This is a genomic window from Insolitispirillum peregrinum, assembly GCF_900156605.1.
Taxonomy (GTDB): domain Bacteria; phylum Pseudomonadota; class Alphaproteobacteria; order Rhodospirillales; family Rhodospirillaceae; genus Insolitispirillum; species Insolitispirillum peregrinum.
The window spans coordinates 1-57,671 of sequence record NZ_FTOA01000009.1; the positions used below are offsets into that span (position 1 = coordinate 1).

49 protein-coding genes (1 of these 49 running past the window's edge) are annotated in these 57,671 nt (G+C 63.8%); 36 read left to right on the top strand and 13 right to left on the bottom strand.

Translation table 11 applies throughout. The annotated features are described in order from the left end of the window. Positions 1–292 precede the first annotated feature (292 nt). Both BW995_RS18295 and BW995_RS18300 read right to left on the bottom strand, forming a co-directional pair. Entirely contained in the window at positions 293–1,441 is a 1,149-nt protein-coding gene (locus BW995_RS18295) for a serine hydrolase domain-containing protein (protein WP_245821532.1), read from the bottom strand. A gap of 41 nt (positions 1,442–1,482) precedes the next feature. Further along, complete coding sequence (locus BW995_RS18300; RefSeq protein ID WP_076401882.1) at positions 1,483–2,694, bottom strand: MFS transporter; 1,212 nt, start codon at positions 2,692–2,694, stop codon at positions 1,483–1,485. Between the two features lie 139 nt (positions 2,695–2,833). On the opposite strand from BW995_RS18300, the gene BW995_RS18305 reads away from it, so the two are divergent. Beyond that, a complete protein-coding gene (locus BW995_RS18305; protein WP_076401883.1) occupies positions 2,834–3,718 on the top strand; it encodes a LysR family transcriptional regulator in 885 nt (294 codons plus the stop codon). Here the strand turns inward: BW995_RS18305 and BW995_RS18310 are convergent. Then, positions 3,713–4,669 carry a LysR substrate-binding domain-containing protein gene (locus tag BW995_RS18310; RefSeq protein ID WP_245821533.1) on the bottom strand — a complete coding sequence of 319 codons (957 nt, stop codon included), beginning with the start codon at positions 4,667–4,669 and terminating at the stop codon, positions 3,713–3,715. The genes BW995_RS18305 and BW995_RS18310 overlap by 6 nt on opposite strands. A gap of 219 nt (positions 4,670–4,888) precedes the next feature. Between BW995_RS18310 and BW995_RS18315 the strand changes: the two genes are divergently transcribed. The 10 genes from BW995_RS18315 (at position 4,889) to BW995_RS18360 (ending at position 16,854) form a co-directional block, all read left to right on the top strand. Beyond that, positions 4,889–5,758, top strand: coding sequence for a transporter substrate-binding domain-containing protein (locus BW995_RS18315; RefSeq protein WP_076401884.1), 870 nt, complete (start codon positions 4,889–4,891; stop codon positions 5,756–5,758). Further along, positions 5,689–6,507: an aspartate/glutamate racemase family protein gene (locus BW995_RS18320; RefSeq protein WP_281251152.1), complete on the top strand. Its 819-nt coding sequence runs from the start codon at positions 5,689–5,691 to the stop codon at positions 6,505–6,507. Before BW995_RS18315 ends, BW995_RS18320 begins: the two co-directional genes overlap by 70 nt. Before the next feature lies 1 nt (position 6,508). Beyond that, entirely contained in the window at positions 6,509–7,168 is a 660-nt protein-coding gene (locus BW995_RS18325) for an amino acid ABC transporter permease (protein WP_076401886.1), read from the top strand. Positions 7,169–7,227: 59 nt separating this feature from the next. Beyond that, entirely contained in the window at positions 7,228–7,998 is a 771-nt protein-coding gene (locus BW995_RS18330) for an amino acid ABC transporter ATP-binding protein (RefSeq protein WP_076401887.1), read from the top strand. A gap of 140 nt (positions 7,999–8,138) precedes the next feature. Beyond that, positions 8,139–9,398, top strand: coding sequence for an NAD(P)/FAD-dependent oxidoreductase (locus BW995_RS18335; RefSeq protein WP_076401888.1), 1,260 nt, complete (start codon positions 8,139–8,141; stop codon positions 9,396–9,398). A 99-nt stretch (positions 9,399–9,497) separates the two neighbouring features. Continuing rightward, complete coding sequence (locus BW995_RS18340) at positions 9,498–11,258, top strand: thiamine pyrophosphate-binding protein (protein WP_076401889.1); 1,761 nt, start codon at positions 9,498–9,500, stop codon at positions 11,256–11,258. Between the two features lie 153 nt (positions 11,259–11,411). Then, positions 11,412–12,386: a helix-turn-helix transcriptional regulator gene (locus tag BW995_RS18345; protein ID WP_245821534.1), complete on the top strand. Its 975-nt coding sequence runs from the start codon at positions 11,412–11,414 to the stop codon at positions 12,384–12,386. 105 nt (positions 12,387–12,491) lie between these two features. Continuing rightward, positions 12,492–13,691, top strand: coding sequence for an MFS transporter (locus BW995_RS18350; protein ID WP_076401891.1), 1,200 nt, complete (start codon positions 12,492–12,494; stop codon positions 13,689–13,691). A gap of 80 nt (positions 13,692–13,771) precedes the next feature. Continuing rightward, positions 13,772–15,874 carry a TonB-dependent receptor gene (locus BW995_RS18355; RefSeq protein WP_076401892.1) on the top strand — a complete coding sequence of 701 codons (2,103 nt, stop codon included), beginning with the start codon at positions 13,772–13,774 and terminating at the stop codon, positions 15,872–15,874. A gap of 5 nt (positions 15,875–15,879) precedes the next feature. After that, positions 15,880–16,854, top strand: coding sequence for a class I SAM-dependent methyltransferase (locus BW995_RS18360; RefSeq protein ID WP_245821535.1), 975 nt, complete (start codon positions 15,880–15,882; stop codon positions 16,852–16,854). Between the two features lie 4 nt (positions 16,855–16,858). Here BW995_RS18360 and BW995_RS18365 read toward each other — a convergent pair whose 3' ends face one another. Beyond that, complete coding sequence (locus tag BW995_RS18365) at positions 16,859–17,779, bottom strand: LysR family transcriptional regulator (RefSeq protein ID WP_076401894.1); 921 nt, start codon at positions 17,777–17,779, stop codon at positions 16,859–16,861. Between the two features lie 141 nt (positions 17,780–17,920). Here BW995_RS18365 and BW995_RS18370 point away from each other — a divergent pair, with 141 nt between their 5' ends. Further along, positions 17,921–19,432 carry an MFS transporter gene (locus BW995_RS18370; RefSeq protein ID WP_076401895.1) on the top strand — a complete coding sequence of 504 codons (1,512 nt, stop codon included), beginning with the start codon at positions 17,921–17,923 and terminating at the stop codon, positions 19,430–19,432. Positions 19,433–19,509: 77 nt separating this feature from the next. Here the strand turns inward: BW995_RS18370 and BW995_RS18375 are convergent, their stop codons facing one another. From BW995_RS18375 to BW995_RS18395, 5 genes are all read right to left on the bottom strand, one after another. Continuing rightward, entirely contained in the window at positions 19,510–20,952 is a 1,443-nt protein-coding gene (locus BW995_RS18375; protein ID WP_084194984.1) for a DegQ family serine endoprotease, read from the bottom strand. 272 nt (positions 20,953–21,224) lie between these two features. After that, entirely contained in the window at positions 21,225–23,333 is a 2,109-nt protein-coding gene (locus BW995_RS18380; protein ID WP_245821536.1) for a hypothetical protein, read from the bottom strand. Continuing rightward, complete coding sequence (locus BW995_RS18385) at positions 23,330–26,125, bottom strand: DUF4159 domain-containing protein (protein WP_084194977.1); 2,796 nt, start codon at positions 26,123–26,125, stop codon at positions 23,330–23,332. The genes BW995_RS18380 and BW995_RS18385 overlap by 4 nt, the downstream gene beginning before the upstream one ends. Further along, positions 26,122–27,048: a DUF58 domain-containing protein gene (locus tag BW995_RS18390; RefSeq protein ID WP_076401897.1), complete on the bottom strand. Its 927-nt coding sequence runs from the start codon at positions 27,046–27,048 to the stop codon at positions 26,122–26,124. The genes BW995_RS18385 and BW995_RS18390 overlap by 4 nt, the downstream gene beginning before the upstream one ends. Before the next feature lie 2 nt (positions 27,049–27,050). After that, on the bottom strand, positions 27,051–28,007 hold the full coding sequence (locus tag BW995_RS18395) for an AAA family ATPase (RefSeq protein WP_456152107.1): 957 nt from the start codon (positions 28,005–28,007) through the stop codon (positions 27,051–27,053). Between the two features lie 210 nt (positions 28,008–28,217). On the opposite strand from BW995_RS18395, the gene BW995_RS18400 reads away from it, so the two are divergent. The 5 genes from BW995_RS18400 (at position 28,218) to BW995_RS18420 (ending at position 31,951) form a co-directional block, all read left to right on the top strand. Continuing rightward, positions 28,218–28,781, top strand: a complete 564-nt coding sequence (locus tag BW995_RS18400; RefSeq protein WP_139333003.1) for a DUF1285 domain-containing protein — start codon at positions 28,218–28,220, stop codon at positions 28,779–28,781. After that, on the top strand, positions 28,781–29,404 hold the full coding sequence (locus BW995_RS18405; RefSeq protein WP_245821537.1) for a CoA pyrophosphatase: 624 nt from the start codon (positions 28,781–28,783) through the stop codon (positions 29,402–29,404). The genes BW995_RS18400 and BW995_RS18405 overlap by 1 nt, the downstream gene beginning before the upstream one ends. 18 nt (positions 29,405–29,422) lie before the next feature. Further along, entirely contained in the window at positions 29,423–29,716 is a 294-nt protein-coding gene (locus BW995_RS20865; protein WP_076401900.1) for a hypothetical protein, read from the top strand. Continuing rightward, entirely contained in the window at positions 29,713–31,101 is a 1,389-nt protein-coding gene (locus BW995_RS18415; RefSeq protein WP_245821538.1) for a CCA tRNA nucleotidyltransferase, read from the top strand. The genes BW995_RS20865 and BW995_RS18415 overlap by 4 nt, the downstream gene beginning before the upstream one ends. Positions 31,102–31,198: 97 nt before the next feature. Next, on the top strand, positions 31,199–31,951 hold the full coding sequence (locus BW995_RS18420) for a GDSL-type esterase/lipase family protein (protein WP_076401901.1): 753 nt from the start codon (positions 31,199–31,201) through the stop codon (positions 31,949–31,951). Positions 31,952–31,966: 15 nt separating this feature from the next. On the opposite strand, the gene BW995_RS18425 is transcribed toward BW995_RS18420, so the two are convergent. Beyond that, positions 31,967–32,440 carry a tRNA (cytidine(34)-2'-O)-methyltransferase gene (locus BW995_RS18425; RefSeq protein WP_076401902.1) on the bottom strand — a complete coding sequence of 158 codons (474 nt, stop codon included), beginning with the start codon at positions 32,438–32,440 and terminating at the stop codon, positions 31,967–31,969. Positions 32,441–32,786: 346 nt separating this feature from the next. On the opposite strand from BW995_RS18425, the gene petA reads away from it, so the two are divergent. From petA to BW995_RS18480, 11 genes are all read left to right on the top strand, one after another. Further along, positions 32,787–33,338 (top strand): ubiquinol-cytochrome c reductase iron-sulfur subunit, encoded by a 552-nt coding sequence (gene petA, locus BW995_RS18430; RefSeq protein ID WP_076401903.1) that lies wholly within the window; start codon positions 32,787–32,789, stop codon positions 33,336–33,338. Positions 33,339–33,352: 14 nt separating this feature from the next. Continuing rightward, a complete protein-coding gene (locus BW995_RS18435) occupies positions 33,353–34,576 on the top strand; it encodes a cytochrome b (protein WP_076401904.1) in 1,224 nt (407 codons plus the stop codon). Next, positions 34,576–35,352: a cytochrome c1 gene (locus BW995_RS18440; RefSeq protein ID WP_076401905.1), complete on the top strand. Its 777-nt coding sequence runs from the start codon at positions 34,576–34,578 to the stop codon at positions 35,350–35,352. Before BW995_RS18435 ends, BW995_RS18440 begins: the two co-directional genes overlap by 1 nt. Before the next feature lie 424 nt (positions 35,353–35,776). Further along, positions 35,777–36,433 (top strand): thioredoxin domain-containing protein, encoded by a 657-nt coding sequence (locus tag BW995_RS21010; protein ID WP_217696139.1) that lies wholly within the window; start codon positions 35,777–35,779, stop codon positions 36,431–36,433. 258 nt (positions 36,434–36,691) lie between these two features. Next, the gene (locus BW995_RS18450) at positions 36,692–40,255 is read left to right on the top strand and encodes an AAA family ATPase (RefSeq protein ID WP_076401906.1); all 3,564 of its coding nucleotides are present in this window, start codon (positions 36,692–36,694) and stop codon (positions 40,253–40,255) included. 367 nt (positions 40,256–40,622) lie between these two features. Next, positions 40,623–40,991, top strand: a complete 369-nt coding sequence (locus BW995_RS18455; protein WP_076401907.1) for an AtpZ/AtpI family protein — start codon at positions 40,623–40,625, stop codon at positions 40,989–40,991. 101 nt (positions 40,992–41,092) lie between these two features. After that, a complete protein-coding gene (locus BW995_RS18460; protein WP_076401908.1) occupies positions 41,093–41,824 on the top strand; it encodes a F0F1 ATP synthase subunit A in 732 nt (243 codons plus the stop codon). An 88-nt stretch (positions 41,825–41,912) separates the two neighbouring features. Continuing rightward, positions 41,913–42,140 carry a F0F1 ATP synthase subunit C gene (locus BW995_RS18465; RefSeq protein ID WP_076401909.1) on the top strand — a complete coding sequence of 76 codons (228 nt, stop codon included), beginning with the start codon at positions 41,913–41,915 and terminating at the stop codon, positions 42,138–42,140. Between the two features lie 183 nt (positions 42,141–42,323). Further along, the gene (locus tag BW995_RS18470) at positions 42,324–42,812 is read left to right on the top strand and encodes a F0F1 ATP synthase subunit B family protein (RefSeq protein WP_076401910.1); all 489 of its coding nucleotides are present in this window, start codon (positions 42,324–42,326) and stop codon (positions 42,810–42,812) included. Continuing rightward, complete coding sequence (locus BW995_RS18475) at positions 42,812–43,360, top strand: F0F1 ATP synthase subunit B family protein (RefSeq protein WP_076401911.1); 549 nt, start codon at positions 42,812–42,814, stop codon at positions 43,358–43,360. The genes BW995_RS18470 and BW995_RS18475 overlap by 1 nt, the downstream gene beginning before the upstream one ends. A 604-nt stretch (positions 43,361–43,964) precedes the next feature. Next, entirely contained in the window at positions 43,965–44,210 is a 246-nt protein-coding gene (locus BW995_RS18480; RefSeq protein WP_076401912.1) for a hypothetical protein, read from the top strand. A 516-nt stretch (positions 44,211–44,726) separates the two neighbouring features. On the opposite strand, the gene argE is transcribed toward BW995_RS18480, so the two are convergent. Then, positions 44,727–45,884 carry an acetylornithine deacetylase gene (gene argE / locus BW995_RS18485; protein ID WP_076401913.1) on the bottom strand — a complete coding sequence of 386 codons (1,158 nt, stop codon included), beginning with the start codon at positions 45,882–45,884 and terminating at the stop codon, positions 44,727–44,729. Then, positions 45,884–47,386, bottom strand: coding sequence for an aldehyde dehydrogenase (locus tag BW995_RS18490; RefSeq protein WP_076401914.1), 1,503 nt, complete (start codon positions 47,384–47,386; stop codon positions 45,884–45,886). Before BW995_RS18490 ends, argE begins: the two co-directional genes overlap by 1 nt. A gap of 273 nt (positions 47,387–47,659) precedes the next feature. Here BW995_RS18490 and BW995_RS18495 point away from each other — a divergent pair, with 273 nt between their 5' ends. From BW995_RS18495 to BW995_RS18530, 8 genes are all read left to right on the top strand, one after another. Then, positions 47,660–49,753 (top strand): oxidoreductase, encoded by a 2,094-nt coding sequence (locus BW995_RS18495; protein ID WP_076401915.1) that lies wholly within the window; start codon positions 47,660–47,662, stop codon positions 49,751–49,753. A 153-nt stretch (positions 49,754–49,906) separates the two neighbouring features. Then, positions 49,907–50,914, top strand: coding sequence for an ABC transporter substrate-binding protein (locus BW995_RS18500; RefSeq protein ID WP_076401916.1), 1,008 nt, complete (start codon positions 49,907–49,909; stop codon positions 50,912–50,914). A 64-nt stretch (positions 50,915–50,978) separates the two neighbouring features. Continuing rightward, positions 50,979–51,782 (top strand): ABC transporter permease, encoded by an 804-nt coding sequence (locus BW995_RS18505; RefSeq protein WP_076401917.1) that lies wholly within the window; start codon positions 50,979–50,981, stop codon positions 51,780–51,782. Positions 51,783–52,021: 239 nt separating this feature from the next. Next, positions 52,022–52,852 (top strand): ABC transporter ATP-binding protein, encoded by an 831-nt coding sequence (locus BW995_RS18510; RefSeq protein ID WP_076401957.1) that lies wholly within the window; start codon positions 52,022–52,024, stop codon positions 52,850–52,852. 17 nt (positions 52,853–52,869) lie between these two features. Continuing rightward, on the top strand, positions 52,870–54,357 hold the full coding sequence (locus tag BW995_RS18515; protein WP_076401918.1) for a 4-hydroxyphenylacetate 3-hydroxylase family protein: 1,488 nt from the start codon (positions 52,870–52,872) through the stop codon (positions 54,355–54,357). Between the two features lie 3 nt (positions 54,358–54,360). Then, the gene (locus tag BW995_RS18520; RefSeq protein WP_076401919.1) at positions 54,361–54,774 is read left to right on the top strand and encodes a RidA family protein; all 414 of its coding nucleotides are present in this window, start codon (positions 54,361–54,363) and stop codon (positions 54,772–54,774) included. Between the two features lie 20 nt (positions 54,775–54,794). After that, entirely contained in the window at positions 54,795–55,475 is a 681-nt protein-coding gene (locus BW995_RS18525; protein ID WP_076401920.1) for a DUF1028 domain-containing protein, read from the top strand. Between the two features lie 10 nt (positions 55,476–55,485). Beyond that, entirely contained in the window at positions 55,486–56,427 is a 942-nt protein-coding gene (locus BW995_RS18530) for a LysR family transcriptional regulator (RefSeq protein WP_076401921.1), read from the top strand. A 4-nt stretch (positions 56,428–56,431) separates the two neighbouring features. On the opposite strand, the gene BW995_RS18535 is transcribed toward BW995_RS18530, so the two are convergent. After that, a protein-coding gene (locus BW995_RS18535; protein WP_076401922.1) for a tetratricopeptide repeat protein crosses the window boundary here: on the bottom strand, positions 56,432–57,671 show its 3' portion. It continues 725 nt past the right edge of the window; only the last 1,240 of its 1,965 coding nucleotides appear in the window; its start codon lies off the right edge, out of view — the gene reads right to left on this strand; its stop codon occupies positions 56,432–56,434.

Sequence of the window (57,671 nt, forward strand, 5' to 3'; positions counted from 1 at the left end):
AAATACAGAACAGCCCCTTGGCGCAAGCCGAGGGGCTGTTCTGTATTTAGCTTATGAGTTCAGATTTGAACTGACGAGGAAGTCAGGTCACCCGCAGGCGTCAGGAGGGCGCAGCCCTCCGCCCGGACGCCAAGGGCAGCGAAGCGTAAGCGAAGCAACATCTGGCCCCCGCAACCAAAATACCAAAAAGCCCCCCGGCTCACGCCAGGGGGCTTTTTGCATTCCCGCACCCACTCCCGGGATCAAAGGGCCCTGCGGCCCTTTGCGGGCGCGGGCAGAGCCCGCATAATTATTACCCCTCGTAGAATGCTCGGGTCAGATCATCGGGAAACCGCCCGCCGGGAGACTGACCCTCCAGCCCGGCATTGGTGAACGCCACGACTGTCAGCTCATTGATGGGATCGACGAACCACGAGTGCCCATAGGCTCCCCCCATCCGCCATGTGCTGACTGGTTCGGGGGACTGGGCGCTGACGGGATCGCGGAGCAAGGTAAAACCAAGGCCGAACCCACGGCCAGGCCACGGTAACAGGTCGATTTCCGGCGTCTGATCGGTCAGCATCGCCTGAATCTCGGCGGAGGACAGCAGCGGAAAGCCGCCGCTCCGCAGCATCTCAAGGACGGCAAGCAAGTCATTCGCAGAGCCAATCATCCCGGCTCCTCCCGATGGAAACGCATTGTCATCAAAGGCGCGGGCGGGGGCCATACGCAGTCCTTCCGAGCCTTCAACGAAGGGTAGGGGGATGATTTCGAGATCTGCCATGCGGCGTGGGACACCGCCATCATCAACGTAACCAGCGGCGAGTCGGTTAAAATCGCGAACGACGAAGGCCGTATCGGTCAATCCCAGTGGTTCCATCACCAGTCCCTGAATTGCTTTGGCGAGTGGCAGGTGGGTTGCATGCTCAATGACCAGCCCCAACACGTCGGTTGCCAGCGAGTAACTCCACGACGTTCCCGGCGCAAAAAGAAGAGGGATGGAGGAAATACGGCGGACATTGTCTTCCAGTGTTATATCGACGATATCCATGCCATCGGAGACGCCTGCCTGATGATAGGGGCCATCCGCCGGTTCGAGGAAGCCATACCCCAATCCCGCCTTATGGCTGAGCAGGTGGCGAATTGTGATGTCGCTTTGGCTGCCATCTGGTGACGATGGCCGGAAATCGGGCAGCCAACGGGTGACCGGTGCATCCAGTGCGAGGATGCCTTGTTTGACCAGAACCATTGCGGCAACAGAGATATAGACCTTTGATACCGAGGACAGGCGAAACAGCGAGTCTGGCGCCATGACCCGGCCTGCCTCACGATCGGCAAAGCCTGCGGCGCGGGTATAAAACGGCGTACCTCCCTTTGCCGCCAGAACCACGGTGCCGACGATACGGTGTTCGGCAAGGGCGGCGTCAATGGCGACATCAACACGACTGCTTACATCTTTCATCTGGAACATATCTTGGAAGACTCCGGGAAAGAGGAGGAAATTTATAGGTAGCGAGTGACTGGAAAGCCGTGTTGGCGCGCGTGCCCGACTGCCATCAGGGGCAGCACGAGCAGGCCAAACACGACAGGTGCGAACGCGCTGAGGCCGATTGTTTCCAGCAGAATGCCGCCGACGATGCCGCCTCCGGCAATGGCGATATTCCAGACGGTGACGAGCATCGATTGCGCAATGTCTGCGGCGTCAACAGAGGTCTTGGCGAGGGCTGTCTGGAACAGGGTTGCGGCGCCGCCGAATGACAGGCCCCACCCGGCGACAGCGCCATAGAGTGCAATCGGGATCTCTCCACAAAAACCAAAAGCGAGGGCGGCGAGGCCGAACAGAACGATGCTGGCCAGTGTCAATGCACGTAAATGCCGGTCTATCAGGGCACCGACGATCCATATGCCACCCAGCGAGGCCAATCCGAAAAGGAGGAGGATCAGGTCTGTCTTTTCATCCATCCTGACCGCGGCAAGGAAGGGCGCGATATAGGTGTAAAGAATGTTATGAGCCAGTACGAAGGCGAGGGTCACAAACAGGACCGGCCTGACGCCTGCGATACGGAACACTGCGCCAAGCCGATACCGCTTGTCAGCCGCGTGCCCGGGGAAATTCGGTACCGTCAACAGCACCCATACCACAAGGATCAGGCTCAGGATGCTCATCAGGCCAAAACTGGCCCGCCACCCGATGAAATGTCCGATGAACGTGCCCGCCGGGATACCGAGCGACAGGGCCAGCGGGGTGCCAACCATGGCGATGGCGATGGCGCGTCCCTTCATGGGCTCAGGGACCATGCGTGCCGCATAGCCCGCGAGGAGCGCCCAGAGAAGACCTGCCGAGATACCGGCGACGAACCGTGCGACCATCGTCAGGACATAGCTGCCCGAGATCGCTGTCAGGGTGTTGGCGAGGACAAAACCGATGATTGCGGCCAACAGGAGGGGGCGACGTTGCACCCTCTGGGTCGCTAGCGTGAGCGGGATGGCCGCCAGCAGCGAGCCAACAGCATAGATCGTCACCAGCTGACCGGCGAATGCCTGCGGCACCGACAGGTCGGCACTGATCTGCGGCAGCAGGCCAGCCGGCAGGGCTTCGGTCAGGATGGTGATGAAGCCAGCCGTCGCCAGAGCCAGCAGGGCGGGCAGGGGGAGGCGTTTGGGGGCGTTGCTGCTGCCTGTGGGGGATGGATTGTGGTCCAGTGTTGAGGTCATCGCTCCGTCTCTTTGCTCAGGGCGGTGCGAAACCACCACCCAAGGGTCTGGAGGCGATGATAGTCCTGCTGGAGTTTAACGATAATCAGGCTACAATTCAGAACATAGTGGACAAAATAGTCCGGAATGGATTTGGTGAATGGACACTCTGGGATCCCTCAATGCTTTTGTGCAGGCGGCAGAGGCACGCAGTTTCACGGCAGCAGGCAGGCACCTCGGGGTTTCGTCTTCGGCGGTCGGCAAGGCCATTGCCCGTCTTGAGGACCGACTGGGGGTGCGGTTGTTCCACCGTTCAACCCGCACGGTCACCCTGACGCCGGAGGGTGTCCTGTTCCTTGAACGGTGTCGCCGTATTTTCTGTGAGATCGAGCAGGCCGAAATGGAGCTGTCGCAGACGCGGAACGCGCCCAGTGGCAAGCTCAGGGTCAGCCTGCCGTTGGTCGGCATGCTGATGATGCCAACATTGTCTGCGTTCATGCGCGCCTGGCCGGAGATCGAACTGGACCTCGACTTTACCGACCGGCTGGTTGACGTGATTGAGGAAGGTTTTGATGCGGTCATCCGCACAGGCGAGGCGGGCGATTCCCGACTGATGATGCGCATTCTTGGCAGTTTTACCTATAGGCTGGTGGGGGCTCCCGAGTATTTCGAGACACACGGCATCCCCGAACAGGGGACCGATCTCGCCAGACATCGTTGCCTGCGTCACCGCTATCCGAGCACCGGAAAGCTGGAGGACTGGCCGCTGACAGGCCGAAAGAACCTTGACCTTCCGGTGACTGCAACATCAAGTGCAATCGAGCCGCTGGTTTATATGGCCGAGCAAGGTCTCGGTATTGCCTGTCTGCCAGATTTCGCGGTGCGTGACCGGATCGCAGCCGGAGCCTTGATAAGCGTTATGGAGGATCTGTTCAGTCCCCACGCCGGTACATTCCGGATTCTCTGGCCCTCAAGCCGTCAGATATCCCCGAAAATTCGTGTGTTTGTGGATTTCATGACCCAGGCGCTGTTTCGCTCCTCATAGGCGGCTTTTCTCGTTCTTTGGCCCACCGTGGCGCAGGTCGTGGGTTTGGCGCAGCAACCAGTCGCGCATCAGGATGATGTTGCTCTGATGGGCTTTGCGCTCCGGGTAGACGGCGAAATAGGAGTCACCAGAGGCAACCGGAGGTGCAAAAGGCAGATGGAGCAATCCTTGCTCCAGCTCGGTCTCAATGAAACAGGTGGGGACGACGGCAATGCCCAGCCCGTGAATGGCGGCATTGATCAGCATGTTGTTGTTGGCAAAACGGTTGCCCTGAATGGTCCCGGTGTAACTATGCCCGATCAGTTGCAGCCAGTGTAGCCACAGAGTAGACCGCCCGGAGTTTTGCAACATTGGATAGTGCCAAAAGGCTCCGGGGGCCTGCGGCTGATCGGGGGGGATCAGATCGGGGGATGCCACCACCGCCAGATATTCGGGGAACAACTCGACGGCGCGGGCATGCAGCCACGACCCGCCACCCCGCAGAATCGCCATATCGAGGCGGGTGGTTTCAAAATCGGTGTCGGCGTTGGCCACCAGAACTTCCAGCGGAATATCGGGATTGGCAGAGATGAACGAGCCCAACCGGGCGGGCAGCCAGCGTGCTCCCAGAACCGGATGGGTGCCAATCATCAGGGTGGCGTCGAGGGTGCGGCCACGGACGGCATCAATTGAAATTTCGTGCAGGCGGTCCAGAGCCAGGGCGAGATTGCGGTAATAGGTGGCTCCGACCTCGGTCAGCACCAGCCGGGGGCCAGAGCGGTGGAACAGGGTAACACCCAGAAAATCTTCAAGATTCTTGATCTGACGACTGATGCCGCTTTGGGTCAGCCCCAGATCATCGGCGGCCTTGGTGAAGTTCATGTAGCGGGCTGCTGCCTCGAAGGCATGCAGGGCTGACAAGGACGGCAAATAGCGGCGCATGGCAGGAATCCAGTGCAGAAAGATCATCATGAGTAAAAGTCATGTAACAGAGATTTTTCAATGTTTTAATTTTCAGGGTCACTCCAGTCACACTGTGGGTACAGCGATGATCGATACCAGTGGTTCGGCAAACGAATCCGGGTAGATCGCCTGAAAAATCAGATCGTTATCTCGATCCGTGGCCATGTGGGATGCCACGGGGGAGGCATCGGCAAGGGCTTCACGCAGTACGGCAAAAGGGGATCCATGATGATGAACAGGCGAGAATTTTCCGGCCTTCTGGGGCTGGCCGGGACCGGTGCGATGGCGGCGACGGCGGTCAGTGCCACCGTGGCGGCGGTGCCGTCTCCGGCTTCGGCACAACAGGCCTCAGGCTCAACGTTTGAGCGGATTCGCAGCACCAGAAAGCTGCGGGTGGCCGGGATCGTCGGCACCGAGCCTTACTATCACAAGGACATTGCCACCGGTGCATGGTCCGGCTTCTGCATGAGTATGGCGCAGGATCTGGCCAAGGCGATGGAAGCCGAGGTTGAAATCAGCGAGACCACCTGGGGCAACGCGGTGATGGATCTGCAATCGGGCAAGATCGACATCATGTTCGGCCTCAGCCCGACGCCGTCGCGGGCGCTGGTGGTGGAATTCACCCGTCCGATCATGCAGAACACTTTCACCATCATCGCCCGTCCGGGGCTGGAGCCAAAGACCTGGGACGAGCTGAATCGTCCGGAGATGAAGATTGCGGTGGATATCGGATCCACCCACGATCTGTTTGCCCGCCGCGTGCTGCCGAATGCCACTTTGCTGGCGCTGAAGACGCCGGATGAGGCAACGCTGTCGGTGCAGTCGGGCCGCGCTGATGCGGTGATTCAGGTGGCGATGCTGTCGCTGGTGACGGTGAAGAAAAACCCCAACGTCGGGAAAATCGTCGTTCCGGCCCCGCTGATCCGCCAGCCGACCTGCGCCGGGGTGCGGGCGGAAGAAAGCTCCCGCTTCCGTACCTTTGTTGATAACTGGCTGGAATTCAACCGCTCGTCCGGGGTGGTGTCGGGGTGGATCACCTCCAGTCTGGAACTGGTCGGGGTGCAAAAGCAGGATATCCCGGCGGACATCCAGTTCTGATCCACCGAAACACCGGCAGGGAGACCTCGGTAATGACCGCTCCGCTGGGCATTATCATGCTCGATACCGCCTTTCCCCGGCCCGTGGGGGATGTTGGCAATGCAGCCAGCTGGCCGTTTCCGGTGCTGTATCGCACGGTCCACGGAGCAACCGCCCGTCTGGTGGTCAGCGGGCAGGATGGTCCGTTGCTGGAGGCCTTTGCGGCGGCGGGGGAGGATTTGCGCCGCGCCGGAGCCTGCGCCCTGACCACCTCGTGCGGTTTTCTGGTGTTGCGGCAACAGGCGCTGGCCGCACGGGTGGGGCTGCCGTTGGCGACCTCCAGCCTGTTGCAGATTCCGGCAGTGGCGGCAACGCTGCCTGCGGGGCGGCGGGTTGGAGTGATCACCTATGATGCTGCCGCTCTCAGCTTGGCGCATTTTACTGCCGCCGGGCTGAGCGAGATCCCGCCGGTGGCGGGATTGCCACGCGGAGGGGCCCTCCATGGCATGATTGAGGACGGTGCCCCCTATGACCGTGCCGCACTGGCGGCGGAACTGCTGACGGTGGCAACAGGATTGATCTCCTCGGCTCCCGACATTGGCGCGCTGGTGCTCGAATGCACCAACCTGCCGCCGTTTTCGGCCCTGCTGGCCAAGGTTACCGGCCTGCCGGTCTACGATAGTCTGACTCTGGGCTGCTGGCTGCACGCCGCCGCAGTCCCCCCCGTCCGTTCCTCCATCGATTGTGATTCGGGGGCCGAAGGAAACTGACATGCAGTATCAATGGGATTTCGGGTTTCTGTTGCAGTACAAGGGGCTGGTTGGCATCGGTGCCCTGTATACCGTCGGTTTCACCATCCTGACGGCCCTGTCCGGGCTGGCGGTTGGCTGTCTGGTGGCGTTGTTGCGGCTGTCGCAGTGGCGTGCGGCAACGTGGGTGGTGACGGCCTTTATCGAAGTCTTTCGCTGTACGCCGGTGCTGGTGCAGCTGGTGTGGTGCTATTACGCCCTGCCGATGCTGACCGGGCTGGAACTGACCCCGGCAACGGCGGCCTTCCTGACCCTGACCCTGTATGGGGCGTCATTCTACGGTGAAATCATCCGGGGCGGGATCATCTCGGTTGATCTGGGGCAATGGGATGCCGGGCGGGCACTGGGAATGCGGCGGTCGCAACTGATGCGTCGGGTGGTGTTGCCGCAGGCCTTTCGGCGGATGGTGCCGCCACTGGTCAACCAGACGGTCCTGCAGTTGAAAAACACCTCGCTGCTATCAGTGCTGGCGGTGCCGGACCTGCTGTATCAGGGCCAGTTGATCACCTCGGCCAGTTACCGGCCACTGGAAACCTACACCATGATTGCGGTGATCTATTTCGCCATCCTGTTCCCGCTGACGCGGCTGGCCCATCGGCTGGAAGCCCGTCCGGGCCACTGAACAGGGAAACTCTTCTGCCCGGCACAGCCTGTGCCGGAGCTGACCGGAAGGCATCAACCATGTCCAACACCCGGATGATCGAGCTGATCGGGGTGCAGAAATCCTTCGGCACCCTGCAGGTTCTCAAAGACATCTCCCTGACCGTCGATAAAGGGGCGGTGGTCGCCCTGATCGGCCCCAGTGGCTCGGGCAAGTCCACCCTGCTGCGCAGCATCAACCTGTTGACCGTGCCGAACAGCGGTTACATCCGTGTTGGCGACCATGCGATGGATTTTTCCAGCACTCAGACCTTGCCGCGTGACCGCGAACTGGCGGCGTTCCGCGCCCGCACCGGGATGGTGTTTCAGGGCTTTAACCTGTTCCCGCACATGACGGTGGAGCAGAACGTGATGGAAGGCGCGGTGACGGTGCTGCGCACTCCCAAGGCCGAAGCGCGGGAGCTGGCGTTGTCGCTGCTGGGCAAGGTGGGACTGGCCGACAAGGCGGCGATGCGGCCGGACAGTCTGTCTGGTGGGCAAAAGCAGCGGGTGGCGATTGCGCGGGCGCTGGCGATGAAGCCTGAGGTGATGCTGTTTGACGAAGCGACCTCGGCCCTCGACCCCGAACTGGTGGGGGAAGTGCTGGCGGTGATCCGCTCGCTGGCGGCGGATGGCATGACCATGTTGCTGGTGACGCACGAAATGGCCTTTGCCCGCGACGTTGCCGACCGGGTGGTGTTCATGCGGGACGGCTGCGTGGTGGAAGAAGGCGAGGCCCGGCAGGTGATCGAGCAGCCAGCGCATCCGGCGACGCAGGCATTTCTCAGTCATTTCCATAACGGGCTGTCCTGACGGGGCGGTCGGCCCGGTCTGTTTTTGATGACACTGTGGGATGGTGGCCTTTCCGGCCCGGCGAACTGCCGGGCGCGGACCCCTGGCTGCGTCCCGATCTGGTCCCGGCGCTGTCCGATGGACCGGGAAGGAAGGGTAAGATGCGGATAGCGGTGATTGGGGCGGGGATTATCGGGGTGAGTTGCGCGCTGGAGCTGGTGCGTGATGGTCATCGGGTGACACTGATTGACCCCGGTCCTGCCGGTGGACGCCAGTCCGCCAGCTATGGTCATGGCTGCTGGATCAGTCCGGCCTCGGTGGTGCCGATGTCGATGCCGGGCCTGTGGAGACAGGTGCCGGGGTATCTGCTCAATCCACGCGGGCCGCTGGTGATCCGCTGGCGCTTCCTGCCGCGTCTGCTGCCGTGGCTGTGGCGCTTCCTGCTGGCCGGAGCAACAGTCAAGCGGGTGGAGCGCACCGCCCGTGCCTTGGCAGACCTGTTGTCCGACAGCCCGGCCCGACACGCTGCTCTGGCCGCCGAGGCCGGAGTGCCCGAACTGATCCGGCAGGATGGCCTGCTGTATGCCTATCCTGATCGGGCGGCCTTTGAGGCGGAAGCCCTGTCGTGGCACCTGCGCCGGATCACCGGGCTGCGCTGGCAGGAACTGGACCGGGCTGCGCTGGAAGCGCGCGAGCCGGATTTGGCACCGCATTACCGCTTTGGGGTGCTGGCGGTTGATGGTGCCCACTGTACCGATGCCGGGCGTTACGTGGCGGCACTGGCCGCTGCTGCACAAATGGGGGGAGCCACGATCACGACCGCCACGGCCACCGGCTTTGTGTTTGCAGATGACCGGCTGAAGGCAGTAACGACCGATGCCGGACGGGTGGACTGCGAGCGGGCAGTGCTGGCCGGTGGAGTGTGGTCGCAGGATCTGGCCCGCCAGTGTGGCGATGCGGTGCCGATGGAATCCGAACGTGGCTATCACAGTGTGCTGGCTGATCCGGTGGTGGGGCCTCGGTACCCGGTGATGCCCAGTGATGGCCGGATGGCCAACACCCCGACCACCGCCGGATTGCGATTGTCCGGGCAGGTGGAACTGGCGTCGGTGGCGGCCGAACCAGACTGGCGACGGGCCGATATTCTGACCGGCCATGCCGCCACCACCTACCCCGGGCTGGCGGCGGGCGGCGGCCCGGTGGCGGATGATTGCTGGATGGGCCATCGCCCGTCCACCCCGGATGGTTTGCCGGTGATTGGCCGCTCGGCCCGCAGCCCGGATGTGGTTTATGCCTTTGGGCACGGACACGTCGGCTTTGCCAGCGGTCCGAAAACCGCACGGCTGGTGGCTGACCTGCTGGCCGGGCCGGGGGATGCCGAGGGGCTGGCCCCGTATGCGGCGGCCCGCTTCCGGCGATGATGACCCGGTAATACTCCCGTTTTTCCGATGATCTGTGGACGCCCCTGCCGATGGCGGACGGGGATGCTCCTTCCTTGCCTTTTTCAATGGAGTGAGACAATGCGCGGTGCGGATATTCTGGTCGAAATGCTGATCGGATACGGCGTAGAGGTGGTGTTTGGCGTTCCCGGTGACACCAACGTGCCGTTTTACGAAGCCCTGCAACAGCGGGAAGGCGCGATCCGCCATGTGATGGCCCGCGATGAACGCTCTGCCGGGTACATGGCCGATGCCTATGGGCGCTTCACCAACAAGCCCGGGGTGTTTGAATGCCCGTCGGGGGCTGGCGCGATGTATTCGCTGCCGCCGGTGGCCGAGTCCAATGCGTCATCGGTGCCGGTGATCCTGCTGACCATTGACATTCCGTTGCCCGGCGAAGGGCGCGGGGTGCTGACCGAGCTGGACTGTGCCCGCCTGTTCGAGCCGGTGACCAAGCTGTCGGTGCAGGTGAAAACCCCGGAAAAGCTGCCGGAGATCATCCGTCGGGCCTTCCGGGCCGCCTGTTCCGGCAAGCCGGGGGCGGTGCATCTGCAAATCCCGGAAGACATGCTGCTGGCCGACGTCGATCCGGCCCGGGTGTCGTTGCATGTCGAAGAGGAATGCCGGACCTTCCCCGCCTATCCGACCCTGCCCGCGCCGGAAAAGCTCGACAGCCTGCTGGCCCTGCTGACCTCGTGCGAGCGGCCTTTGATCGTTTCCGGCGGCGGCGTCAATCGCTCCTGCGCCGGGCCCGAGGTGCAGGCGCTGGCCGAGCGGCTGAACATTCCGGTGTGCACCACCATGACCGGGCAAGGCACCATGCCCGACGATCACCGGCTGGCGGTCGGGGTGATTGGCGACAACGGTTTTCATCCCCACGCCAACTGGGCGCTGGAGCATGCCGACTTCGTGCTGTTCATCGGCTCGCGGGTCGGGTCGGTGGTGACGATTGGCTGGACCTTCCCGAAAATCACCCTCAACAAGCGGGTGGCCCAGATCGACATCGACCCCGAGATCATGGCCAACAACTATGAAAACGTGCTGTCGGTGCAGGGCGATGCCCGGCTGGTGGTGCAGCGGCTGGTGGCGATGGCCGACGCAGCCGGTGGCAGCGACCCGGCGCGGACGCAAGGCTGGGTGGACGAGTTGAACGCGCTGCGGGCGACGTTCTGGGACAATGCCGAGACGTTGCTGTCCAGCGATGCCCGGCCCCTGCGGCCCGAACGGGCGGTACGCTGCTTTAACGAGGCACTGGAAGCCTCCGGGCAGGCGGCGCACATCTATTCCGACGCCGGGACCCCGACCCCGCACATGACCCGCTTTTTGCGCCTGAAAGACCGCACCACCCGCTTTGCCATCCCGCGCGCTTTTGGCGGGTTGGGGTCGGCGCTGCCTGCCACGGTGGGGGCATGGTTTGCCGACCAGAGCCGCCGTCCGATCGGCATGTTTGGCGATGGCTCGTTCGGAATGACGGTGGGCGAGATGGAAACCCTGGTCCGCCTGAATGTCCCGGCCATCCTGCTGCTGTTCAACAACGGCACCTTTGGCTGGATCAAGGGGCTGCACCGCCTGCGCGGCCATAACCAGTGCTTCAGTGTCGATTTTACCCCGCCGCGCGGACAGGCGATTGCCGAAGCGTTTGACCTCAAGGCCTGGACCGCCACCTCGGCAGCGGAACTGGATGCGGCACTGGCCGAGGCCTTTGCTTATACCGGTGGGCCGTGCCTGATCGACATCCATGTGGAATCCATCGCCGACCGGGTGCCACCGGTCTATTCGTGGCTGACCAAGCGGGGGCGTGACCCGCTGTCAGTAGAGGCTGAAGAGGTGCGGTATTTCTGATCCAGAGCCTGTTCCGGGCCGCTGACCGTTTATGATCACCGGCCCGGAACAGGCTCCCCCGAAACGATGGCATGATATGCAAATGACTATTATTTTCATATTTGGGCTGCTATCGTCTCCGCTTTCGCTGGGGAAATTGCGGAGCGGATGCCCATGCCGGACAACAGGCATGATCTGAAATCATCAGCTGGGATGGATGTGCTGCGGGTTGATTCTCGTCTGTTGGCGCGTTTTCAGCCCGATGCCGGTGGATGGCAGGACAACACCCTGCCGGTTGCCGGAGGGCAGGTGTGTTTCCGCACCGGACAGATTGGTGCAGGCATCACCGCCACCCGCAGCGAGTGCCGGATACAGACGGAGTTCCGCTCGCATGTGGAGCATCTGGCGCCGGTGGGAGTGCTGGCCTTTGGCCTGAGCGGGACCAGCCTGTTCGGGTTCGATCACGGCGAGCCAGCCCATGCCATCCGACCGGGAGAGGTGTGGCTGTTCCGGGTCAACAGCGGGGCAATGGCACGCAGAACGCCTGCGCAGGATGCCGCCAGCATGGTGGCGATCAAGTTTGATGTGGCACGAGTTGCGGCCGTTCTGGAACCCTCGGCCCCTGACTGGGAACAGTCTGGCACCCGCGCCATCCGGTTGGGGCGGTGGCAGTCCGACCGGGAGGACGGGCTGCGGGCCTTTTTGGGCAATCCGTTGCGCTCGCCGGTGGATCGACTGATGGCCGAAAGCCAGTCGCTGGGGTTGCTGGCACGCTGGTTGGCGCCGTTGCCGTCGGCACCACAGCTCGATGATGGCATTCTGGGCCGGGAAGAACGGCGAGCGGTGATGCGGGTGGTGGACCGGTTGGTGTCGGATGTCTGTTATCCGCCGTCGCTGGAGCAACTGGCCGCACTGGCGGGGATGAGCCATGCCCGCTTGAACCGTTGTTTCCGCCGCCTGTATGGCAAGACGGTCTTTGCCTGGCTGCGCGATCACCGTCTGGAGCAGGCACACCGCCATTTGCGCGACGATACGGCGAGTGTGACCGAGATTGCCTTCCTGTGTGGCTTCAGCAGTTCCAGCCATCTGGCGGCAGCGTTCAAGGAGCGCTACGGCTGCTGTCCGGCGGATGTACGGCACCATCGTTGAGCAGACCATTCGCCGCCTGTTGCTCTCCGTTCGTCCGATGATGGCGGCGGGCGGCTGGAAAACGCCATCGTGGGGCGTTTTGATCCTCGATAACAGGAAAACTCCATGTCTCAGGACTTCAATGCGCCCCCGGCAGGTCGCCGGGCATTGGCGATTCCGGCCCTTCTGATGCTGTTGGCGGCCAATGCGGTTGCCCATTCTTTCGTGCTGATCGTGTTGCCGCCGCTGGGCCGCAAGATGGGGCTGGCGGACCTGCAGACCGGGATGGTGATCGGGCTGTCGGCCCTGATGCTGACCCTGTCCGGGCCAGTGTGGGGGCAGATTTGCGAACGATGGGGCCGACGTCCGGTCCTGTTGAGCGGGCTGGCGGTGGCGGCCCTGTTTCCGGCTGTGCTGGCGGTGATCCTTACCGCTGCCCTGTCGTCGGCGCTGACGGTGGGAATGGTCTTTGCCGTGCTGCTGCTGGCGCGGCTGGGGCAGGCGGTCGGAACCGGTGGCATCATGCCTGCGGCACAAGCCTATCTGGCCGACAGCACCAGTGCAGGGCGGCGGGCGGCAGGCATGGGGCTGATGGGGGCGGCGTTCGGGGCGGGACTGGTGATCGGTGGCGCGTTGGCGTGGCGTTTGGGCAGCACGCAGGCGGTGCCTGCCCTGCTGGCGATCTCGCTGCTGATTTGTGTCGGGCTGGCGGTGGCATGGCGGCTGTTGCCGGAACCACCACGGGCACCTGTTCCGGCAGAGGCAGCCAGACTGCGGGTGGCGTCGTTGTGGCCGTTCCTGCTGACCACCCTGTGCGGGGTGGCGGTGTATGCGCTGGTCCAGCAGGTGACCGCCCTGCGCTATCAGGATGACTTCGGCCTGTCGCTGGACGAATCCATCGGGCGCAGCGGGGCCACCCTGATGCTGACCATGGCGGTGATGATTGTGACGCAAGGGGTGTTTGTCCGTCGTCTGGGCTGGCAGCCATCCCGGCTGGTGCGGGTCGGTGCCGTTGGGGGCCTGCTGGCGATGGTGGTGGCGACCGTTGCCCCGTCGATCCCGGTCCTGATGGCGGCGATGGCCGGGCTGGGCGCGTTTCTGGGGCTGTTGCTGCCGGGCAATCTGGCGGCACTCAGCCTGCGGGCTGGGGCGGGAGCACAGGCAAAGGTCGCCGGGCTGAATGCCATCGGGCAAGGGTTGGGGATGGCGGCTGGCCCGGTGATGGGGGCGGCGCTGCATCAGCTTTCTCCGGCGGCGCCGTATGGCATGGCTGGTCTGTTGCTGCTGGTGATCTGTGTTCTGGCCTTTCGTCCGTTCGCCCGATGATGGTCGGCGTTCGCCATCTGGCAGCGGGCGCAGCAAGGATTCCCATAATGGCGCGCAGGTCCATTGGGGAGAACTGACTGATGACCGTATATTCGTTGCGCTCGGTCCTGCTGCTGTCGGTATCGGCACTGGGAATGCTCACCGGCCCGGCCCGGGCAGAGGAGCAGGCCGCCGGGCAACCGCAGGCGGGGGCCATCGAGCTGGCCCCTGTTGTGGTGGATGCCCGCCAGTGGCAGGAAGACGTTCAGCGCGTTCCCGGCGCGGTGGATGTCCTTGCCACCGACAGCTTGGGAAACCCGCTGTCTGACAGCCTTGGCGCGATTCCCAAAGTGTCGCCCAATGTGCAGATCGAACAGTCGTCGGTACAGACGCGGGTGGTGATCCGGGGCATGACCAGCGCCAATACCGCGTTGCAGGACCCGGTGGGGTACTTTGTCAACGATGTTGCCTTGCCGCATGGAGTCTCGCAGGCTCCTCAGTTGTTTGATAGCACGCAGATGACGATTCTGAAGGGACCGCAAGGGGCACTGTACGGGCGCAATACCGAAGCCGGGGCAATCAAGGTTTCGACGCAGGACCCCGACTGGACCCCGACGGCATCGGCCAGTCTGGCGACCAGCGCCAGGGATGGCGTTGATGACTGGGCACCGGCGGTGGTGGCTGCCGGTCGGCTGTCGGGGGCAGTGGTGGAAGACAGGCTGGCGGCCTCGCTGGCCTTCCGCACCGAACAGAGTGATGGTGTTCACCACAACCTGTTCGACGGTGCCAGCGATGGCGGCAAGACCGATCGCTGGACCCTGTCCACCGGTCTGGCGTTGCAGGCGGGGCCAGAGACCGATGTGACGCTGAAAAGCGTGGTCGAGCAGAACAACAACGGCAAACAGCGGATGCGCTATCTGACCGGGCCTTACGCCACCGGGCGCAATACCACCAACTACAACACTGTCTCGTGGGATGACAGCACCTCGGCGATCCAGTCGCTGAAGGTCGAGCATCACCTTGATGACCTGACCCTGACCAGCATCACCGGCTGGACCCATTATGAGCGCGACTTCCAGATGGATCTGGATGGCGGACCTCTCAAAACCCTGCCCAACCTGCTGTCCCATCAGGATGATGCGCTGTCGCAGGAAATCCGCCTGGCCTCGCCGGATCAGGACAGCGGCCTGCGCTGGCTGGCGGGGCTGTATGCCTATCAGGAATGGACTGATCTCGACTATCAGAGCGGCACCCCACGGGTCGGGCGGACGACCGAAATCGACCAGAGCGGACTGGCCGCCTTTGGACAGGTGGAGGTTGCGCTAACCGACCGCTGGCGGGCCGGGGTGGGCAGCCGGGTGGAGTGGATCAGGCAAAACGGTGCGCAGACGCTGGTCAGTTCGACCGGGCAGAGTGCCTATGAGCAGACGCTGGAGCAGGTGACCCTGCTGCCCCGCTTGACCCTGTCCTATGACCTGCAACCGGGAACCATGCTGTATGGGTCCTATGCCCGTGGCTACCTGCCGGGGGGCTATAACTATGGCATGGCCACCAGTGCCAGCACCCTGACCTTTGACCCCGAATATAGCTGGACGGCGGAAATCGGTGCCAAGGGGCGGTTTGCGCAGGACCGGCTGGGGGCATCGCTGGCGCTGTTCCGCACGGTGACCACCGACAAGCAGATCCTCGATCTGGTGCCGGGGGGAACGCAGACCATCAGCAATGCGGCTCAGGCCGAGATTTATGGGCTGGAAGTCTCTGCCGATGCCCGGCTGAGTGAGCGGTGGACCTCGTTCGCCACCCTTGGCCTGCAACACGGCGAGGCAACCTCGTACACCACCAATGTGTCACAGGGCGGCACTCTGGTCAGCACCGACCTGTCGGGCAACCGTCTGCCGATGTCGGCCAGTTCGACCTACTCGCTGGGGGTGCGCTACGACGAGGGCGAGGGATGGTTCGGGCAGGCCAGCGTCAACGGGTCCAGCCCGTATTATTTCGACAGCCAGAACACCCTGAAACAATCGGCCTTTGCCACCGTCGATGCCGAGATCGGTCATCGCTTTGACAGTGTGGAGCTGTCGCTGTGGGCGGCGAACCTGTTTGGGGAAAATGTTTATAGCCGGGCCGTGTCGGCACCGCTGGGGATCATTGCCGAAGACGGTGCCCCGCGTGAAATCGGCCTGCGCCTTTCGGCCACATGGTGAGCGTGATGATCTCTGTTCCTGCGATGCTGTTTGACCTGATTCAAGCCCCCCTGCGCTGGCAGGTTTTGAATGCCGGTCTGCAGCTTGACCTGTTCGACCGCCTGACCGATGGCTGCGATGTGGCTGAGCTGGCCGCCAGTCTGGGGCTGGATCAGCGGCGGCTGATGGTGGTGCTGGATGCCCTGTGCGCGATGGAGCTGCTGGACAAGCAGGGCTGCCGCTATCAGTTGGCGGCCTCGGCAGCCCCCTATCTGCGTTCGGACAGCGACCGCTCACTGCGCCCGATGCTGCAAACCCTGCCGCTGTTGCGCCATGCCGATGTGCTGGCCGTGCTGCGCGGGGAGGGGGCCGAGACGCCGCCTGACCTGTCCGACCCGGCGTTCTGGGACCGCTCGGCAGCCAGCTTGCGCTCCTTCCATCGTGGCATGGGGGTCGATCTGATGATTGGCCTGCTGGAGAGCCTGCCGGAATGGCCGTCTGTCCGGCGGGTGCTTGATCTGGGGGCCGGATCGGAAACCCTGGCTCTGCGGATCATTGACCAGCGCCCGCAGAGGACGGTCACCGTGCTTGACCTGCCGCCACTGGCGGCGCGGATTGCCGGGGCGGTTGATGATCGGGTGCGGGTGATCAGCGGTGATTTCAATGAGACCGACCTTGGCGGACCGCATGACCTGATCTGGGCCTCGATGACCCTGTATTTCGCCCGCGACCTGACCGCCGTCCTGCGCAAAGCCCGGCAGGCTCTGGCCGCAGGCGGGGTGTTTGTCAGCCTTCACGAGGGCCTGACCCGTCAGAAGACCGCCCCGGAAAGTCATGTCATCGGGCGGCTGGTGCCCGCGTTGCGCGGGGTGAACGTGTCTTTCGAGCACGGACAGATTGCCACCGCCCTGCGGCAGGCTGGCTTTGCCGAGGTCGAAAGCAGACAGGTGGCAACACCGTTTGGTCTGATCGAACTGGATGTGGCGCGGGGGGAGGGTTGACCGGTCAGGGATCAAGGCCCGGCAACGTGCGGCAGTCACTGGCAAACAGGCGCTCGGCGATGTAATCGACGAACACACGGATTTTCGGTGATAAATGGCGGTTGGAGGGCCAGATCAGGTTGAACTGGCCCGGTGCATCGAGGAAGTCACGCAGCACCGGAACCAGTTCACCCGAGGCCAGCAGGGAGTCTGCCAGAAAGTCGGGCATGCAGCCGATACCAAGCCCACGGGCAACGGCACCGCGAACGGCCTCCATGTTGTTGGAGGTCATCACATGTCGGATGGGGGCATCCGCTTCGCCTTCGGCCCGGCGCAAGGGCCAGACCTGCAACTTGCCTGAGTTCGGATAGCGAAAGGCGATCCCGTGGTGGTGGGCCAGATCGCGCGGGCAATGCGGGATGCCATGGCGGGCGATATAGGCCGGTGCGGCGCACAGCAGCAGCTGGAACGGGCGCAGGGCCCGGACCATGGTCCGGCTGTCCGGCAACTGGCCGCTGCGGATGGCGACATCGACGCCGTCCTCGATCAGATCGACGATCCGGTCGTTGAAGTCGAAGTCCAGGTCGATATCCGGGTAACGGGCCATGAACTCCGGCAAGACCGGCAGGAGCAGGTGATAGGCGATGATCGGGCAGGAAACCCGAAGATGCCCGCGTGGGGTTTCCCGTGTGCGCAGCAGGCTTTCATGGGCGTCGTCCAGGTCGTCAAGGATGCGCCTGCAGCGTTCATGAAAGGCGCGCCCTTCTTCGGTCAGGCGCAGGCTGCGGGTCGAGCGTTGGAAGAGCCGCACGCCAAGCTGGCTTTCGAGTTTGCTGACCGCCTTGCCAACGGCGGACGGCGACAGGTGCAACACCCGGCCTGCCGCGGCGAAACTGCCAAGATCAGCCGTTCGGACAAAGGCCGACAGTCCAGCAAGACGGTCCATGGCAGGTTCCATTCCGGTATTTTATTCCGTATTGATCGGAAATATGGCGATCTTATCACCCATTCGATCCTCCGTACACTGATCGGGACGCGGGATGCCGGTTGGTTCCCTTTTGCCTTCCTCTGATCACACGGACCTTTGATGTCTCATTCTTCTGTCACACCTCCGCGTGGGGCACGCCAGACCCTGACGCTGCTGGCCGTCTGTCTGGCCGCCATCGCCATGCCGCTGACCTTTACCGGGACGGCGGTTGCCTTGCCTGCCATCGGTCGGGCCCTTGGTGGTGGCCCGGTTGCGATGGCCTGGGTGACCAATGCCTTCATGCTGACGTTTGGTTCAGCCCTGATGGCGGCAGGGGCGCTGGCCGACAGTTACGGGCGTCGCCGGATCTTTCTCGGTGGGGCACTGCTCTTTGCGCTGTTTTCGCTGGCTCTTGTTTTTGCCCCCACCATTCTGGTTTTTGACCTGTTGCGGGGAGGTCAGGGGCTAGCGGCTGCGGCAGCTTATGCGGGGGGCATGGCGGCCTTGGCGCAAAGTTTTGAGGGGCGCGCCCGCCTGCGTGCCTTCAGCCTTGTCGGCACCAGCTTCGGGATCGGTTTGTCCCTTGGTCCGGTAGCTTCCGGGGTGCTTATGTCTGCCTTTGGCTGGCGCAGTATCTTCCTTTCTGTTGTGGCTGTTACGATGGTCGCCTTCCTGCTTGGGCGGAACACTTTGTCCGAAAGCCGTGATCCGGATGCGGCTGGCCTTGACTGCTGGGGGGTGTGCAGCTTCACGGCGATGCTGGCCTTTTTCACCTGTGCCATGCTCCTTGTCCCCGCTCGGGGCTGGAGCAACAGCCTGAGTCTGGCACTGTTTTTTTGTGCGGCCCTGTGTCTGCTGGCGTTTGTGCTGATCGAGCGTACCAGTCTCCGGCCCATGCTCGACCTGACGCTGTTTCGCTATCCCCGTTTTGTCGGAGTGCAATTGCTGGCCGCCGCCCCGGCCTATGGCTTTGTGGTGCTGCTGATTCTGTTGCCGTTGCGTTTTGTCGGCATTGAAGGCATAGGGGAAGTCTCTGCCGGACTGCTGATGATTGCCCTGTCGGCGCCCCTGCTCGTGCTGCCGATGCTGGCGGGGGCTTTGACCCGCTGGCTGCGGCCCGCAGCGATCTGTGGCGTTGGGCTGGCGATGTCGGCTGGTGGTCTGTGCTGGTTGGCGCTGACACCGCCGGGGCTGTCCTCGTGGGCCATGGCCGTGCCGATGCTGCTGATCGGTGCTGGTATGGCTCTGCCCTGGGGATTGATGGACGGGCTGGCGGTCAGTGTGGTGCCAAAGGAACGGGCCGGGATGGCGACGGGTATCTTTTCAACCGTGCGCGTTGCAGGGGAAGGGGTAGCGCTGGCGGTGGTCGGTGCGATCCTTGCCATGTTGACCGCCCACAAGATCGGTATGGCCGGACTGGCGGGTTCGGCACTCGCGGCGGGGCAGCGGCTGGCAGGTGGTGATCTTGCCGGGGCGTTGCTGGCGGTGCCCGGCGCTGAACGCGGGCTGCTGATGGCGCTCTATGGCGAGGCGTTTGGTCAGCTGCTCTTCGGCCTTGCCCTGATTACCGTGGTGACGGCAGGCGTGGTGTTCCTGTTCCTGGGACAGGACGAGACAGACGGCAACACGTGAGCCTCGGCCATTGGCGCAGCAAAAAGCCCCCCGGTTGATCGCCGGGGGGCTTTTCCTGTTGTGGCTATGGGACGCGCTTATTCGGTCAGCGGCAGAGCCACAAAGCGCATGCCCGAGCTGTTCTGAACCAGCAGAAGCAGCGATTTGCGACCGGTTTCCTTGGCCTTGGCCGCCTGAGCGGTCAGGTCGGCCGGGGCGGTGAGGGCGGTCTGGTTGGCCTCGACGATCACATCGCCCTGACGCAGACCTTTTTCGGCGGCCTGACTCTTGGCGTTGACGTCGGTCACCACCAGCCCCTTGGCATCGGCGGGGATGTCAAAGCGTTCGCGGCTGGCGTCACTCAGCGGGGCGACGTTGATGCCCAGCGCGGCAATGGCGGTATCACCGACTTCGGCGGTCGGGGCGGCCTTGGCCGGGGCTTCGCTGTCCTGTTCGTCTTCTTCGGCCAGCTCGCCGACGGTGACTTTCAGGGTCTTGCGTTCACCGTTGCGCCAGACTTCCATCGACACCTTGGAACCGATTTCGGTTTCGGCGACGATGGCGGGCAGGCGGCGCATGTCCTTGATCTCGCGACCGTTGAACTCCAGCACCACATCCCCGACCTGCACGCCAGCCGTAGCAGCCGGGCTGCCGTCCTGGATCGAGGATACCAGCGCACCATAGGTCCGCTTCAGCCCGAGGCTTTCGGCGATTTCGTCGCTGACGGTCTGGATGCGCACCCCCAGCCAGCCACGGCGGGTCTTGCCGTACTTGCGCAGATCGGTCAGCACCTGCTTGGCGAGGTTGGCAGGGGTGGCAAAGCCGATTCCGACCGAGCCGCCCGACGGCGAGAAGATGGCGGTGTTGATGCCGATCACTTCGCCGTCCATGTTGAACAGCGGACCACCCGAGTTGCCACGGTTGATCGAGGCATCGGTCTGGATGAAGCTGTCATAGGGACCGGCGTTGATGTCGCGGGTCTTGGCCGAGATGATCCCGGCGGTGACGGTGCCGCCCAGACCGAACGGGTTGCCGATCGCCATCACCCAGTCACCAACGCGGGCCTGATCGGAATCGCCAAAGCTGACCGAGGGCAGCTTGCGCTTGGTGTCAACCTTCAGCAGGGCCACGTCAACCTTGGCATCCCGACCGACCACTTCGGCCTTCAGCACGGTATCGTCGTACAGGATGACGGTGATTTCTTCGGCGTCCTGAATGACGTGGTTGTTGGTGACGATATAGCCTTCGGGGTCGATGATGAACCCCGAGCCGAGTGAAGTGGCGCGGCGGGGAATGGCGTTCTGGTTGTTGCCATTGCCGTTGCCACGCTTGTCGAAGAATTCCTTGAAGAACTCGTCAAACGGCGAGCCGGGGGGGAACTGCGGCATTTCCGGGCCGCGGTCGGACATGATGGTGGTGGTGGAAATATTCACCACAGCGGGTTGCAGGCGCTCGGCCAGATCGGCAAAGCCGTCCGGGGTGCCGCGGGCGTGGGCGGGGCTGGCGGTCAGGGTGGCCACGGTCAAGGACAGGACCATCATGGCCGCGACCAGCAACGACCAGGGCTTGCTTGCTCCACCGGGGATGCGGGCTTTTGCCCGTTCCGGGTATCCGGGGTTCAACGTCACTTGCGGGCCTCCGTATGGATGGACAGACACAGTCAATACTCGCAACAGGGTAAACCGTTCCCCCGATGTGGGGCAATGGCCGAAGGGCTTCAATGATCTAACCGACTTTTCATCAAAGTCACGGGCCAGTGATCAGCGCCCTCTGTCTTGCGGGGACGAGCCATTTTCTCTTTTCGTCCCATGCTCTACCGCCCTTCCCGCCGCCACGCAATGAACATTCCGGTGAGAAACAGCAGCGCCAGCACCGGCGCGGGCAGCAGGGGCGTCTGATGCAGGCCCTGCAGGGTGCTTTCCCCGTTGCGGCGCAGGCCCAGCCAGTGGCCGCCGTTCATGGCGCTGGCCGAGGCGGTCGGGCGGCGGATGGCGGGCAGGGTGATGGCAGGCGGCTGTTCACTCAGCCAGAAAACGCCGCCGCCGCTGGCATCGGCCAACGGGCGCAGGCGGTCGGGGGTGGCGACCACCATCTGCTCTTCCAGCGGATCGCTGGTGGTGACGGCAACCATGGTGCGCTGCGTGCCATCGGAAATGGCCCAGCCGCCTGTTTGTGGGGCCGGGAAGCGGGCAGTGGCTCCGGTCGGGGATGGTGTCAGGGCAAGGGTCTGGCTGTGACCATCGGGGGCGGTGACGGTCAGGGGAGGGAGTGGGGCTTGCGGATCATCAAGACTGCGGCGCAGGACCTCGATGTCGGGCGGTGTGCCTGCGGTGGCTGGACGCAGGTGCGCCAGCAGGGCGTTTTCTTCCAGCTCCGGTTCGGCCATCAGCCAGTGGGCCAGACGGCGGATCAGTTCCTGCTGCGGGCCGCCACCCTCCCAGCCCTTGCCCCACAGCCACACCGTATCCGACAGCAACAGCCCGATCCGGCCCTTGCCGACGTGATCGACCACCAGCAACGGTGCCTGATCGGGTCCGGTCAGCAGAACCACCCCGCTGCGGGTGGTGGCTTCGGTGGCCCGCAACCATGGCCCCCAGTGTGATGCGCCCTGCTCGATCAGCGGGGCGGTGATCGGATGGCGTGCGGCCACGGCGGACGGTTGCGGGGTGAACGATTGCGTCAGCAGCGTCCCTGTCGGGGCGGCAGGCAGTATGTCGGCCAGCGGCGTATCATACAACGAGGTGACGCCAGCGTATTCCGGCCCGACCGCCAGCATCACCGCGCCGCCGTCGCGGACATAGTTGGCGACATTGCCCAGATAATGCAGCGGAATCAGGCCCAACTGGCTGTAGCGGTCAAAGATCACCAGATCAAAGTCGTCCAGCCGCTCTTCAAACAGCTCGCGGATGGGGAACGGGATCAGCGACAGCTCGTTCAGTGGCGTCGGGTCTTCCTTTTGCGGCAACCGCATGATGGTGAAATGGACCAGATCGACGTTCGGGTCGGCTTTCAACAGGCTGCGCCAGGCGCGTTCGCCGATGTGGGGCTCGCCGGAAATCAGCAGCACCCGCAGGCGGTCCCGCACGCCGTTGATCGACAGGACGGCGCGGTTGTTGCTGATCGACGGCTCGTGCGGGCGGGCGGGCACCGAGGCATCAATCACGTTCAGGCCCGCCTGTGCCACCGGAACGGTGACGGTGACCGGGGCGTTGACGCTGACCTGCTGCACGATGTCTTCGCTCTGGCCGCTGCGCAGGGTGAGTGGAAGCTGGCTCCCCGCTGGCAGGGTGGGGTCGTCAATGCGCAGGGTGACGGTCACCGTTGCCCCGACCAGACCAAACGACGGCGCGCTGTCCACCACCATCCGGCGGTCGGTTTCGCCGCGCTGGCCGGTTAGCAGGGTATGCACCGGGGCCGGGAAGGTCGGAGTGGGCGGGATGTCGTGAGCCTGTCCATCGGTGATCAGGATGGCTCCGGCCAGACGCTGGCGGGGGATATCGCTGATCGCCCGCTCCAGCGCCGCAAACAGCCGGGTGCCGGTGGGCTCGCTGACCGGCACCTGTGACAGGCGCACCACCCGCGTTTCCAGAGTCGGGTCTTTCGCCAGTTGCTCTCGCAAAACCTGCTCGGCGGCGGCGGCTTGCTGCGGTCGGTCGGCCAGCGACTGGCTGGCGCTGTCGTCAACCACCACCACCGCCACATCGGGGACCGGGGTGCGGGTGGCCTCCAGCATCTGCGGATTGGCCAGCCCGAGGGCGAGCACGACAAAGGCCGCCAGCCGCCACAGGCTGCCCGGTGCGCGCCGCCACAGGGCGGGCAGGCTGAGGGCCAGCATCACGGCACAGGCCACCGCCCACCATGACCAGGGCAGCAACGGTGCCCATTCCACGCTGATATCGACCATCGCAGGCAAGGACCTCATTGCGGCAGGCGCTCCAGCAAGGCGGGCAGATGAATCTGATCGGCCTTATAGGTGCCGGTCAGGGTGTAGAGAACCATGTTGATGCCACTGCGCCCGGCTTGCTCACGGCCATGCTCGCCACCATTCAGCATCGGGAACATCGGTGAGCCGTTGGGGGATCTGGCCCAGGCGCGGCCCCAGTCCTGCGTCGAGACGACGATGGTTGACACACCATCGGCCCGCTGGTCGGGGCTTTCCAGCCAGACGGTACCGGGGGCGCGGCCGGGCAGCGCGGCACTGAGGTAATAGGCGCGGGTCAGGACATGATCGGGGGGCAGGGGGATCAGGCCGCTGATGTGCAGGGCATCAAGCAGCTCGACCAGAAACGGCTGGCTGTCGGCCCCGGCCCCGTCCAGCACCACCAGCCCGCCCTGGCCGCGGTACTGGGCGATTTTCTGCACAACGGTCGGGGTGACGCGCAGCGCCGCCGCGCCATCGCTGACCGGCCAGTACAGCAGGGGGAAAAACAGCAGCGGGTCACTGTCCAGCGACACCGCCACCGGCGGAGCCAGCGTGACGGCGGTGCGGGCGTTGACCAGCGCGGTCAGCGCTTGCAGGGCAGCGGCACTGATGGCGTCCTGCGCCGGATCGCCGGTCTGGACATAGCCCAGACGGGTTGCGAGCAGGTCGGTTTCGGCGGCATCGGCAGACGGGGTGCCGGTCAGCAGGCTGCCTGCGGTCAGCATCACGGCGACGGTGGCTCGCCAGCGGGGCAGCAGGCCGCGCAGAAGCAGCGTCAGCAGGCTGTCGAGCAGCAGCAGCAGCAGGGCGGCGGTCAGCAGCGGCGGACGCAGGTCCAGCGAGCGATCCTGATCGGGGGTCAGTCCCCGCACCTGCACCCCTGACGGCAAGGCGGGCAGCGGGATCAGGGTACGGTCGGCAGTGCCGAGATTGAGGGCCTGCCGTTGACCATCCGCGCCATAGAGTCCCGGCGGGTGGTCCGGGGCCTGCACCATCGGCAGTGCGGCCGTGTCAGCGGCGAGATGCAGCGGGCGGGCGGTAGCGGGTGCGGGCAACAGCCGTCCGGTGCCATCCAGCGTCAAGGCCGGAGGCAGCACCAGCGGCGAGCCGTCATTGCTGGCCTCGCCGGTCCGTGCCGCCCCCAGACTGACCAGCCGGTTGAGCAGGGCCGGGAACAGACCGGACAGCGGCAGGCTGCTCCACGACGGATCGGCGGCGGTGTGAATCAGCACCAGCCAGCCCTTGCCGGAGGGAGTGCCGCTGACCAGCGGCGTTCCATCGCTCAGGCGGGCCCAGGTCCGGCGGTCAAGGTCAACGCCTTTGGCGATGGCGGCAGCCGGGTCGGGCAGCACCTGCGCCCGCACGGTCAGGTCTTTGGGCAGCGGCAGACCCTGTAGCGGGCTGTGTTCGGGATAGGCAGCCAGCCCCAGCGGCTTGGTCCATGACAGGCTGCCGCCCAGCGCCCGGTTGCCACTGCGCACCGGCACCGCCAGCAGACTGTCGCCGGCACTGACCGACGGCGACTGTCCGGCCAGTGCGGCCCCGGCGAAGCGGATCAGGACGCCGCCATCCTGAACCCAGCGGGACAGGTGCTCCTGTTCGGTGGGGGACAGTTGCGGATCAACCACGATCAGGGCGCGGATCGGGCGGGCCAGCAGCTCGTCGAGGCCACCCTTGTACAGCGGGGCGTTGGGCGGCAGGGCACGGGTGAGATAGGTGGTGCTGTCGAGCAGCGGCACCATCGCTTGCCCCTGACCGGGGGGCGTCAGCAGGCCGACCGGATGATGCCGCCAGCCATCGCCCAGCAGCGAGACCGCCCCGGCTCCGGCACGCTGGCCGTCGCTGGTGGTGACCCGAATGGCCTGCACGCCTGCCAGCAGGTCGGCAGGCAGGGCGAGGGTTGCCTCGCCGGTATCGGCTCCGGCGGCGAAGGTCAGCGGGGCGCTGCCCAGACCAAGGCCGTGATCGTCAACGGCCTCAACGGTAACGGTTGCCAGCGGGGTGGTTGACGAGGCCGGGCGGCGAACCATCACCCGCATGCCGTCGGCCTGCCGTTGCGGCGGCAGGGTCAGCAGCGGCAGCAGCAGGTCGGTGGCCACCTGATCGGCGGCCGGAGCGCGCACGGTCAGGCTGCCCAGGCGCTGGAGGGCTTCGGCGAGGGCAACGCTGTCGTCGGGGCCGGGGGTGGCGAGGCCGCCGCTGAACCACACCGCATCGGCAGCCTGCAACGCTGACGCCCGCTCGCCGAGGCTGGCGCGCACGGCGGCCAGCGCGGCGCGGTGGTCGCTGTCCCACGGTTGCGGGGCGAGTTGGCGGATGGCTTCGCGGGCGGCGTTGGCGGTGTCGAACAGGCGGACGGACAGGGCGGTGCCATCGGCGGGCGGTGCGGTGGTCAGCAGGGCGAGCGGGCGCTGTTGGCGGTCGGCTTGTTCGAGGGTGGCCAGCAGGGCCTGTTGCCGCTGGCTCCAGCCGGGGGCGGCGCTCCAGCCATCATCGACCACCAGCAACAGCGGTCGGCCTGCCACGGCAGTCCCATTGGGCGAGATAATCGGCTGAGCCAGCCCGAGCAGCACCAGCGCCACCATCAGCAGCCGCAGGGCCAGCAGCCACCACGGGGTATGGACGCTTTCCGGGGTGCTGGCCTGCAATCCCAGCAACAGGCGCACGGGCGGAAAGCTCTGGCGGCGCGGCAGGGGCGGGGTCAGGCGCAACAGCCACCAGATGACCGGCAGAACGGCAAAGCCCGCCAGCGCCAGCGGGGCGGCAAAGGCCAGCGGCCCGAGCGCCATCATGACCGGCCTCCGGGGGCAGACGGCAGGCTGAGGGCATGGAACAGGGTGCCAAGGGCCTGTTGCGGCGGGTGATCGGTATGATGGACGGCAAAGGTCCAGCCCACCGCCCGTGCCGCATCGGCCAGCGCGGCGCGATGGTGGCTCAGGCGGTGCAGATAGGCGGCGCGCAGGTCTTCGGCCCGGCTGGTCAGCAGCGCGGTGTATGCATCGCCGGGGGCCTCGAAACGCACCCGCCCATGAAAGGGAAAGCCTTCTTCGGCGGGATCGAGTACCTGCAACAGATGACCACGGGCCCCCTCGGCGGCCAGCGTGCGCAGGCGGGCCACCGTTTCGGGGATCGGGGTCAGAAAGTCGGCCAGCAGAACAGCGGAGGCATGACGGGGCAGGGGCAGGGCGGGCGGCAACGACAGTTCGGCATCATCGCTGGTGGTGGGCGGGCGGTGCAGCCGTTCGGCGATTTGTGGCAGGTGATGACAGGCACGGGCATCGGCCAGCGAGGGGGCTCCCGCACTCAGCAGCGCCAGCCGTTCGCCGCCCCGCTGGAGCAGAACCGCCAGCGCCAGCAGCAACAGGTCACAACGGTTCTGTTTGTCGGGCAGGGTGGGCTGCGACCGCCAGGCCTGACTGCTGCCACTGGATCGCCACAGGTAGATGGTCTGGCTGCTGCTCCATTCCCGCTCGCGGACGGCGGCGCGCTCGCCTTTGGCCGTCTGCCGCCAGTCGATCATTGCCGCGCTGTCGCCGGGGGCATAGGGACGGAACTGCCAGAAATCATCCCCGCGCCCCTGACGGCGGCGGCCATGGTTGCCCAGCCCGCTGGCGGCGGCCACCCGTTGGGCAGCAACCAGCAGGGGCGGCAACGGGCCTGCGGCCATTTCAGCCGCAAGCAGGCGGCGGGCTGCGGACGGCGGGGGGGCGGCCATGGTTATCCGGCCTCGGCGGCAAGGGTGGTCAGCACATCATCCAGATGGACGCCTTCGGCGCGGGCGGCAAAGGTCAGGGCCATGCGATGGCGCAGGATTGGAGCGGCCAGCGCCCGCACGTCATCAATCGACGGGGCCGGACGGCCTTGCAGCAGGGCGCGGGCGCGGCAGGCCAGCATCAGGGCCTGACTGGCCCGCGGGCCGGGGCCCCAGGCGACATGAGTGCGGATGTCCGGCAGCGGACTGTCCTCCGGACGGCCATGGCGGACCACCGACAGGATGGCCTCGATCACCGACTCTCCCACCGGCATCCGGCGCACCATCTGCTGGGCGGCGAGCAGGTCTGCGGCGGTCAGCACCGGCTGAATCGCGGCTTCGGCAATGCCGGTGGTGGCCAGCAGCATCTGCCGCTCGGCGGCCCGGTCGGGATAGTCGATGGTGATCTGCATCAGAAACCGGTCAAGCTGGGCTTCCGGCAGAGGATAGGTGCCTTCCTGCTCCAGCGGGTTCTGGGTGGCCAGCACATGGAACGGGCGCGGCAGCGGATAGGTCTGTCCGGCGATCGATACCATGCCTTCCTGCATCGCCTGCAACAGCGCCGACTGGGTGCGCGGGCTGGCGCGGTTGATTTCGTCGGCCATCAGCAACTGGCAGAACACCGGGCCGGGCAGAAAGCGGAAACTGCGCCGCCCGTCGGGGCCGTCTTCGAGGACTTCCGAGCCCAGAATGTCGGCGGGCATCAGGTCGGGGGTGAACTGGACCCGCTTGTCGGTCAGCCCCAGCACCGTCCCCAGCGTGTGGACCAGACGGGTTTTGGCCAGACCGGGCACCCCGACCAGCACCATGTGGCCCCCGGCCAGCAGGGCAATCAGGCTTTCGTCAATCACCCGCTGCTGACCGATCACCGCCGTGCTGATGACATCATGGGCGGTTTGCAGCAAGGCGGTCAGGCGTTCCAGATCCTCAGGGGCCAGATCCTCAGGGGCCAGATCGGTGTTTCGGTCGCCGTCGGTGGAAAGCGAAGAATGGGGCACGCAAAGCTCCTTGCGCAATCGGAGTGTTGTGCGAGTTTGTGCTAAAGTCATGCAAAGCGCAAACTGAACCAACAGTTTGACGCACCTGTGATCCACGGGGTGTGATCCACGGGGCGCAGTCAGCAAGGGAGGACCATGATGAGCTCGGACAGCCTGCCGTTCACACTGCTGGACCTTGGAGGGGGCGAGCCTGTGCCGGGCGGCCCGCCGCGCCCCCGGCAACAGCAATGCGGCCCGCTGGGGCTGCGCATCCTGGCGGACGGGACGTGGCTGTATCAGGGCAGTCCGATTGGTCGCAAGGAACTGGTCAAGCTGTTCTCGACCATCCTGTCCCGTGATGCGGAGGGGGTCTACTGGATGACCACCCCGGTCGAGCGGGGAACGGTCGAGGTGGACGATGCCGCCTTTGTCGCCGTCGAGCTGCGGGTGGAGCAGGCCGGACAGCCCGGACAAACCCTGTCCTTTCGCACCAATGTCGATCAGTGGGTAGTGGCCGGGCCGCAGCATCGGTTGCGGGTGGATCATGACCTCGTAACCGGCGAGCCGTCGCCCTATCTGTATATAGACCGGGGCCTTGAGGCGAAAATCGCCCGCACTGTCTTTTACGAGCTGGTGGAACTGGCGGTCCCGGCACGCGATGAACAGGACTGGATTGGTGTATGGAGCGAGGACATCTTTTTTCCCCTCGGGCAGATTTGATGGTGGATGATCACCGGGAACAGGTGCGCCGTCTGTTGGCGGAACGGCGCGGATTGGGGTTGCGGTCGGATGTGGCGATTGCCCGCTCGCTGGGGGCTGCGGACCTCAGCCGTCCGTCCGGCACGGAAACCTTGCGCCCGGCGGCGGTGCTGGTGCCGCTGGTCGAACGGGCCGATGGCATGACTGTCCTGCTGACCCGACGGACCGATCACCTGCATCATCATGCCGGGCAGATTTCCTTTCCCGGCGGGCGGCTGGAAGAGGAGGACGCCAGCCCGGTTGCCTGCGCCCTGCGCGAAGCCGAAGAGGAAACCGGTCTGGCTCCTGCGGCGGTCGAGGTGCTGGGGACGCTGGATGATTACGTGACCATCACCCGCTTTGCGGTGACGCCGGTGGTGGGGGTGGTGACACCGCCCTTTGACCTGCGTCCTGATCCGTTTGAAGTGGCCGAGGTCTTTGAGGTGCCGCTGGCCTTTGTGCTGGACCCGGCCAATCATCAAAAGGTCGAACGGACGATCAATGGACAACTGCGCCCCTATTATGCGATTCCCTATCAGGAGTATTATATTTGGGGCGCCACGGCGGGAATGCTGATCAACCTGTCACATGTGTTGCGCCCCTGACCTGATGGGTGGGGTGTGATGATCCGCGAAGTGATAACGGTCCTGTTGCCGTTGCTGTTGCCAGCCGTGACGTTCTTTCTGTGGGTCCGTTTGCGCAATGCCTATATCCGCCACCATGGCGGCGAGGTGCCGCCGGTCGAGCGCGGAGTCTGGTTCTGGCTGGCGCTGGCCGGGGGCGTTCTGCTGCTGGTCTGGCTGGCGCTATCGGCCCTGCTGGCCCCCGGTGGCCGACCGGGGGATGCCTACGTTCCGCCGATGCTGATTGATGGCAAGATCGTGCCGGGGCATTCCGAACCCAGGGTGCCACGATGAAACTGCCTTTCTGGAAAAAGACCTCTCCGACCAATGTTGATGATGAAGATGCGGCTGACTTGGCCCGCTATCGCGCCGGGATGCCGTCCGAACGTCCCCCGGTCGGGCAATTGCCGCCACAGGACTGGCTGCAATGGCCGGAAACGCAGGCGGTGATCACGGCGTTGCAGGCCTCCGGTCAGCAGGTCCGCTTTGTGGGCGGCTGCGTCCGCGATGCCCTGTGCGGTCGGGCGGTTCACGATATTGACATTGCCACCCCCGATGGTCCTGAAACCGTGATGGGGTTGCTGGAGCGTGCCGGAATCCGGGCGATTCCCACCGGCATTGCCCACGGGACGGTCACGGCAGTGCTGGGGGGGCGGCATTTCGAGATCACCACCCTGCGCGAAGATGTCGCCTGTGATGGTCGCCATGCGACCGTTGCCTGGACTCGCGACTGGATGATGGATGCGGCCCGGCGGGATTTCACCATCAATGCCCTGTCAGCCTCGCCGGACGGCGCGGTCTATGATTACTTCGATGGCATACCGCATCTGGCCCACGGGCGGGTGCGCTTTATCGGGCGCCCGGATGACCGGATTGCCGAAGATTACCTGCGCATCCTGCGCTATTTCCGCTTCTATGCCCGGTATGGTGCTGGCGCACCGAATCGGGCGGCACTGGCCGCCTGTCGGGCGGCAGCCCCCCATATGGTGGAGCTGTCCGGCGAGCGGGTGCAGGGCGAGATTCTGAAAATTCTCGCCACCCCACTGGCGGCCGATGTGGTGGCGTTGATGATCGGGGAGAAAATCCTCGACGCCCTTTTGCCCGAGCTGCGCGACGTGGGCCGTTTGCGGCAGGTGATCTTTCTTGAAACACGCGGTTTGCAGCTTGACGGGATACGGCCCGATCCGCTGCGCCGTCTGGCGGCAGCCTTGCCGTCTGGTCCGGCGGCGGTCGAAACGATTGAGGCGGTGACCCGCCGCCTGCGGATGTCACGGGCTGATGCTGCCCGAGTGTTGGCGATCAGTCAGGTGCAGGCAACCCCCGCCTTTGATGCCTCACCGCAAGAGCACTGGCGAGCCCTGCGCCGGAGTGGCGGCCCGCTGGCCGTTGACCGGCTGTTGCTGGCCTGGGCGCAGTGGCGCGCGCAGGAAGGGCGGGTATCGTCCCGGGTGACCGAAGGCTACCGGCGGTGCCTGGAGCAGGCATTGAGCTGGCAGCCGGTTCCGTTTCCGCTGGCCGGGCGGGATCTGCTGGCGTTGGGCATTCCCGCCGGTCCGGCGCTGGGGGCGGTGCTGCGCGAGGTCGAAGTGTGGTGGGAAGAACGGGATGGGGTGCCGGATGGTCCTGCCCTTCAGGCCGAGGCCCTGCGGCGATGGCAGGGGATTCCCGCAATTATGTGACTCTGGTCACATCAGGAAATTCTTTAGTGCTTTACTCTGGTGATGCTGATGAAATGTCAGCATCGAATGGCTTTTGGTGCATACGGAAACCACCACCATGAAACACATCTGTTTTTTCGGGGATGGCGTAACACAGGGGTTGGGGGACCGTCACCATATGGGTTGGCCGGAACGGCTGGCCATGCTGGAACGCACCATGCGGGCATCGGCTCAGGGGGCCTGTGCCCTCGACGATGGTCCGGCGCTGGTGCCTTATAATCTGAGCGTGCCGTGGGATACCTCGGCGGATATCGCCTTGCGCTGGCAGGCCGAGGCCTCGGCCCGGTTGCAGGATCACACCCAGGCGGGGGTGGTGTTCAACTTTGGTCATGGCGACATGGTTGATATCGACGACGACGGCGTGCAGGTGCCGCTGTGGGATGCTGCCGCCTATGCCGAGTCGTTGATCTGCGAGGCGTCGTTGCTGTGGCCGGTGCTGTGGATCGGGCCGACGCCGGTCGCTGGCAGCGGCGGCTTTTATCAGTCTGGCCAACGCACCTATCATCTGACCTGTGGGCGGGTGCAGGCGATCAATGATGCCTATGGCGACATCGCCTGCCGCAAAGGGATTCCCTACCTGAACCTGCTGGCGCTGCTGGATGCAAATCCGGCGTGGCAGGAGGCGATGCGGAGCGGAACCGGCCTGTTTCCGTCGGCTGCCGGGCATCAGGCGGTGGCCGGGATCATTCATCAGTGGCAACCGTGGCGGCGCTGGATGGATCAGGGGATGGGCGGCGGCGTGGCCTTGCGCCTGCGCGATTTGCCGCCGCATACCCTGTTGACGCCGAAAATGGTTGCTGCCGGCTATTGAGGCAGGCCGACAGCGTTACGCCGTCGGGGTGAACACCGGCAGCAGGGCTGTCTGACGCAGGGCCTCGGCGCAAACGATGGCGGCGGCGGTCACCACATTCAGGCTGCGGGTTCCCGGACACTGCGGGACGGCCACCCGGTCAGGGATGCTGTCGTGCAGGCTGTCGGGGACGCCACAGCTTTCCCGTCCCATCAGCAAAATGTCATCGGGCCGAAAGGCAAAGGCGGTGTGGCTGACCGCCCCTTTGGTGCTGACCAGCACCAGACGCCCCTGACCGGTGGTCTCTGCCTGACAAAAGGCATCCCATGAGGAATGGCGGGTCAGGGTGGCCAGTTCGATGTAATCCATGCCTGCCCGGCGAATCTTTTTGTCATCCCACAAAAAACCGCAGGGCTCGATGATGTCGACGGCCAGCCCCAGGCAGGCGGCAAGGCGCAGGGCGCCTCCCGCATTCTGGGGAATATCCGGCTGGTAAAGGGCAAGGCGCATAGCAGAATAACCGTTTTTTGACCGGGGTTTCAGGGCAACCGGCTTGTGCCGGGCGGCTTTGGCGGCGCTGCGGGCAGGCAGCGGATGCGGCGATGCAACATTAACCTTGGCAGCGGGGATTGCCCATGCTCTTTTCAAACCGCGCAATATGGATTATACCGCGCGGGTCGTTCGACCCGCTGCCCGCGTCGCCCGTTTATAACGGCATGACGGGAAGGCTCTGAAGGGAAATGGGGGCCTGAAGGGTCGGATGTGTTTGCGTGCGGGGGGCCGTCCTGGCCGGGTACGCAAACTTCATCCACAAACAGCGCGTTCCCCCAGCGTGCATGGAGAGGGTTTATAGAGGATGGCTGATACGGCGAATCCCGCTTCCGGTTCTTCCGATGGCGAAACCCGCCGCGACTTCCTGCTGTATGCGTCCTCGGCCGTTGGCGTGGTTGGCGCCGGCCTGGCCTTGTGGCCGTTCGTTCACAGCATGAATCCGGCGGCAGACGTGCTTGCGCTCGCGTCGACCGAAGTTGATCTGGCTCCGATTGCGGAAGGTCAGGCGATCACGGTGATGTGGCGTGGCAAGCCGATTTTCGTGCGTCACCGCACGGCCGATGAAATCTCTGCCGCTCAGGCGGTTGACGTGACGTCGCTGCGTGATCCGCAGACCGATGCCGATCGCGTCAAAAAGCCGGAATGGCTGGTGATGATCGGTATTTGCACCCACTTGGGCTGCATTCCGCTGGGACAGGCTCCGGCTGACCCGAAAGGCGAATTTGGTGGCTGGTTCTGTCCTTGCCACGGCTCGAACTATGATACCTCGGGTCGTATCCGCAAGGGCCCCGCGCCGCTGAACCTCGCGGTTCCGCCGTACGCCTTTACCACCGACACGTCCATCAAGATTGGCTAGGAAGGTCTGACCGGATGAGTGCCCCAAGCAACAACAAAGTCGTGAAGTGGGTGGACGACCGTCTGCCGATCTTCACGATGATGAAACACTCGGCGATCGACTATCCGACGCCGAAGAACCTGAATTACTGGTGGAACTTCGGGTCGCTGGCCGGCCTGATGCTGGTCATCATGATCCTGACCGGCCTGTTCCTGGCCATGAACTATGTGCCGCACACCTCGATGGCGTTCGATTCCGTCGAACGCATCATGCGCGATGTGAACTATGGCTGGCTGCTGCGTTACCTGCACGCCAACGGCGCCTCGATGTTCTTCATTCTGGTGTACATCCACATCTTCCGTGGCCTGTACTACGGATCGTACAAGGCCCCGCGCGAAGTGCTGTGGTGGCTGGGTCTGGTGATCTACCTGCTGATGATGGCCACCGGCTTCCTGGGCTATGTGCTGCCCTGGGGTCAGATGTCCTTCTGGGGCGCGACGGTGATCACCAACCTGTTCTCGGCGTTCCCGCTGGTTGGCGAGCACATCGTGACCTGGCTGTGGGGTGGTTTCTCGGTCGATAACCCGACCCTGAACCGTTTCTTCCCGCTGCACTTTGTCCTGCCGTTCGTCATTCTGGGCGTGGTGGTTGTTCACGTCTGGGCCCTGCACAGCGTGAAGTCCAACAACCCGCTGGGGATCGACATGAAGACCCCGCAGGACAGCATTCCGTTCCACCCGTACTACACCATCAAGGACCTGTTCGGCATCGGCCTGTTCCTGATGTTCTATCTGGCCTTTGTGTTCTGGGCTCCGAACTTCTTCGGCGAGCCGGACAACTACATCCCGGCCAACCCGATGGTGACCCCGCCGCACATCGTGCCGGAATGGTACTACCTGCCGTTCTATGCCATCCTGCGGTCGGTTCCGGACAAGCTGGGCGGCGTGCTGTTGATGTTCGGTGCGATCCTGATCCTGTTCGTCCTGCCCTGGCTGGATACCTCCAAGGTCCGTTCGTGCAAGTTCCGCCCGATCTACAAGTGGTTCACCATCCTGTTCCTGGTGAACGCGTTTGTGCTGGGCTACATCGGCGCTCAGCCGGCTGAAGGTACCATGTTGCTGGTCGGTCAGATCTGCACCGTGTGGTACTTCCTGCACCTGCTGGTTCTCACTCCGGTGATTGGCTGGCTGGAAAAGCCGAAGCCGCTGCCGGAAAGCATCAGCTCGCCGGTCGTCAAGAAGTCCGGGGAGGCCGTGTGATGCGTTCGATGCGGAAGCTGTTTACTGCTATTGCTGCTGCGGCCACTCTGGCTGTTGCGACTCCGGCTCTCGCCAACAGCGGCGCGACCAAGCTGGAGCACAAGGAATGGTCCTGGCAGGGCATGTTCGGTCAGTATGACAAGGCCCAGCTGCGTCGTGGTTTCCAGGTTTACAAGGAAATCTGCGCCACCTGCCACAGCATGAACCTGGTTCGCTACCGTAACCTGATGGACATCGGTCTGTCCGAAGACGACGTGAAGGCTCTTGCGGCCGCCAACGAAGTCCAGGACGGGTTCGACGATACCGGTGCGCCGAAGATGCGTGCGGGTCTGCCGGCTGACAAGCTGCATGCCCCGTTCCCCAACGAAAAGGCCGCTCGCGCTGCCAACGGTGGCGCCCTGCCGCCGGACCTGTCGTTGATGAACAAGGCGCGCAAGAGCGGCCCGGACTACGTCTATACCCTGCTGACGTCGTATGAAGACCCGATGCCGGAAGACTTCCATCTGATGGATGGCATGAACTACAACCCGGCGTTCCCGGGGCACCAGATTGCCATGCCGCAGATGATCTTCGACGAAGGGGTGACCTTCGCCGATGGCGCTCCGAACAAGAAGGAAAACATCACCGCTGATGTTGTCGCCTTCCTGAACTGGACTGCCGAGCCGGAACTGGATACCCGCAAGGGCATGGGCCTGAAGGTCATGATCTTCCTGGCCGTGATGACCGCTCTGTTCTACGCCCTGAAGCGTCAGATCTGGAGCCGCATTGATCACTAGAGCAAATCCCGAGCAGATGGGTCCATCTGCGACGACGTATTTGCTTAAAATACAAGACTTGGAGCATTTAAAGTGATCCAGAGAGAACGGAAAATGCTCTAAGCCTGTGACGAAGTGATCATGCGCAATGAGTGCGGGCCACCGGAGAAATCCGGTGGCCCGTTGTCTTTGGGCATCCCGCCAACCCTCATCACGTTGATGCGAGGCATTCCTGTTTGCGGTGGGTTGTTGTTGCGGGATGACCGGGGTTTGCCTAGAGTATCGGCCATCTTGTTGCGGTCATGGCAAACGATTTAGACCTTTGTTATTTCAGCAAATGCGATGGGGCAGGCCCTCTTTCCCCCGCGCACTGTGCTCTGACACTGACGTCCTGAATGCGACACTGACCGCTGTTTGTGCTGATTCGCCAGGGAGCGTTGCTGTGGTGTCTTTGTCTCGCCGTTCTTTCCTTCGTGCTTCGACTGCGGTTGCTACGGCGGCTGTGGTGGGTGTCGGCTCGCTGATGCCGTCGCCGTCTCAGGCTGCCACCCAGCTGATTGCGTGGGATAAGGCCGTGCCGCCCGCCGACTACCCCGAGCGGGTGATCGGCAAGGTCGATGCCCCGGTGACGATCATCGAATATTCTTCGCTGACCTGCGGCCACTGCGCGACTTTCCACAACGAAGTCCTGCCGATGGTGAAGGAAAAGCTGCTCGATACCGGCAAGGCCCGGTTGGTGGTGCGCGACTTCCCGCTGGACCAGTATGCTTTTGCCGCTGCCCTGATTGCCCGCCGGGCGCCGAAGGAAAGCTATGAAGGGCTGGTGGCGACCTATTTCGCCCAGCAGCATGTGTGGACCCGCAGCGAAAAGCCGGTTGATACCCTGAAGCAATATGCCCTGCTGTCGGGGATGAGCGTGCAGGATGTCGAGGCCGCCCTGAAGGACGATGCGCTGTTCCAGGCGATTCGTCAGGTGCAGATCAGCGCGGGCAGCGCCTATGGCATCAAGGCGACGCCGACGTTTGTCGTCGAAGGCAAGGTGGTCGAAGGCGTGCAATCCTATGACACCCTGAAAGCGATGGTCGAAGCCGCCAAAAAATAAGCAGGCTTTCTGCGGTTTCCGAACGCCCGGAGTGATGTCCTGAAGACGGGATGGCTCCGGGCGTTTGTTTTTGTGAAAAACGCCTTTCCCTTTTCCCGTACAAACCTTAGATCAGCGTGCGTTAAATATGACGCAGGCACGCTGATCTAATTTTTTGTTCTGTCGCATTGTTTATGCGAAAACCGGTTCCCACTTTTCGCGCAATGCTCTAAAGCTGGTCCTCCTGCTATCTGTTTCTCCCCTCGGAGCATCTGCCCGGTGATTCAATTCACCAAACTCCGCCTGTCCGGCTTCAAGTCCTTTGTCGATCCGACCGAACTGCTGATTGCGCCCGGAATGACCGGGGTGGTCGGCCCGAACGGCTGTGGCAAATCGAATCTGGTCGAGGCCCTGCGCTGGGTGATGGGGGAAACATCGGCCAAGCAGATGCGCGGCGGCGAAATGGACGATGTGATCTTTGGCGGCACCTCGCACCGTCCGGCGCGCAATCTGGCCGAAGTGACGGTGGTGCTGGACAACGCCGCCCGCACGGCCCCCGCCCTGTTCAATGATGCCGCTGAAATCGAAGTCACCCGCCGAATCGAGCGTGGCGACGGATCGGATTACCGGTTCAACGGCAAGCCGGTGCGCGCCCGTGACGTGCAGTTGTTGTTTGCCGATGCGGCGACCGGGGCGCGATCGACGGCGATGGTCAGTCAGGGGCGAGTCGGGGCGCTGATCAATGCCAAGCCATCGCAACGGCGGTCATTGCTGGAAGAAGCCGCCGGGATTGGTGGGCTGTACACCCGCCGCCACGAAGCCGAATTGCGGCTGAAGGCCGCCGAGGCCAACCTTGAACGGCTGTCGGACGTGATGGGGGCGCTGGAAACGCAATTGGGGTCGTTGCGGCGGCAGGCCCGGCAGGCGCAGCGCTATCGCCAGTTATCCGAAGCGGTTCGTGCGACCGAGGCGCTGTTGCTCTATCGTCGCTGGGCCGAGGCCCTGACCACGCTGGAGGAGGCCCGGCAGCGGTTGCGCGATGCCGAGTCGCGGGTGGCGGACATCACCGGCTTTGCCGCCCATGCGTCCACGGAGCAGGCGCTGGCGGCAGCCGCGATGCCTGCCCTGCGTGATGCCGATGTCGAGGCCGGGGCGCGGTTGCAGCGGTTGATCATCACCCGCGAGCAACTGGACGCCGAAGAACGGCGACTCGTCAGCCAGTATCAGCAGGCCGAACTGCGCCTGCGGCAGGTGCAAGAGGATTTGGCCCGCGAAGCCAGCCGCACACAGGATGCCGGGCAGGCGCTGGAAGCCTTGCTGGAAGAACAGGCCCTGCTGGACGACGCCAGTCAGGGCGAAGAGGACATGGAAGTGGCGGCGCGCGAGCGGGTCAGCCAGTTGGGGCAGCAGGTGGAAGAGGAAGAAGGGGCGGTGGCCCGTCTGACCCACGAGCTGGCCCGGCAGGATGCCGCCCGTCAGGCCGCCGAACGGCACCTGAACGATGTGATGGTCCGCCATCAACGACTGCGGCAGCGGTATCAGGAGCTGGCGGCGGCGGTGGCCGAGGCCGAACGGCAGGTGGACCCCGACGACGGTATTTTGCTCGCCCGCGACAGGGTGGAAGAGGCTGCCGAACAACTGGAAGAGCTGCGCCTGCGGGCCGAAGAGGCCGATGAGGCGGCGGAACGGGCGCAGGAAGCCTATCAGCAGAGCCGTGATGCCTTGCAGGACGCGACCTCTGTCCGCACCCGGCTGCGGGTGGAATGCGATGCCCTGTCGGCGGTGTTGGCGCAGGCTGCCGGAGACGGCGACTGGTCGCCGGTTCTCGATGCGATTCGGGTGCGCGAGGGCTATGAGCAGGCATTGGCGGCAGCGCTGGGGGATGACCTGTCGGCGTCCGAGGATGCCCGCGCGCCGGTGTTCTGGCTGACCCTGCCGCCGCAGTCTGCCGCCCCGGCCTTGCCGCCGGGGGTGGTGCCGCTGTCCGAGGTGGTCGAGGCTCCGCCCGCGCTGGCGCGGCGACTGGCGCAGATCGGCTTGCTGGCGGAGGGCCAGCGGGGGGACAGCCTGCGCCATCTGTTGATGCCGGGGCAGCGTCTGGTCAGCGTCGAGGGTGCCTTGTGGCGCTGGGATGGCTTGACCGGGCAGGCGGGGGCACCATCGGCGGCGGCGATTCGCTTGCAGCAACAGAATCGTCTGGGGCATCTGCGGGGTGATCTGGCGCAGGCCGAACAGGCTTTGGAGCAGGCCACCGCCGTTGCCGAACAGGCCCGCCATCAGCAGGATCAGGCGGTGGCGACGGCGCGCACGGTGCGCGAGTCCGTGCGGGCAACCGAAAGCCAATTGGCCAGTGCGCGCACGGCGCTGGCCGAGGAAGAACGCAAGGCGCAGGCGGCGCAGGCCCGGCTGGCGGCACTCAGTGCCCAGCAGGATCAGGCCGGAACCGACCTCGAGGACGCGGCGATGGATCAGGAGGCCGCCGCCGAGGCGCTGGAGAGCGTGCCCGACTCGGCGGTGCTGCGCGGCGAGCTGGACCAGGTGCGGGCCAGCCTGTCCGAACGGCGGCTGTGGTTGTCCGAGGCGCGATTGACGCTGGAACGGGTGTTGCGCGATGCCGGTGAGCGGCGGCAACGGCTGTTGCGGGTGCGCGACGAGATTTCCGGCTGGCAACAGCGCCAGCAGGGGGCTGCCGCCCAGCAGGCCACGCTGGAACAGCGGCAACAGGACCTGAGCGAAGAACTGGAGATTTTGCGCGACAAGCCGCAGGAGATTGCCGAAAGCCGTCTGGTGTTGCTGGATGCCATCGCCGAGGCCGAGCAGGTGCGGGCGGCAGCGTCCGATGCGCTGGCGGTGGGGGAAAGCCGTCTGGCCGAGGCAGACCGGGCCCTGCGGGAGGCGGAAAAGGGCATCAGCGGCCTGCGCGAAGATCGGGTGCGGGCCGAATCGGCGGTGGAGCAGGGCGAGCAGGCGGTGCGCCAGTATGCCGCCGCCATTGCCGAGCGTCTGGACTGTACGCCGGTGCAGGCGCGGGTGTTGGCCCGGCTGGAAGATACGCCTGCCGGTGCCGGGGATGCCGAACCGGGGACGGCGATTCCGGTCCTGAGTGGTGCGATGGCCGCCAGCATGCCGCTGGGCGATGTGGAAAGCCGATTGCAGAAACTGGTCCGCGACCGCGACGCGCTGGGGGCGGTGAACTTGCGGGCCGAACAGGAAGCTGGTGAACTGGACCAGCAGATGACCACCCTGACCACTGAACGGGATGATCTGGTGGCCGCTATTGCCCGCCTGCGACAGGGGATCGCCGAACTGAATCGTGAAGGTCGCCAGCGGCTGGTGGCGTCGTTTGAAAAGGTGGATACCCACTTTCGGCGCCTGTTTACCCGGCTGTTTGGGGGCGGGCGGGCGCATCTGGCCTTGACCGAAAGCGATGATCCGCTGGAGGCCGGGCTGGAAATTTATGCCTCGCCACCGGGAAAGCGGCTGCAAATCCTGTCGCTGTTATCGGGTGGCGAACAGGCAATGACGGCCATTGCGCTGCTTTTTGCGGTGTTTCTGGTCAATCCGGCGCCAATTTGCGTGCTGGATGAGGTTGATGCCCCGCTGGATGATGCCAACGTCGATCGTTTTTGCTCGTTGCTGTCCGAGTTGACCCGATTGGCGGCTCTTTCCGAGAGTGAGGGCGGGATTGCCAATGGCGGAACCCGCTTTCTGGTCATCACCCACCACCGGATGACCATGGCCCGGATGGATCGGCTGTATGGGGTGACCATGGCCGAGCGCGGGGTTTCCAAGCTGGTCTCGGTCGATTTGCGGGCGGCAGAAGCTCTGCGCGAGATGGCCTGACCGGAGGGGGGCTGGGGATCACGCAGAACAGGGGAACCGGGTAGGAAAACGGTCGTTTGCCCTGCACGCAACAGGCTGGTTTCGGGGTGGTTTTTACGATGTTCCCCGCCCGAACGGGGAGGGGGATGGGGAAAAAGAGCAGCGGTGAACAAGGGGCTAAATGGCTGTTTTGCGGTAATTATTTGATTTAGAACATTTTTTGACGGCAGTGCGCCGCAGCAAACAGGGGTTTTCACGCTTGACACCACGGGGCCTAGACCTTAAGGTGCGCGCGATTTTCAGCGAGGTCTGCTGAAGGCGCGGGGGGAGTGCACCGGGCTGGCCAGAGAGGGGAATTCTCGAATGGCAAGCAAGGTGAAATGGTGTCATGACTGACGATGACAAGACTTCTTCCAGTCTCGGTGATCTCGATGCCCGTCTGAAGGCGCTTCGCAAGGATGCGCCGGGGGAAGGGCAGGGCGGTTCCCGCCGGGGTCCGATGAATCCATCGGGCGTCGGGCTGGCGACCCGGATCGGTGTCGAGATGGTTACCACCACTCTGGTTGGTACGGCTCTTGGCTACGGTCTGGACAAGTGGCTGGGAAGCATGCCTTGGTTAATGATCGTTTTCATGTTACTGGGGGGCGCCGCTGGCGTTTCCAACGTTTATCGGGTAGTCAAGGGACTGGATGATTCTGTCGGGCTCGGTCGGGCCATTGAGCGGAAGAAACAGGACAGCGACCCGAACGACCAGTAGCTCCGGCCCGCTTTGCGGTCCGGTCGCCTTGAGAGGTCCGGCAGTTGCGCTGCCGGGTCAACGTTTGGAAGTCCTGCGGGACGCGAGAGAGAGGGTGAGCGGTGGCTAGTCCGGTCGCACAGTTCCAGGTAAAGCCGATCTTTCCGGTGGTTCCTGAGGGAGAGTCTCTTCCGTTCTACGCCTTCACGAACTCGTCGGTCGCGATGGTCGCGGCTGTGGTGGTGGCGGCGGTGTTCTTCTGGCTTGCTACCCGCAAGCGGGCGATGGTGCCCGGTCGCTGGCAGTCGGTCGGTGAACTGACCTTCGAATTTGTGGCGAACATGATTCGTGACAACGTCGGCAAGGAAGGGATGAAATACTTCCCCTTCATCTTCACGTTGTTCTGCTTCGTGTTCATCGGCAACATGCTCGGCATGCTGCCCTACTCCTTTACCTTCACCAGCCACATTGCCGTTACGGCAGCGATGGCGGTGTTTATCTTCGTCGGGGTGACGATCATCGGCTTCGCCCGCCACGGGGTGCATTACCTGCACATGTTCTTCCCGCACGGCGCGCCGCTGGCCACCGCCCCGATCCTGATCCCGATCGAGCTGATTTCGTACCTGTCCCGCCCGTTCAGCCTGTCTGTCCGTCTGTTTGCCAACATGACCGTCGGACACATCATGCTGAAAGTTCTGGCCGGTTTCGTGGTTGCTCTCGGGGCGTTTGGTTTTATCCCCTTCATTGTGGTCGGCGGCATCACCGTACTGGAATTCTTCATTGCGGCGCTGCAGGCTTACGTGTTCACCATTCTCACCTGTATCTACCTCAACGACGCCATCAACATGCACTAACACTGTCCCGCATGGGGATGGTTGAGAGTTAGATGTTTCGTCAGGTGTGATCGTTCAATAGTTCTTTACTCACCAAGGGAAGAGAAAGATGGAAGCTGAAGCTGCGAAGATGATTGGTGCTGGTCTGGCCGCCATCGGCATGATCGGTTCGGGTATCGGTGTGGGTAACATCTGGGCCAACCTGATCGCCACCGTTGGCCGTAACCCGGCTGCCAAGAGCAGCGTCGAACTGTACGGCTGGATCGGCTTCGCCGTTACCGAAGCTATCGCGCTGTTCGCCCTGGTTGTCGCTCTGATCCTGCTGTTCGCCGCCTAAGGTCAGTGCGCTACCTGCTGTTGTGACAAGCGGTGCGTCCTGATCCAGGAACGTACCGCTTGCCAACGTCAGCGATGTTTCTCGACCCGAGCTTCGCCTTTCCGGCACGTTTGTCTTCTGTTGAGGATGCCGGAAAGTGCGGGGTGTCGGGAACATAGCGACAAGCCGTGGAGCCCGGAGTCCATGCCGCAGTTCGACCCAACGACGTTCGCCTCCCAGCTGTTCTGGCTGGCAGTCACGTTCGTCCTGCTCTACATCGTTGTCTCCCGCTTCGCGATCCCGCGCCTGGGTAAGGTGCTGGAACAGCGTCAGAAGACGGTTGATGACGATCTTGACCGTGCCCAGCAGTTGAAGGCCGAAACCGAGGTGGCAATTGCCACTTACGAAAAGGCCCTGGCTGAGGCTCGTGCCAAGGCCCACGACGTCCTGCGGGAAACCCAGGACCAGATTTCCAAGGCCGCTGACACGCGCAACCGGGAAGTCGCCCATAACCTCGCCGTCAAAATCAAGGAAGGCGAAGATCGTATTGCCGCTGCTCGCGATGATGCCATGACCCAGGTCAAGGGTATCGCCGCCGGTGCCGCTGTTGCCATCGCCCAGAAACTGGCTGGTCTGTCCGTGGACGAAGCCTCCGCTCAGGCGGTGATGACCTCTGGCAAGGAGACTGCGTGATGTTCATCTCCTCTGCGATCGCTGCTACCGCTGAACATGCCGCTGAGGCAGGCCATCACGGCCCGTTCTACACTCAAGCTGAATTCTGGGTCGGTGCTGCCTTTGTGCTGGTCGTGGCTCTTGCGTTCCGCAAGGTCTTTGCCGCAATCACCGCCGGCCTTGACGCCCGTGCGTCGCAAATCAAAGGCCGGATCGACGAAGCTGCAAAGCTGCGTGAAGATGCCCAGGCCCTTCTGGCAGAGTATCAGCGCAAGCAGCGCGATGCCCTGCAGGAAGCCGAAGCGATTGTCGCCCATGCCAAGCATGAAGCGGCTCGCCTGAAGACCGAAGCCGAAGCTGCCATGGAAGCCTCTATCGTGCGCCGTGAAAAGCAGGCGGTGGAGCGTATTGCCCAGGCCGAAGCCCAGGCGATGGCGGAAGTGCGCAACCTGGCCGTTGATATGGCCATTGCCGCTGCCAACAAGATGATCGCCGAAAAGCTGGCACCGGATGCTCAGGATCTTTTGATCGAAGACTCGATCAGGGGTCTGTCTGGCAAGCTGCACTGATGATTGTCAGGGTCTGACCGGTTGCCTGTTGGTGAGCGGATGCAGGTCTGGCAGTGATCTTTTAAAAAGCCGATGATCCTTTGGGATCGTCGGCTTTTTTATTGCCATTTGGCCGTTGACGAACTTGCTTGTTGTTATGGGGGAACCGTTTTCCATCGTTTTTCTCTCGAGTCGGAGGCAAGGCACGATGTTTTGGTTCCCGGGGGATCGTCATGGCGGTTTTGCTCTGCTTTTTCCTTTCCGATCGTTCCAGGTTTTCCCGATTCTCACTTAAAAATAATGCTCTATCGCGATTCTCTCACTCTGTACCGTGAATGGATAGGAAGGGATTTGGTAATCTTTAGTTGAATTTATGCTCTTGATTTAGATTAAGGGTGTGGTTTTCCCCTCCTGCCCTGCGTTTCAAGCAAGGGGGTATTCCGACAAGTGTGTTAGGAAAGTCGCGGTAGGCAAAAAAATCAAAAAAATCCCTTGGTCAATATCAAAATGCACTCTCGCAAATGCAAATTTTCCCTTATGCTGTCCGGCGCTTGAGGTAGAGGACCGCGTGTCTTCTTCCTCAAGCTCGTTCGGAGGTCGATGTCGACACCCTAGGGAGGTTCTTATGAACTTTAAGCGTATCGCTACTGTTGCCGCTGCCGCCGCTCTGGTGGTTGGTGTTTCTGCCTGCGCCGAGATGAAGCCGGAAGACAAGGCTCTGCTCAACCAGGCCGTTGAGTCCTCGAAGGCCGCTGCCGCTTCGGCTGCTAAGGCTGAGAAGGCCGCTGACCGCGCCGAAGCCGCTGCTGCTCGCGCTGAAGCCGCTGCTGCCAAGACCGAAAAGATGTTCCAGAAGGGCATGCGCAAGTAAGCTCTTCCGGCTCTGTCGGGCGGCGTTCGATTCATCCACTGTTCGGCCAAGGTCAGCAGTGGAATGGCTCGAACGCTCCCCGCCGGTCTTTAAAAAGCTGTCAAGCCTTGTGCTTGGCGGCTTTTTTATTGCCTGCGACTCTGCCGTTACGACCTTTGAGAGAGTTATGCGGTCGCTGCATGGCAGGGCAGGGGTTTTTGCCGTGGCGCAATATTGGTGAAACCGATATCACTAGGGCAGGACATTGACGCTGCAACGCAGCAGAAATCTCCGCCAGATCTATGGGTTTTGCCTCCCTCCCTGTGCAAACCCATCTGATAGCCGGGCTTGTGAGCTTGGCGAGGGGTCTTCGGATCCTACGTCTCCCAGACGTGAAGCCTCCCTGTTCAGACTTCGCCCCGCGCCTGTTCGCGGGGCTTTCTTTTTTCTGCTTCCCCGACAGACACAGGACAAAAAACAGGCGGCACATCCGGTAAGATGGCCGCCTGAGAGTGATACCGCCGGGACGGTGGCGCGCTACCGCGCCCAGTCCAGCAACCGCCCCAGCATGGTGCAACAGGCGGCCAGCTCGCTGTCGGCCAGATATTCGTCCGGCTTGTGCGCCTGGGTGATCGAGCCGGGACCACAGACGACGGTGGGAATGCCAAGCTCGCGGGCATACAGACCGCCCTCGGTGCCAAAGGAAATCTGCCCGACGCTGTTGCCGCCGGTCAGGCTTTTGACAAAGGCCACCACTTCGGCATCGGCGGGGGTGTGCAGGGCGGGGTAGCTGGACAGCGGCGACAGGCGGACGTCGGCCTGCGGAAAGCGCTGGCGGGCCTCGGCGCGCACGGTGGCGGCGATCTCTGCCACCTGTGCCATCAGTCCATCGATATCATCCTGTGGCAGATGGCGAATCTCGAAATCCAGCCAGCAGTGATTGGGCACGATGTTCAGGGCTTCGCCGCCATGAATGCGCCCGATGTGAACGGTGGTATGGGGCACCTCATAGCCGTGATCGTGATGGCCCTGCTGGCAGATGCTGCCCTGCAGGCCGCGCAGCCCGGCAATCACGTCACAGGCCATGTGAATGGCATTCATCCCGGCATCGGGCAGGCTGGAATGGGCTTCGGCACCGATGCAGTCAATCCGGGTGGAGGTCTTGCCCTTGTGGGCATTGACCACCTGCATCAACGTCGGCTCGCCGACGATGCAGAAGCGGGGCTTGACCGGCATCTGCTGCATCATTCCCAGCAGGCGGCGAACCCCCAGACAACCGACTTCCTCGTCATAGGATAGCGACAGGACCAGCGGAACCCGCAAGGGCCGCCCGCGCGCCTGTTCGGCCATCGCCAGCGCACAGGCGATGAAGCCTTTCATGTCGGCGGTGCCGCGTCCATACAGGCGACCATCAGCCCGCCGCAGGACAAACGGGTCGGAACTCCATGCCTGTCCTTCGACCGGTACCACATCGGTATGACCGGACAGCATCACCCCGGGGCGGTCGGTCGGGCCAAGGATGGCGTGCAGGTTGGCCTTGCGGCCATCGTCGGACAAAACGCGGGTGGTCGAGGCCCCGGCGGCACGCAACAGGGCTTCGACGTGATCAATCAGCGCCAGATTGCTGTCCCGGCTGACGGTGGGAAAGGCAATCAGGCGCTCCAGATGGGCCAGGCTGGCAGTTATCAGCGACATCAGTATTTGATCCAGACGGTTTTCAGGGCGGTGAACTTTTCCAGCGCGTGCAGCGACAAATCGCGGCCATGGCCTGACTGCTTGATGCCGCCAAACGGTGTCTGCGGGCTGAGGGCATCGACGGTGTTGACCGACACCGTGCCGACGCGCAGGCGCTCGGAAACCCGCAAGGCACGCTTCAGCGACCCGGTCCATAGCGACCCGGCCAGCCCGAACAGGCTGTCATTGGCCAGCGCAATGGCTTGGCCTTCCGTCTCGAAGGTGCTGACCGCCAGCACCGGGCCAAAGATTTCCTCGCGAAACAGCTCGTGGGACGGGGTGACCTGATCAAAGATGGTCGGAGCAATGTAACAGTCACTACCTGCGATGGTCAGGCGCTGGCCGCCGTGGATCAGCCGGGCCTGCTGTTCACCGCGCCGGATGAAGCCTTCGACCCGCTCGGCATGCCGGGTTTCAACAAGGGCTCCGGCGTGGTTGGCGGGGTCGAGTGGATCGCCCGGCAGCCAGTGGGCGGCGTGGTGGATCAGCCGTTCAAGGAACTCCTCCTTGATGCTGGCCTCGACCAGCAGGCGGGAGTTGGCTGAACAGACTTCACCCTGATTGAAAAAGCAGCCAAAGGCGGCCATCTCGGCGGCTTTGTCGAGGTCGTCGCAGTCGGCAAAAATCAGGTTGGGGCTTTTACCGCCGCATTCCAGCCACACCTGCTTCATGTTGCTCTGTCCGGCATAGCTCAGGAACAGCTTGCCGACCTCGGTCGAGCCGGTGAAGGTCAGGGCATCGACATCCGGGTGCAGCCCCAGCGCCTTGCCTGCGCTGGCCCCCAGACCGGGGACGACGTTCAGCACACCGGGGGGCAGACCGGCCTCCAGCGCCAGTTGCCCCAGCCGGATCGCCGACAGTGGCGACTGCTCGGCGGGTTTCAGCACCACCGAATTGCCTGCCGCCAGCGCCGGAGCACATTTCCAGCTGGCAAGGTCGAGCGGGAAATTCCACGGCACCACCGCCGCCACCACCCCCAGCGGCTCGCGGCGGATCATCGCCAGATCGCCGGAGCCTGTGGGAGCAATCTGGTCATAAACCTTGTCGATGCTTTCGGCGGTCCATTGCCAGACGGCGGCGGCGCCGGGAACATCAATGCTCAGGGCATCCTGCACCGGCTTGCCCATGTCGAGGCTGTCGAGCAAGGCCAGTTCGGGGGCGTGGGCGCGAATCAGCTCGGCCAGACGCAGCAGCACCACCTTGCGCTCGGTGGGGGGACGGCGCGACCACACGCCACTGTCAAAGGTGCGGCGAGCCGACGCCACCGCCAGATCAACATCGGCGGCGCTGCCTGCGGCGATTTCGGCCAGCGTGTCGCCGCTGGCCGGGTTGACTGTGCCGAATGTCTGACCGTCAACGGCGGGGCGCAGGGTGCCATCAATCAGAATGTCAGAGGCAAAGGACAGGCGGCTGGCGGCCTCGCGCCATCCGGCGAGGGTGGTCGGGGGAAAGAGCAGGGACATCGGAACGGGGCTCCAAAAGCTGAAAAAAGGACTGATGAAGAGTCTCTGGCAACCGTCATGCCACCGTAACCCCATATAAAGCGAGGCATGGCTTCGCTTTCGGTAAAGCAAAGGATCATGAGCATTTTTTATGCACCGCCCTGCCCAGCAAAAAGGCTATGCACCGCCACGGAATTTACGAATTTAGGGATGCTCCGCCCGGTCGCATAGTTTGTCCCACAGTCTGGTCCGTCCGCCAGTCACGGCGCCGGGGACACAGAACGGGGCAAACAGATGTCACGCGATCCTCGCTATGATTGTCTTTTCGAACCGGTCCGCATCGGGCCGGTGACGGCTAAAAACCGCTTTTATCAGGTGCCTCACTGCAACGGGATGGGCTACCGCGATGCCTCCGGGCTGGCGGCGATGCGGGCGATCAAGGCGCAGGGCGGCTGGGCGGTGGTCTGTACCGAACAGACCGAAATCCATCCGACCTCGGACATCAGCCCGTTCATTGAACTGCGGGCGTGGAGCGATCAGGACCTGCCGATGCTGGCGCGGGTGGCTGATGGCGTCCATGCCCACGGGGCACTGGCCGGATTACAGTTGTGCCATAACGGCATGAACAGCCCGAATCTGACCTCACGCGAAATTCCGCTGGGGCCGGTTGATCTGCCGGTGGCGACCTTCAGCAATGACCCGGTGCAGGCACGGGCAATGGACAAGCGCGACATTGCCGATTTGCGCCACTGGCACCGGCAGGCAGCCTTGCGCGCCCGCAAAGCTGACTATGACATTGTGTATGTCTATGCTGGCAAGCTGTTCGGTGGGCCGATGTTCTTCCTGTCGCGGCGCTACAACACCCGCAGCGACGAGTACGGCGGCAGTCTGGAAAACCGTGCCCGCCTGCTGCGCGAATTGCTGGAGGACACCAAAGAGGCGGTCGGAGACCGCTGTGCGGTGGCCTGCCGGATTTCGGTGGACGAGTTGATCGGGCCCGAGGGCTTGCACCGCGCCGAAGCCGAAGACCTGATAGGCCTGCTGGGCGAAATCCCCGACCTGTGGGATCTGACCCTGTCGGGGTGGGAAAACGACAGCCAGACCTCGCGCTTTTCCCCCGAAGCCTATCAGGAGCCGTTCGTTCACACCATCAAGCAGTTCACCTCCAAACCGGTGGTCGGCGTGGGCCGCTTTACCTCGCCCGATACCATGGTGCGGATGGTGCGACAGGGGATTCTTGATCTGGTGGGGGCGGCGCGGCCGTCAATCGCCGATCCCTTTTTGCCCAAAAAGCTGGAAGAGGGGCGGCTGGACGAGATTCGCGAGTGCATCGGCTGCAACATCTGTGTGTCGGGTGACTTTACCGCCTCGCCGTCGCGCTGCACGCAAAACCCGTCGATGGGCGAGGAATGGCGGCGCGGCTGGCACCCGGAATACATCCGCCCGAAACAGTCCGATGACAGCGTGCTGGTGGTCGGCTCCGGCCCGGCCGGGCTGGAAGCGGCGATGATGCTCAGTCGGCGCGGCCATGCGGTCAGTCTGGCCGAAGCCGGGGAAACGCTGGGCGGGCGGGTGACACGCGAACGGACCCTGCCGGGGCTGGCGGCGTGGGGGCGGGTGGTTGACTACCGTCAGCCGCAAATCCTGACCGACAGCCGGATTGACCTGTTCCGTTCCAGCCCGTTGACCGCCGATACCTTGCTGGAATTCGGTGCGGCGCGGGTGGTGCTGGCCACCGGTTCCCGCTGGCGGGCCGATGGCGTCGGACGGCGGGTGCTGGCGCCGGTTCCGCAGCCTGCGGGCTATCGGGTGCTGACCCCCGACGACCTGATGGACGGCGTTCTGCCCGCAACATCATCGGTGATCGTCTATGACGACGATCATTATTACATGGCCGGGGTGCTGGCCGAGATGCTGGCGCTGAAGGGCTATCAGGTGAGCTATGTCACCCCCGCCGCCGAAGCATCGAGCTGGATGCATGCCACCATGGAACAACACCGGGTTCAGGCCCGTCTGCTGGAACTGGGGGTGAGCATCATCCCCCATCGCATCCTGCGGACGATCACCCCCGACGGCATCGAGGCCACCTGTGCCTTTACCGGGCAGGTCCACCAGATTGCTGGTGGCAGTCTGGTCAGCGTCACCGCCCGTTTGCCGAACACCTCCCTGATGCAGGAGATGCAGGCGCGGCAGGCCGAATGGGCCGACGCCGGGATCAAGGGCGTATCGCTGATTGGCGATGCGCTGGCACCGGGGACCATTGCCGCCGCTGTTTTTGCCGGGCGGCGCTACGCCGAAGAACTCGATGCACCACCACGGGCTGACGGCCTGCCATTCCGGCGCGAAGTCACCGGTCTGGCTGCGGACTACCAGATTCCGGGCCTGTGAGCGGGATCAGATCACACTAGAGCATTTTCCGTTCTCCCTGGAGCACGTCAAATACTCTAATGTCTTGTATTTTAAGCAAATACGTCGTCGCAGATGGACCTATCTGCTCGGGATTTGCTCTAGGGTAACACCACCATCCAATGGAGCACGGGAATGAAAAAGGGCTTTTTTCGCAAGGCGTTGCTGAACACGGTTCTGGGGACGGCACTGGCGGCGGTGCTGGGCGTTGCCGCCGGGGCGTCGGCTGAGGCCGGGACCATTTCGCTGGGGCATACCACCTGGGTGGGCTATGGGCCGCTGTATCTGGCGCGCGACCTTGGCTATTTCAAGGAACAGGGCCTTGACCTTGATTTGCAGGTGATCGAGGAAGCCTCGCTGTACATGGCGGCGGCGGCCTCGGGCAAGCTGTCCGGCTCGGCGTCGACCATTGATGAAATCCTGAAATACCGCTCGCCGGATTTCTGCTTCAAGGCGGTGGTGGCGCTGGATGAAAGCTATGGCGGTGACGGGCTGGTGGTCAGCAGCGACATTACCTCGCTGGCCCAGTTGAAGGGCAAGACGGTGGCCCTCAACGAAGGCTCGACCTCGGAATTCTGGCTGTCCTATGTGCTGGGGCAGAACGGCCTGTCGCTGAAGGATATCGAAATCTCCAACATGAGCGCCGATGACGCGGCGGCGGCCTTTATCGCCAGGCGGGTACCGGCGGCGGTGACGTGGGAACCGAACCTGACCAACGTCCGCAAGGGCAATCATGGCAAGGTGCTGGCTGACAGCTCGTCAACGCCGGGGGTGATTGTCGATGTGGTCGCGTTGGGCTGCGAGGTGATCGAAAAGCAGCCGAAGGACGTGGCGGCGCTGGTCAACGGGCTGGCGAAGGCCAATGCCTTCATCAAGGCCAACCCGGAAAAGGCCTATGAAATCATGGCCAAGGGCGTGGGTGGCTATCTCAAGGACCCCAAGGACTTTGCCGAAAGCGCCAAGGGTGTGCGGTTCTATGACGCCGACACCAACAAGGTCTATCTCGGCACCGCAGCGGCTCCCGGCCCGATTGCCGAGCTGATCAAAAGCGCCGATGCCACCTGGTCCACTCTCGGCAAGACCCGGATGAAGGTCGATTACGCCGCCATGGTGGACCCGGCATTCGTCACCGCCCAGCCCTGATACCCCCCCTGTTACCGGCCCGTGCTCTTGCTGCAAGAGCCGGGCCCTGTTGCGGAGATCTCCGATGGCCAACCGCCGGTCGCTTGTCCAACGTTGCCTGACCCCGATGACCGTGCTGCCCCGTTCGACGATGGTGGTGGTTGGCGTGGTGATGTGGGTGCTGTTTTTCCTGATCTGGGTCGGCCTGAGCAACGGCGGTGTGGTGCCGCCGATGTTCCTGCCGACCCCGACCGCTGTTCTGCATACCGGCTGGGAGCTGTTGCAGAACGGCACCCTGCCGATGCACATCTGGGCCAGTGCGCGGGTGGTGCTGACCGGCTTTATCCTGTCGTCCCTGCTGGCGATTCCGCTGGGGTTGCTGATGGGCACCTTTCCGGTGGTGCAGGCGATGCTGGAACCGATCGTCAATTTCATCCGCTACCTGCCGGTGACCGCCTTTGTGCCGCTGTTCATCCTGTGGATCGGCATCGGTGAAGAACAGCGGGTGGCAGTGATCCTGTTCGGCACCTTTTTCCAGCAATTGATCATGTTTTCCGATGTTGCCCGGCAAGTGCCGCGCGATCTGCTGAACGCCGCCTATACGCTGGGGGCAACGCGGGCCAGTGTCACCTGGCAGGTGCTGGCCCCGGCGTCGCTGCCCGGCGTGCTGGATGCCCTGCGCGTCACCATGGGCTGGGCGTGGACCTATCTGGTGGTGGCCGAGCTGGTCGCCGCCTCCAGCGGGCTGGGCTACATCAGCCTGAAAGCCATGCGAGGGTTTCAGGTCGATGTGATTTTTCTCGCCATTGCCATCATCGGTGCGCTGGGGCTGGTGACCGATCAGGCGTTCCGCTTCCTGCGCCTGAAGGTCGCCGGTTGGGCGCAGTGATCCTTACGCCAGAGCATTTTCAAGTTGACCGTCTCCGGTCAACGGCCCGGAAAATGCGGCACTCAAAACGGAGAGAGCATTTTCAAGTTGACCGTCTCCGGTCAACGGCTCGGAAAATGCGGCACTCAAAACGGAGAGAGCATTTTCAAGTTGACCGTCTCCGGTCAACGGCTCGGAAAATGCGGCACTCAAAACGGAGAGCGTTTTCGCTCGGTGTGAAAACGCTCATGGAGAACACCATGCATCTTTCCCCGTCGTCTTCCCGTGTGTCGGCCCCTGCGGCTGCGGCCCCCAAACTGAGAGTGGAGGGCGTTTCCCTGCACTACCCCGATGGCAAGGGCGGCCATGTGGTGGCGCTCGACGATGTGTCGTTCGATGTGCCGGAAAAGCAGTTTGCGGTGCTGGTCGGGCCGTCGGGCTGTGGCAAGTCGAGTCTGCTGTATCTGGCGGCGGGGCTGAATGATGTGACGTCGGGCGAGATCCTGCTTGATGGCAAGCCGGTCCACGGGCCGGGGCCGGATCGCGGGATGGTGTTTCAGGGCTATACCCTGTTCCCGTGGCTGAACGTGCGCGAGAACATCGCATTCGGCCTGAAGCGCAAAGGCATTCCCGCCGCCGAACGGCGCGAGATTGTTGACCATTATCTCGATGAGGTCGGGTTGAGCAAGTTTGCCGACAGCTATTCGCGCCACCTGTCCGGCGGCATGAAACAGCGGGTGGCGATTGCCCGCGCGCTGGCCAATGACCCGCAGGTGCTGCTGATGGACGAGCCGTTCGGGGCGCTGGACAGCCAGACCCGTCTGCAAATGCAAAAGCTGTTGTTGCGGGTGTGGGAGAAGTCGCACAAGACGGTGCTGTTCGTCACCCACGACATTGACGAAGCGATTCTGCTGGGCGACCGGGTGCTGGTGATGAGTGCCCGTCCGGGGCGGATTGCCCGTGAACTGACGGTACCGATTGCCCATCCGCGCAGCATGGATCAGGTGATGGAACCGGAGTTCATCGCCCTGAAGCGGCAGATACTCGACCTGCTGCACCCGACGCAAGATACCGAACAGGACGCAGAATAAGCGGCGGAGGGCTGGCGATGATCCGCACCGGAGAACAGTACCGCGAGTCGATCCGCGATGGCCGCGAGGTGTCGATCAATGGCGAGGTGGTGCGCGATGTTCCTTCGCACCCGATGTTCAAGCCGCTGGTCGATATCCGCGCCCGTATCTATGACATGCAGCATGATCCGGCCCATGCCCACCTGATGACCTATCAGGAAGGCGACGAAACCAGCGCCATCGCCAACCGCCTGCCGCTGGTGCAGGCCGACTGGTGGGACAAGCGGCGGGCCACCGATGCCATTCTGGATACCGTCGGCGGGGTGGTGACGCGGGTTGGCGATGAAACGGTTGGCGAGATGTGGTCGCTGTTCGACGGGCAGGACATCCTGAACGATGTCGATCCCCAGTTCGCCCGCAACATTCGTGACCACATTCATCATGTCCTGCACCGCGACCCGTTTCATGTGTCGGCCAATACCGACCCCAAGGGCGACCGCTCGCGGCCTCCCTACGAGCAGGACCCGGACATGCTGTTGCATGTGGTGCGGGAAACCGATGCCGGGCTGGTGGTGCGCGGGGCGAAATATGAAACGGCGGCAGCCTATGCCAATCAGGCGTTTACCAAGCCGACCATTGCCGACTGGGGCGATGCTGCCTGTTCCGATTACGCGCTGGGCTTTATCTGTGACCTGTCTTCCCCCGGCCTGAAATTCCTCTGCCGTACCGGCTTTGCCGGTCGGGGTGCGCCCGAAGACTATCCGCTGTCCAGCCGCTTTGACGAGATCGAGTCGCTGGTGGTGTTCGATGACGTGCTGGTGCCGTGGGAAAACGTGCTGTTTTACCGCCATACCCGGGCGGCGCAGTTCATCCGCGCCACCCTGCACCGCTATTCGGCCTTTGCCTTTGTGCAGCGGTTGCTGAAGCAGGCCGACCTGCTGATCGGAACCGCCCTGCTGAGCGTGCGCCAGACCGGGCTGGAGGGGCGCAGCGCCGTGCAGGAAAAGCTGGCGCAACTGGCCGTCTACCGCGAAGGCATCCACGCCCATCTGACCGCGGCTATCACCCTGGGGGAACGCAGCCCGGCGGGCTTGCTGATGCCCAATCAGTCGTTGCTGTATGCCGGGCGGGTGCTGGCCTGCGGACAATTGCCGCAGATGATGCACCTCGCCCGTGAACTGTGCGGCGGACAGGTGTGCCTGACCCCCGACGCGGCGGCGTTCCGTGATCCGGTCAGCGGTCCGTGGCTGCAAAAGTTCTATGCCACCACCGCAGCCAATGCGGATGGGACCGGGGCCGAAGATCGTCGCCGTTTGCTGGCGCTGGCCCGTGACCTGCTGAATTCCGACTACGCCGGGCACCGGTTGAGTTTTGCGCTGTTTGCCCAGTCTCCGCCGTTTGCCCATCTGGCGGCAGTCTATCGCAGCTTTGACTGGGATGGTCCGCTGGCCTTTGTCCGGCAGGCGGCGGGCCTTGCTTCCCCCTCTCCCTCTGACGAGGGATCATCCGTATCAGGAGATCACTGAATCATGCGTCATACCCGCATCCGTATGTTCAACACCCGCGACACCTATCCGAACCAGAAGCTGGACAACGACCTGTGTCAGACAGTGGTTGCCAAGGGCAGCATGGTGTTCGTGCGCGGGCAGATCGGCCAAAACCTCGATACCTCGGAAAGCGTGGCGATCGGCGATGCTGCCGGGCAGGCCGAGCAGGCGATGCACAACATCCAGATGCTGCTGGCCGAGGCCGGGGCCGAGCTGGAAGACATCTGCAAGATCACCATCTATCTGACCGATCCGCGCTACCGCGAAGATGTCTACTGCACCGTTGGCCGCTGGTTGAAAGGCGTGTTCCCGGTGTCTACCGGGCTGGTGGTGTCGGCATTGGCCCGCCCGGAATGGCTGGTGGAAATCGATGTCATTGCGGTGATCCCGGAATAACGCGCAAGGAGGGAAAGATCATGACCTTTTCCGTTCTGGGCCGGTGTGGACGCACCGGCCAGATGGGGATGGCGATTTCGTCGTCTTCCCCGGCGGTGGCGGCCCGCTGTGCGTGGGCCGAGGCCGGAGTCGGGGTGGTGGCAACGCAGAACATCACCGATCCCGCACTGGGGGCCAAGGGACTGGCGGCGATGGCGGGTGGAGCCGATGCCGGGCAGGCGCTGGCGCAACTGGTCGCCAGCGCGCCGTTCATCGACTATCGCCAACTATTGTTGCTGGATGCGAGCGGTCGGACGGCGCAGTTCTCCGGCACGCAGACGTTGGGAACGCACGCGGTGGCCGAAGGCGAGCAGGTGATCTGCGGAGGCAACATGCTGGCCAGTCCGATGGTTCCGGCGGCGATGGTGGCGGCGTTCGAGGCCGACCCGGACCTGCTGCTGCCGGAGCGTTTGCTGCGGGCGCTGGAGGCCGGACTGGCGGCGGGCGGCGAGGCCGGGCCGGTACATTCCGCCGGGCTGCTGGTGGTGGATCAGGATTGCTGGCCGCTGGTCGAGCTGCGGGTGGACTGGCAGGATGACGCCCCGCTGGCTGCTTTGCGCAAAGCATGGCAGATTTATCAGCCACAAATGAATGATTATGTGATGCGGGCCAAAGACCCTCGTCAGGCTCCCGGCTATGGCGTACCGGGGGATGACAGATGAAAGACGGGCGATGCGGTTTACCTTTCGACAACTGGAATACTTCGTTGCCGCTGGGGAAACCGGCAGCATCACCCTTGCCGCCGAGCGGATCAACATTTCCCAGCCGTCGATTTCCTCGGCGATTTCACAGCTGGAGGCCGAACTGGGCGTCCAGCTGTTTGTTCGTCACCATGCACAAGGGCTGTCGCTGACCCCGGCGGGCAAGCGGCTGCTGCGTGAAGCCAAAGAGCTGCTGTCGCAGGCGCTGAATCTCTATGACAGCGTGTCGGATGTGACGGCGGAAATTCGCGGGACACTGTCGGTCGGTTGCATGGTGACGATGGCCCCGATGATCATGCCCGAGCTGTGCTATTCCTTTTGCGCCTCGTTCCCGCGTACCAGCATCAGCCAGACCGTTGCCAGTCAGGAAGCGCTGATCGAAGGCTTGCGGCGGGCGGAGATTGATCTGGCCCTGCTGTATGACCTCGACATTCCCAAGGATATCGAGTTTGAACCGCTGGTCAGTCTGCCGCCCTATGTGCAGTTGTCCGAAACCCATCCGCTGGCCAACCACAGTCGTCTGGGCCTGAGCGATCTGGTCGGGGAACCGCTGATCCTGCTCGACCTGCCGCTCAGTCGGGAATATTTCCTGCAACTGTTTGCCAGCCAGAGCCTGACGCCGTGCATCGGCGCGCGCACGCCTTACCCGGATATGCTGCGCACAATGGTCGCCAACGGTCACGGCTATGGGCTGGCCAACGTCCGCCCGAAAGCCGATCTGGCGCTGGACGGGCGGCGGCTGGTGCGGGTGCCGCTGGCCGGGTCGTTGCGGCCGATGCGCATCTGTGTGGCCACCCTCGGCAACCTGCGCCCCAGCAGGCTGGCGCAGGCGTTCGAGAACCACTGCAAGACTTTTATCTCGGATGGTTACATTCCGGGGATGGTGCCGCCCCGGATGGATACCCGCGCCTGAAGTCTCAGGAAGGCTCCTTCAGGGCCGCTTTCACCTCGGCGATCACCGGTTGCCAGTCTCCGGCGGTGGTTTGACGGAACATCCGCATCGTCGGGTACCACTGACCGCCGGGAAGCGGCCAGCGCCAGTCGGCATCAAAGGGCAACAGCAGCCAGGTTGGCACCCCCAGCGCCGCCGCCATGTGGGCGGTGGAATTGTCGATGGTGATCACCAGATCCATCGCCGCCACCTGTGCGGCAAAGGCATCCAGATCGCTCATCTGGTCAATGGCCGGATCAACACGCACTGCCGGGCCGATGGCGTCGGCCAACCGGACCGGATCGCCATATTGCAGGCTGACGAAGGCTGTTGCGTCTGTTTCGCCGTCGGCGAGGCTGGCGAGCAGGGCGGGAGGGATCGACCTCCGGGTGCCGGTGCGGCGAGACGAGGTCATCCACGACAGGCCGATCCGCCGCTGTCCACCATACTGCTGGCGCAGGGCATCGCGGCGGGCGTCGTCGCAGCGCAGGAATTGCTCCGGCAGCCATGCGGCCTGTTGCCCGTGCAGCCCCAGCAAGCCCGGCAAATCCCCACAGGCGCATTCAACCGCCACATCGGCGGGGGGCTGGTCGGTTGCCGACAGGATGGTCACGTCGGGGAATGACCGTTGCAGCAGCGGTTGTAAACGGGGATCACAGTGCAGGGCCACCGCCTGCCCGCGCGCCAGCACGGCGGGGAGCAGACCGGCGAACATGATTTCATCGCCAATGCCCTGTTCCGGGGCGATCAGCAGGCGCGCGCCGCTCACCGGAAAGGCATCGGGCAGCAGGGTGGGGTAGCGGGGGACCGGGCTGCCATGGGGGTTGCGTCGTTTCCGCCAGCCATACAGACGCCAGCCAAGGGCGTATTCGCCGCTTCTCAGCAGGGCAAGGGCAAAGTTGAAGCGAATCTCCGGGTGATGGGGGGCCAGGTGTTCGGCCTGCCGCAGCAGGGCGAGGGCGTCGTCCTGCTGTCCCAGCGCCAGCAGGCACACAGCCAGCGAGCACAGGATTTCGATTTGCTCCGGTTGCAGGGCAAGAGCCTGCCGCAACGCCTGTTCGGCGGCCTGCGGCTGATTGTCTTCCTGCAGGGCGGCGCCCAGATTGCACAGCGCCATCGCATAGTCCGGGCGCACGACCAGCGCCGCCCGTGCCGAGGTCACCGCATCGGCAGGCCGCCCGCAGGCCAGCAGGGCGGCGCTGCGGTTGCTGAGGGCTTCGGGGTGG

What these genes read in the sequence shown, in the direction of transcription:
- BW995_RS18295 (WP_245821532.1), bottom strand. Translation starts at nt 1,441, where the DNA reads ATGAAAGATGTAAGCAGTCGTGTTGATGTCGCCATTGACGCCGCCCTT.
- BW995_RS18300 (WP_076401882.1), bottom strand. Translation starts at nt 2,694, where the DNA reads ATGACCTCAACACTGGACCACAATCCATCCCCCACAGGCAGCAGCAAC.
- BW995_RS18305 (WP_076401883.1), top strand. Translation starts at nt 2,834, where the DNA reads ATGGACACTCTGGGATCCCTCAATGCTTTTGTGCAGGCGGCAGAGGCA.
- BW995_RS18310 (WP_245821533.1), bottom strand. Translation starts at nt 4,669, where the DNA reads ATGATGATCTTTCTGCACTGGATTCCTGCCATGCGCCGCTATTTGCCG.
- BW995_RS18315 (WP_076401884.1), top strand. Translation starts at nt 4,889, where the DNA reads ATGATGAACAGGCGAGAATTTTCCGGCCTTCTGGGGCTGGCCGGGACC.
- BW995_RS18325 (WP_076401886.1), top strand. Translation starts at nt 6,509, where the DNA reads ATGCAGTATCAATGGGATTTCGGGTTTCTGTTGCAGTACAAGGGGCTG.
- BW995_RS18330 (WP_076401887.1), top strand. Translation starts at nt 7,228, where the DNA reads ATGTCCAACACCCGGATGATCGAGCTGATCGGGGTGCAGAAATCCTTC.
- BW995_RS18335 (WP_076401888.1), top strand. Translation starts at nt 8,139, where the DNA reads ATGCGGATAGCGGTGATTGGGGCGGGGATTATCGGGGTGAGTTGCGCG.
- BW995_RS18340 (WP_076401889.1), top strand. Translation starts at nt 9,498, where the DNA reads ATGCGCGGTGCGGATATTCTGGTCGAAATGCTGATCGGATACGGCGTA.
- BW995_RS18345 (WP_245821534.1), top strand. Translation starts at nt 11,412, where the DNA reads ATGCCGGACAACAGGCATGATCTGAAATCATCAGCTGGGATGGATGTG.
- BW995_RS18350 (WP_076401891.1), top strand. Translation starts at nt 12,492, where the DNA reads ATGTCTCAGGACTTCAATGCGCCCCCGGCAGGTCGCCGGGCATTGGCG.
- BW995_RS18355 (WP_076401892.1), top strand. Translation starts at nt 13,772, where the DNA reads ATGACCGTATATTCGTTGCGCTCGGTCCTGCTGCTGTCGGTATCGGCA.
- BW995_RS18360 (WP_245821535.1), top strand. Translation starts at nt 15,880, where the DNA reads ATGATCTCTGTTCCTGCGATGCTGTTTGACCTGATTCAAGCCCCCCTG.
- BW995_RS18365 (WP_076401894.1), bottom strand. Translation starts at nt 17,779, where the DNA reads ATGGACCGTCTTGCTGGACTGTCGGCCTTTGTCCGAACGGCTGATCTT.
- BW995_RS18370 (WP_076401895.1), top strand. Translation starts at nt 17,921, where the DNA reads ATGTCTCATTCTTCTGTCACACCTCCGCGTGGGGCACGCCAGACCCTG.
- BW995_RS18375 (WP_084194984.1), bottom strand. Translation starts at nt 20,952, where the DNA reads ATGATGGTCCTGTCCTTGACCGTGGCCACCCTGACCGCCAGCCCCGCC.
- BW995_RS18380 (WP_245821536.1), bottom strand. Translation starts at nt 23,333, where the DNA reads ATGAGGTCCTTGCCTGCGATGGTCGATATCAGCGTGGAATGGGCACCG.
- BW995_RS18385 (WP_084194977.1), bottom strand. Translation starts at nt 26,125, where the DNA reads ATGATGGCGCTCGGGCCGCTGGCCTTTGCCGCCCCGCTGGCGCTGGCG.
- BW995_RS18390 (WP_076401897.1), bottom strand. Translation starts at nt 27,048, where the DNA reads ATGGCCGCCCCCCCGCCGTCCGCAGCCCGCCGCCTGCTTGCGGCTGAA.
- BW995_RS18400 (WP_139333003.1), top strand. Translation starts at nt 28,218, where the DNA reads ATGATGAGCTCGGACAGCCTGCCGTTCACACTGCTGGACCTTGGAGGG.
- BW995_RS18405 (WP_245821537.1), top strand. Translation starts at nt 28,781, where the DNA reads ATGGTGGATGATCACCGGGAACAGGTGCGCCGTCTGTTGGCGGAACGG.
- BW995_RS20865 (WP_076401900.1), top strand. Translation starts at nt 29,423, where the DNA reads ATGATCCGCGAAGTGATAACGGTCCTGTTGCCGTTGCTGTTGCCAGCC.
- BW995_RS18415 (WP_245821538.1), top strand. Translation starts at nt 29,713, where the DNA reads ATGAAACTGCCTTTCTGGAAAAAGACCTCTCCGACCAATGTTGATGAT.
- BW995_RS18420 (WP_076401901.1), top strand. Translation starts at nt 31,199, where the DNA reads ATGAAACACATCTGTTTTTTCGGGGATGGCGTAACACAGGGGTTGGGG.
- BW995_RS18425 (WP_076401902.1), bottom strand. Translation starts at nt 32,440, where the DNA reads ATGCGCCTTGCCCTTTACCAGCCGGATATTCCCCAGAATGCGGGAGGC.
- petA (WP_076401903.1), top strand. Translation starts at nt 32,787, where the DNA reads ATGGCTGATACGGCGAATCCCGCTTCCGGTTCTTCCGATGGCGAAACC.
- BW995_RS18435 (WP_076401904.1), top strand. Translation starts at nt 33,353, where the DNA reads ATGAGTGCCCCAAGCAACAACAAAGTCGTGAAGTGGGTGGACGACCGT.
- BW995_RS18440 (WP_076401905.1), top strand. Translation starts at nt 34,576, where the DNA reads ATGCGTTCGATGCGGAAGCTGTTTACTGCTATTGCTGCTGCGGCCACT.
- BW995_RS18455 (WP_076401907.1), top strand. Translation starts at nt 40,623, where the DNA reads ATGACTGACGATGACAAGACTTCTTCCAGTCTCGGTGATCTCGATGCC.
- BW995_RS18465 (WP_076401909.1), top strand. Translation starts at nt 41,913, where the DNA reads ATGGAAGCTGAAGCTGCGAAGATGATTGGTGCTGGTCTGGCCGCCATC.
- BW995_RS18470 (WP_076401910.1), top strand. Translation starts at nt 42,324, where the DNA reads ATGCCGCAGTTCGACCCAACGACGTTCGCCTCCCAGCTGTTCTGGCTG.
- BW995_RS18475 (WP_076401911.1), top strand. Translation starts at nt 42,812, where the DNA reads ATGTTCATCTCCTCTGCGATCGCTGCTACCGCTGAACATGCCGCTGAG.
- BW995_RS18480 (WP_076401912.1), top strand. Translation starts at nt 43,965, where the DNA reads ATGAACTTTAAGCGTATCGCTACTGTTGCCGCTGCCGCCGCTCTGGTG.
- argE (WP_076401913.1), bottom strand. Translation starts at nt 45,884, where the DNA reads ATGTCGCTGATAACTGCCAGCCTGGCCCATCTGGAGCGCCTGATTGCC.
- BW995_RS18490 (WP_076401914.1), bottom strand. Translation starts at nt 47,386, where the DNA reads ATGTCCCTGCTCTTTCCCCCGACCACCCTCGCCGGATGGCGCGAGGCC.
- BW995_RS18495 (WP_076401915.1), top strand. Translation starts at nt 47,660, where the DNA reads ATGTCACGCGATCCTCGCTATGATTGTCTTTTCGAACCGGTCCGCATC.
- BW995_RS18500 (WP_076401916.1), top strand. Translation starts at nt 49,907, where the DNA reads ATGAAAAAGGGCTTTTTTCGCAAGGCGTTGCTGAACACGGTTCTGGGG.
- BW995_RS18505 (WP_076401917.1), top strand. Translation starts at nt 50,979, where the DNA reads ATGGCCAACCGCCGGTCGCTTGTCCAACGTTGCCTGACCCCGATGACC.
- BW995_RS18510 (WP_076401957.1), top strand. Translation starts at nt 52,022, where the DNA reads ATGCATCTTTCCCCGTCGTCTTCCCGTGTGTCGGCCCCTGCGGCTGCG.
- BW995_RS18515 (WP_076401918.1), top strand. Translation starts at nt 52,870, where the DNA reads ATGATCCGCACCGGAGAACAGTACCGCGAGTCGATCCGCGATGGCCGC.
- BW995_RS18520 (WP_076401919.1), top strand. Translation starts at nt 54,361, where the DNA reads ATGCGTCATACCCGCATCCGTATGTTCAACACCCGCGACACCTATCCG.
- BW995_RS18525 (WP_076401920.1), top strand. Translation starts at nt 54,795, where the DNA reads ATGACCTTTTCCGTTCTGGGCCGGTGTGGACGCACCGGCCAGATGGGG.
- BW995_RS18530 (WP_076401921.1), top strand. Translation starts at nt 55,486, where the DNA reads ATGCGGTTTACCTTTCGACAACTGGAATACTTCGTTGCCGCTGGGGAA.